At 63.7% G+C, this 57671-nt stretch carries 49 protein-coding genes, 1 tRNA gene and 2 pseudogenes (2 of these 52 only partly in view); 29 read left to right on the forward strand and 23 right to left on the reverse strand.

Annotated elements, in window-relative coordinates:
- The 4 genes from JQ631_RS16150 to JQ631_RS16165 all read left to right on the forward strand — a co-directional run.
- A protein-coding gene (locus tag JQ631_RS16150; protein WP_212327567.1) for a sugar ABC transporter ATP-binding protein crosses the window boundary here: on the forward strand, positions 1-28 show its final stretch. 1613 nt of this gene lie to the left of the window's left edge; the window shows 28 of its 1641 coding nt (coding positions 1614-1641); its start codon lies beyond the left edge, outside the window; its stop codon occupies positions 26-28.
- Positions 25-1362 (forward strand): ABC transporter permease, encoded by a 1338-nt coding sequence (locus tag JQ631_RS16155; protein ID WP_212327568.1) that lies wholly within the window; start codon positions 25-27, stop codon positions 1360-1362. Before JQ631_RS16150 ends, JQ631_RS16155 begins: the two co-directional genes overlap by 4 nt.
- A 37-nt stretch (positions 1363-1399) precedes the next feature.
- The gene (locus JQ631_RS16160; RefSeq protein WP_433995519.1) at positions 1400-2317 is read left to right on the forward strand and encodes a substrate-binding domain-containing protein; all 918 of its coding nucleotides are present in this window, start codon (positions 1400-1402) and stop codon (positions 2315-2317) included.
- A gap of 141 nt (positions 2318-2458) precedes the next feature.
- Positions 2459-3052, forward strand: a complete 594-nt coding sequence (locus tag JQ631_RS16165) for a DUF1349 domain-containing protein (protein ID WP_212327570.1) — start codon at positions 2459-2461, stop codon at positions 3050-3052.
- Positions 3053-3064: 12 nt separating this feature from the next.
- On the opposite strand, the gene JQ631_RS16170 is transcribed toward JQ631_RS16165, so the two are convergent.
- The gene (locus JQ631_RS16170) at positions 3065-4312 is read right to left on the reverse strand and encodes an acyl-CoA dehydrogenase family protein (RefSeq protein WP_249160310.1); all 1248 of its coding nucleotides are present in this window, start codon (positions 4310-4312) and stop codon (positions 3065-3067) included.
- 158 nt (positions 4313-4470) lie between these two features.
- On the opposite strand from JQ631_RS16170, the gene JQ631_RS16175 reads away from it, so the two are divergent.
- Entirely contained in the window at positions 4471-5412 is a 942-nt protein-coding gene (locus JQ631_RS16175) for an AraC-like ligand-binding domain-containing protein (RefSeq protein WP_212327571.1), read from the forward strand.
- Here the strand turns inward: JQ631_RS16175 and JQ631_RS16180 are convergent, their stop codons facing one another.
- Positions 5413-6189: a cyclase family protein gene (locus tag JQ631_RS16180; RefSeq protein ID WP_212327573.1), complete on the reverse strand. Its 777-nt coding sequence runs from the start codon at positions 6187-6189 to the stop codon at positions 5413-5415.
- A gap of 47 nt (positions 6190-6236) precedes the next feature.
- On the reverse strand, positions 6237-7226 hold the full coding sequence (locus JQ631_RS16185) for a fumarylacetoacetate hydrolase family protein (RefSeq protein ID WP_212327575.1): 990 nt from the start codon (positions 7224-7226) through the stop codon (positions 6237-6239).
- A 111-nt stretch (positions 7227-7337) separates the two neighbouring features.
- Here JQ631_RS16185 and JQ631_RS16190 point away from each other — a divergent pair, with 111 nt between their 5' ends.
- The 5 genes from JQ631_RS16190 to JQ631_RS16210 are packed head-to-tail and all read left to right on the forward strand — an operon-like array spanning position 7338 to position 11303.
- Entirely contained in the window at positions 7338-8258 is a 921-nt protein-coding gene (locus JQ631_RS16190; protein WP_212327577.1) for an ABC transporter substrate-binding protein, read from the forward strand.
- 12 nt (positions 8259-8270) lie between these two features.
- The gene (locus JQ631_RS16195) at positions 8271-8975 is read left to right on the forward strand and encodes a GntR family transcriptional regulator (protein ID WP_212327579.1); all 705 of its coding nucleotides are present in this window, start codon (positions 8271-8273) and stop codon (positions 8973-8975) included.
- Positions 8972-9778 carry an ABC transporter ATP-binding protein gene (locus tag JQ631_RS16200; RefSeq protein ID WP_212327581.1) on the forward strand — a complete coding sequence of 269 codons (807 nt, stop codon included), beginning with the start codon at positions 8972-8974 and terminating at the stop codon, positions 9776-9778. The genes JQ631_RS16195 and JQ631_RS16200 overlap by 4 nt, the downstream gene beginning before the upstream one ends.
- Complete coding sequence (locus JQ631_RS16205; protein WP_212327582.1) at positions 9775-10539, forward strand: ABC transporter permease; 765 nt, start codon at positions 9775-9777, stop codon at positions 10537-10539. The genes JQ631_RS16200 and JQ631_RS16205 overlap by 4 nt, the downstream gene beginning before the upstream one ends.
- A complete protein-coding gene (locus tag JQ631_RS16210; RefSeq protein ID WP_212327584.1) occupies positions 10536-11303 on the forward strand; it encodes an ABC transporter permease in 768 nt (255 codons plus the stop codon). Before JQ631_RS16205 ends, JQ631_RS16210 begins: the two co-directional genes overlap by 4 nt.
- Before the next feature lie 79 nt (positions 11304-11382).
- Here JQ631_RS16210 and JQ631_RS16215 read toward each other — a convergent pair.
- Positions 11383-11459: transfer RNA gene (locus JQ631_RS16215), tRNA-Met, on the reverse strand.
- 310 nt (positions 11460-11769) lie between these two features.
- Here JQ631_RS16215 and JQ631_RS16220 point away from each other — a divergent pair.
- The 5 genes from JQ631_RS16220 to JQ631_RS16240 all read left to right on the forward strand — a co-directional run bounded on the left by JQ631_RS16220 (position 11770) and on the right by JQ631_RS16240 (position 17563).
- Complete coding sequence (locus JQ631_RS16220) at positions 11770-13227, forward strand: coniferyl aldehyde dehydrogenase (RefSeq protein ID WP_212327586.1); 1458 nt, start codon at positions 11770-11772, stop codon at positions 13225-13227.
- Positions 13228-13355: 128 nt separating this feature from the next.
- On the forward strand, positions 13356-14954 hold the full coding sequence (locus JQ631_RS16225; RefSeq protein WP_212327588.1) for a GMC family oxidoreductase: 1599 nt from the start codon (positions 13356-13358) through the stop codon (positions 14952-14954).
- Positions 14955-15152: 198 nt separating this feature from the next.
- Complete coding sequence (locus JQ631_RS16230) at positions 15153-15665, forward strand: CvpA family protein (RefSeq protein ID WP_212327590.1); 513 nt, start codon at positions 15153-15155, stop codon at positions 15663-15665.
- 129 nt (positions 15666-15794) lie between these two features.
- The gene (locus tag JQ631_RS16235; protein WP_212327592.1) at positions 15795-16577 is read left to right on the forward strand and encodes an SDR family oxidoreductase; all 783 of its coding nucleotides are present in this window, start codon (positions 15795-15797) and stop codon (positions 16575-16577) included.
- Positions 16574-17563: an NADPH:quinone reductase gene (locus JQ631_RS16240; RefSeq protein ID WP_212327594.1), complete on the forward strand. Its 990-nt coding sequence runs from the start codon at positions 16574-16576 to the stop codon at positions 17561-17563. Before JQ631_RS16235 ends, JQ631_RS16240 begins: the two co-directional genes overlap by 4 nt.
- Here JQ631_RS16240 and JQ631_RS16245 read toward each other — a convergent pair.
- Positions 17560-17991 (reverse strand): DUF3775 domain-containing protein, encoded by a 432-nt coding sequence (locus JQ631_RS16245; protein WP_212327595.1) that lies wholly within the window; start codon positions 17989-17991, stop codon positions 17560-17562. The genes JQ631_RS16240 and JQ631_RS16245 overlap by 4 nt on opposite strands.
- A 132-nt stretch (positions 17992-18123) precedes the next feature.
- On the opposite strand from JQ631_RS16245, the gene JQ631_RS16250 reads away from it, so the two are divergent.
- From JQ631_RS16250 to JQ631_RS16285, 8 genes are all read left to right on the forward strand, one after another.
- A complete protein-coding gene (locus JQ631_RS16250) occupies positions 18124-18975 on the forward strand; it encodes an MBL fold metallo-hydrolase (protein WP_212327597.1) in 852 nt (283 codons plus the stop codon).
- Between the two features lie 216 nt (positions 18976-19191).
- Complete coding sequence (locus tag JQ631_RS16255; protein ID WP_212327599.1) at positions 19192-20034, forward strand: fumarylacetoacetate hydrolase family protein; 843 nt, start codon at positions 19192-19194, stop codon at positions 20032-20034.
- A gap of 167 nt (positions 20035-20201) precedes the next feature.
- The gene (locus JQ631_RS16260) at positions 20202-20813 is read left to right on the forward strand and encodes a glutathione S-transferase family protein (protein ID WP_212327600.1); all 612 of its coding nucleotides are present in this window, start codon (positions 20202-20204) and stop codon (positions 20811-20813) included.
- A 14-nt stretch (positions 20814-20827) separates the two neighbouring features.
- Positions 20828-21697 carry an MBL fold metallo-hydrolase gene (locus JQ631_RS16265; protein ID WP_212327602.1) on the forward strand — a complete coding sequence of 290 codons (870 nt, stop codon included), beginning with the start codon at positions 20828-20830 and terminating at the stop codon, positions 21695-21697.
- A 160-nt stretch (positions 21698-21857) separates the two neighbouring features.
- Complete coding sequence (locus tag JQ631_RS16270) at positions 21858-23006, forward strand: alpha/beta hydrolase (protein WP_212327604.1); 1149 nt, start codon at positions 21858-21860, stop codon at positions 23004-23006.
- A gap of 68 nt (positions 23007-23074) precedes the next feature.
- Complete coding sequence (gene mbfA, locus JQ631_RS16275; protein ID WP_212327606.1) at positions 23075-24046, forward strand: iron exporter MbfA; 972 nt, start codon at positions 23075-23077, stop codon at positions 24044-24046.
- Positions 24047-24144: 98 nt separating this feature from the next.
- Complete coding sequence (locus JQ631_RS16280; RefSeq protein ID WP_212327607.1) at positions 24145-25617, forward strand: amidase; 1473 nt, start codon at positions 24145-24147, stop codon at positions 25615-25617.
- A gap of 123 nt (positions 25618-25740) precedes the next feature.
- Positions 25741-26094, forward strand: coding sequence for a nuclear transport factor 2 family protein (locus tag JQ631_RS16285; protein WP_212327609.1), 354 nt, complete (start codon positions 25741-25743; stop codon positions 26092-26094).
- A gap of 44 nt (positions 26095-26138) precedes the next feature.
- Here the strand turns inward: JQ631_RS16285 and JQ631_RS16290 are convergent.
- Together JQ631_RS16290 and JQ631_RS16295 are read right to left on the reverse strand one after the other, a co-directional pair.
- Positions 26139-27227 (reverse strand): annotated as a pseudogene (locus tag JQ631_RS16290) (Zn-dependent alcohol dehydrogenase).
- A gap of 44 nt (positions 27228-27271) precedes the next feature.
- Positions 27272-29056, reverse strand: coding sequence for an acyl-CoA dehydrogenase family protein (locus tag JQ631_RS16295; RefSeq protein WP_212327611.1), 1785 nt, complete (start codon positions 29054-29056; stop codon positions 27272-27274).
- 222 nt (positions 29057-29278) lie between these two features.
- Between JQ631_RS16295 and JQ631_RS16300 the strand changes: the two genes are divergently transcribed.
- Entirely contained in the window at positions 29279-29980 is a 702-nt protein-coding gene (locus JQ631_RS16300; protein WP_212327613.1) for an SDR family NAD(P)-dependent oxidoreductase, read from the forward strand.
- Positions 29981-30105: 125 nt separating this feature from the next.
- Positions 30106-30930 carry an enoyl-CoA hydratase gene (locus JQ631_RS16305; RefSeq protein WP_212327615.1) on the forward strand — a complete coding sequence of 275 codons (825 nt, stop codon included), beginning with the start codon at positions 30106-30108 and terminating at the stop codon, positions 30928-30930.
- 68 nt (positions 30931-30998) lie between these two features.
- On the opposite strand, the gene JQ631_RS16310 is transcribed toward JQ631_RS16305, so the two are convergent.
- Complete coding sequence (locus tag JQ631_RS16310; RefSeq protein WP_212327617.1) at positions 30999-31622, reverse strand: GNAT family N-acetyltransferase; 624 nt, start codon at positions 31620-31622, stop codon at positions 30999-31001.
- A gap of 88 nt (positions 31623-31710) precedes the next feature.
- A complete protein-coding gene (locus tag JQ631_RS16315) occupies positions 31711-31914 on the reverse strand; it encodes a DUF1127 domain-containing protein (RefSeq protein WP_014498412.1) in 204 nt (67 codons plus the stop codon).
- 110 nt (positions 31915-32024) lie between these two features.
- On the opposite strand from JQ631_RS16315, the gene JQ631_RS16320 reads away from it, so the two are divergent.
- Together JQ631_RS16320 and JQ631_RS16325 are read left to right on the forward strand one after the other, a co-directional pair.
- Positions 32025-32924, forward strand: coding sequence for a transcriptional regulator GcvA (locus JQ631_RS16320; protein ID WP_212327618.1), 900 nt, complete (start codon positions 32025-32027; stop codon positions 32922-32924).
- A gap of 141 nt (positions 32925-33065) precedes the next feature.
- A complete protein-coding gene (locus JQ631_RS16325; RefSeq protein WP_212327620.1) occupies positions 33066-34406 on the forward strand; it encodes an MFS transporter in 1341 nt (446 codons plus the stop codon).
- An 85-nt stretch (positions 34407-34491) separates the two neighbouring features.
- Here JQ631_RS16325 and JQ631_RS16330 read toward each other — a convergent pair whose 3' ends face one another.
- Genes JQ631_RS16330 through JQ631_RS16340 form a run of 3 tightly spaced genes read right to left on the reverse strand, consistent with a single transcriptional unit; the run spans position 34492 to position 37098 of the window.
- Positions 34492-34905, reverse strand: coding sequence for a Rieske (2Fe-2S) protein (locus JQ631_RS16330; RefSeq protein WP_128928104.1), 414 nt, complete (start codon positions 34903-34905; stop codon positions 34492-34494).
- On the reverse strand, positions 34905-36014 hold the full coding sequence (locus JQ631_RS16335) for an amidohydrolase family protein (RefSeq protein WP_212327621.1): 1110 nt from the start codon (positions 36012-36014) through the stop codon (positions 34905-34907). Before JQ631_RS16335 ends, JQ631_RS16330 begins: the two co-directional genes overlap by 1 nt.
- Positions 36015-36039: 25 nt before the next feature.
- Complete coding sequence (locus JQ631_RS16340; RefSeq protein WP_212327623.1) at positions 36040-37098, reverse strand: amidohydrolase family protein; 1059 nt, start codon at positions 37096-37098, stop codon at positions 36040-36042.
- 168 nt (positions 37099-37266) lie between these two features.
- Here JQ631_RS16340 and JQ631_RS16345 point away from each other — a divergent pair, with 168 nt between their 5' ends.
- Positions 37267-37749: a CinA family protein gene (locus tag JQ631_RS16345; RefSeq protein ID WP_212327625.1), complete on the forward strand. Its 483-nt coding sequence runs from the start codon at positions 37267-37269 to the stop codon at positions 37747-37749.
- Positions 37750-37850: 101 nt separating this feature from the next.
- Here JQ631_RS16345 and JQ631_RS16350 read toward each other — a convergent pair whose 3' ends face one another.
- The 11 genes and pseudogenes from JQ631_RS16350 to JQ631_RS16395 form a co-directional block, all read right to left on the reverse strand.
- On the reverse strand, positions 37851-38126 hold the full coding sequence (locus JQ631_RS16350; RefSeq protein ID WP_212327627.1) for a DUF1488 family protein: 276 nt from the start codon (positions 38124-38126) through the stop codon (positions 37851-37853).
- A 124-nt stretch (positions 38127-38250) separates the two neighbouring features.
- A complete protein-coding gene (locus JQ631_RS16355; protein ID WP_212327628.1) occupies positions 38251-38883 on the reverse strand; it encodes a tetratricopeptide repeat protein in 633 nt (210 codons plus the stop codon).
- Between the two features lie 146 nt (positions 38884-39029).
- Positions 39030-40499 carry an AMP nucleosidase gene (locus tag JQ631_RS16360; protein ID WP_212327630.1) on the reverse strand — a complete coding sequence of 490 codons (1470 nt, stop codon included), beginning with the start codon at positions 40497-40499 and terminating at the stop codon, positions 39030-39032.
- Positions 40500-40663: 164 nt separating this feature from the next.
- Positions 40664-41998 carry an HlyD family type I secretion periplasmic adaptor subunit gene (locus tag JQ631_RS16365; RefSeq protein ID WP_212327631.1) on the reverse strand — a complete coding sequence of 445 codons (1335 nt, stop codon included), beginning with the start codon at positions 41996-41998 and terminating at the stop codon, positions 40664-40666.
- The gene (locus JQ631_RS16370) at positions 41995-43743 is read right to left on the reverse strand and encodes a type I secretion system permease/ATPase (protein WP_212327632.1); all 1749 of its coding nucleotides are present in this window, start codon (positions 43741-43743) and stop codon (positions 41995-41997) included. Before JQ631_RS16370 ends, JQ631_RS16365 begins: the two co-directional genes overlap by 4 nt.
- A 244-nt stretch (positions 43744-43987) precedes the next feature.
- On the reverse strand, positions 43988-44257 hold the full coding sequence (locus JQ631_RS16375) for a GlsB/YeaQ/YmgE family stress response membrane protein (protein WP_212327633.1): 270 nt from the start codon (positions 44255-44257) through the stop codon (positions 43988-43990).
- Positions 44258-44422: 165 nt separating this feature from the next.
- On the reverse strand, positions 44423-45838 hold the full coding sequence (locus JQ631_RS16380) for an amidase (RefSeq protein WP_212327634.1): 1416 nt from the start codon (positions 45836-45838) through the stop codon (positions 44423-44425).
- On the reverse strand, positions 45835-46032 hold the full coding sequence (locus tag JQ631_RS16385) for a hypothetical protein (protein WP_212327635.1): 198 nt from the start codon (positions 46030-46032) through the stop codon (positions 45835-45837). Before JQ631_RS16385 ends, JQ631_RS16380 begins: the two co-directional genes overlap by 4 nt.
- Positions 46029-46160 (reverse strand): annotated as a pseudogene (locus JQ631_RS32330) (dipeptide/oligopeptide/nickel ABC transporter ATP-binding protein); the annotation flags it as partial. The pseudogene JQ631_RS32330 and the gene JQ631_RS16385, both read right to left, overlap by 4 nt.
- 88 nt (positions 46161-46248) lie before the next feature.
- Positions 46249-48480, reverse strand: a complete 2232-nt coding sequence (locus JQ631_RS16390) for a CHASE2 domain-containing protein (protein WP_212327636.1) — start codon at positions 48478-48480, stop codon at positions 46249-46251.
- 124 nt (positions 48481-48604) lie between these two features.
- Positions 48605-56878: a FecR domain-containing protein gene (locus JQ631_RS16395; RefSeq protein WP_249160313.1), complete on the reverse strand. Its 8274-nt coding sequence runs from the start codon at positions 56876-56878 to the stop codon at positions 48605-48607.
- Between the two features lie 620 nt (positions 56879-57498).
- Here JQ631_RS16395 and JQ631_RS16400 point away from each other — a divergent pair.
- Positions 57499-57671 carry the 5' end (the start) of a transglutaminase-like cysteine peptidase gene (locus JQ631_RS16400; RefSeq protein WP_212327637.1) on the forward strand. The gene runs 559 nt beyond the window's last position, so only the first 173 of its 732 coding nucleotides appear in the window; it begins with the start codon at positions 57499-57501; its stop codon lies off the right edge, out of view.

A 57671-nucleotide genomic window follows, 5' to 3' on the forward strand; every position in this document is an offset into this window, starting at 1 on the left:
GAACTGGATGCAGGAAGCCACATCATGAAGGCGCTGCTCCGCCTGCTCTCCCGCACCAAGCTCTATTGGGGGCTCGTGCTGATCTGCCTGATCGGCGCGCTGATCTCGCCCCAGACGTCATCCGGCCACAACATCTTCCTGTCCTACGGCAATCTGACCGACGTGCTGCGCCAGGTCTCGATCACAGGCCTCGTCGCGACCGGCATGACCATGGTCATTCTGCTCGGCGGCATCGATCTGTCGGTCGGCTCGGTGATGGGCTTCTCGACGGTGATCTGCGCGATGCTGCTGACCAAGCCCGGCTGGACCACGGCGTCCGTCATGGGCGTTCCGGCGGCGATCCTCGTCGGCGGCGTTGCCGTGGCGCTGGCTGCACGCTTCGTGTTTGCCGGCCTCGCGCGCGGCCGCGATGTCAGTGCCGGACGGCGGCGCGAGATCGCGCTGCCGCGCTGGCAGAGCGCCGGCATTCCGGGATTGCTGGGCCTTGTCGCGGCCATCGCGATCGGCTGGTGGACGATGCACCAGGTGCCGGGCAAATTCGGCGTTCTCGGTGTTCTGCTGATCGCCCCCTGCCTCGCGATGGTGCTCGGCGGCATCAACGGGCTCTTGATCGTCACCGGCCGGCTGCAGCCCTTCATCGCGACGCTCGCGATGATGGTCAGCGCGCTCGGCATCGCGCGATTGACGGCGGGGTCCGACAACGCGGTGGTCCCTGTCTACACCGGCACCAATGCGACCGAGGCCTTCGAGCTGCTGCGTTCGATGCTGTGGGGCGTGTTGCCGGTGCCGAGCGTGTTCTTCCTCGCAGCGATCTGCCTGTTCGGCGCGATCCTGCGCTTCACCACCTTCGGGCGCTATGCCTATGCGATCGGCGGCAATGTCGAGGCCGCAAAGCTGTCCGGCATCAAGGTCGCGCAGGTGCAGCTCACGGCCTATCTGTTGTCGGGCCTTCTGGCGGGGATCGCCGGCGTGCTGTTCGTCGCGCAGTACCGGCAGGGCAAGCCCGACGCAGGCACGGGCCTCGAACTTGACGCGATCGCCGCCGTCGTGATCGGCGGCACCAGCCTGATGGGCGGCCGTGGCGGCCTCGCCGGCACTTTCGTCGGCGTCCTGATCTTCGGTCTGCTCTCCGACATCCTGCAGCTTCAGAACATCGACTCCAACGTCCAGCTCGTGATGAAGGGGCTGATCATCGTCTGCACCGTGCTGGTGCAGGAACAGAATCTCGGCCAGCTCGTCGCACGATGGCGGTTCCGCCGATCGGGCGAGGCACAGGCCGATCCGAAAACAGCCGAGACCCATCGGCTGCCAAGCGCCGCAAAGGCCCAACTCGCAAGGGAGGATCTCGATGAAGCGTCGTGAATTTTTGAAGTTGTCGACCACGGCGGCGGGTGCCGCGATGACGATCTATCTGCCGGCCGGCTGGACGCCTGCCAAGGCTGCAGGCAAGTCGAAGGTCGGCTTCAGCCAGTGCACCACACTGGAGCCGTGGCGCGTGCAGTTCAACAAGGACATCCAGGCCGAGGCGAAGAACCACCCGGATATCGAACTGATCATTACGGACGGCCAGGACAAGACCCAGAAGCAGGTTGCCGATTGCGACAATCTGATCGTGCAGCAGGTCAACGTTCTGCTGATCTCGCCCAAGGAATCGGCCGGCTTGACCGGCGTGGTCGAAAAAGCGATCGACGCGAAGATTCCGGTCATCGTGCTCGATCGCAACGTCGACACCAAGCGCATCACCCAGTTCATCGGCGGCGACAACGTCGCGATCGGCAAGGCAGCCGGCGAACATGCGGTGAAACTGCTCGGCGGCCCGGGCAAGGCGGCCGGCAATGTCGTCGAAATCTGGGGCGGCATGGGCACGCAACCCGCGCACGACCGGCACGACGGCTTCCATGCCTTCACCGACAAGGAGCCCGGCATCAAGTACCTGCTCAACAACCAGTCGGGTGACTGGAAGCAGGACAAGGCCTACGACATCATGACGACGGCGCTGCGCAACAACGAGAAGATCGACATGGTCTACGGCCATAACGATCCGATGGCCTACGGCGCCTATCTCGCCGCCAAGGACGCCGGCCGCGACAAGAGCATCAAGTTCATCATCGGCATCGACGGTCTGCCGGACGAAGGCGTCACCTGGGTTTCCAAGGGCCAGCTCAGCGCGACGTTCCTCTACGCGACGCCCGGCGCGGAAGGTTTGAGGCAGGCGGCAAAGCTGCTCAAGGGCGAGAAGCTCGAGCCCGTCATCACCTTGCCGACGATGCTGATCACGAAGGAGAATGCATCGGAGATCCTGAAGAAGAACGGATAACTCTGACTTGGCTATACCGAAGTAGCGACCGCGAGAGCCCCGGTGCATCAATCACGCATCGGGCTCTCCGTTCGCCGAACGGCTGTCCTACCGCACCGGATCGACATCAGGTGCGATCGGCCACTTTCCTTGAGGTTTGACATGAGCGTTGCCGTCTTTGCCAGACAGGATGGTGTCTGGCTGAACGAACCGGCGCGGTGGACCGTGCAGGGCGACAGCCTTGATCTCATCACCGACAAGGCCACCGATTTCTGGCAAAAAACGCACTACGGGTTCTGCCGCGACAGTGGTCACTTTCTGGGTTTTCGGACTGCGGAGGCGTTCACCGCCGAATTGCGCGTCCAGTGCAATTTTCAAGAGCTCTACGACCAAGCCGGCATCATGGTGCGGGTCGACGCAGAGCATTGGATCAAGGCCGGAATCGAGTTCTCGGACGGGCGCGCCATGCTGTCGAGCGTGTTGACCGTTGGGCAATCGGATTGGGCAACAGCGCCGTATGAGCACGACGCCGGCGATTTCCGGATCCGCGTCACCGTCGCCGACGGCGTTATCCGATTGCAGGCGTCGGCCGATGGCAAGACCTGGCCGCTCGTCCGATTGGCTCCTTTTCCCAAGGCGCAATCGTACCTGGTCGGGCCCATGGCTTGCACGCCCGAGCGCGAAGGACTGCCGGTGAAGTTCACGGGGTTTTCCCTGACGCCGCCGCTCGGCAAGGATCTGCACGATCTCAGCTAGAGCATCATTCCGCTAGTTTGCTCCCGACGCAGCGAGCGAATCGTATTGCGGTCCCTTCATCAATTGGTGCAACTGTCGACGGCGTACACCCATATTGCCACCATCAAACAACGGATAAGCCACCGCATCCTGCAACAATCCCGCCAGCGGAATGTCATGATTGTAGCTATCGATGCCAACCACACGCATGAGGTCGGTGATGATCTTGACCGCCGTCTCCGAACCGAAGATTTTTGACTGCAGCGAAAGCTCGAACGCACCGGGCGCCTGGACATCGAGCGCGTGGCAAGCTCGCCAACTCAAAGAGCGAGCGGCCTCGATTTGGGTCTTTGCATCGGCAAGTGCGTAGCCAACGGCCTGGTGCTCGATAATGGGCACGGCGCCGCCACGTCGCTCGGTGCGCGCAAAATTCAGCGCAAAATCAAACGCAGCGCACATCAGCGCGACGCCGAAAACCCCAACCAACGCCGCAGTACCGGTGAAGCTACCTTCGACCAGCTGCAGGCCGGCGCCCGGCCCGCCTATCATATTCCCCATCGGCGCCCGCATATTCTCCAGCCTGAAGCGAGGTACCAGATGCGAGCGATGCCCAACCGAGTCGAAAGCCTTCTCCAAGACGACGCCTTCGGCCGGACCTTCCACGACAACGACGGAGATGGTCTCCTCCGGTGGAGCGGCACGGTCGGTACGACACACCACGGAAATCAGGTCGGCCCCTTTGCCACCCCAACCTGTGGCGCTGGAGACCCACTGCTTGGCGCCATTGATAATCCAATGATCGCCATCCAGCCGCGCGGTTGTACGCACGCCTTCCGCCGGCGCCGGTGCCGCGAAATTGGCGCTCCCGCCAGGCTCGCTGAAACCGAAGGCCGCGAGCGGAGCACCAGCCTTTGTCAGGAAGGGCGCAAACAGACGCTTGATCTGCTCGGGCGATCCACCAAGCATCACGGGCATCAGACCAAGCAGCGTTCCGAACAAGGTCAGGGAGACGTTGACATCGACGGACTGGAACTCCTCGGCAACCACCGCCAGATCCACCACGCCGGTCCCCTCACCTCCGAACGGTGCCGGAATCAGCCGACGCAGAAAGCCCTCCTTGATGGCCGCCTCATAGTGCGGACGCGTGGCCGCGAAACGCTCAGCCGGCGTAGACAGATGGCTCGTCGCGCCTTTGACGTCAGCGAGTACTCTCCGGGCGAATATGCGCGCAGATTGCTGCAATGCACGCTGCTCTGAGGTGAGCGTAAAGTCGATCGGCATTGGACCTCCTGTCGAGTCGCGCCTGTTCGTTCAACAAGCCTGCCGCCGATCCGGCGATCAGTCATTTGACAGGACGTGCGGCACGTTTGACAAAACGTCCGAGACCGCCGGCATCGAAATTGCGTATAGTCCGAACGGTCTTATTTCAGGAGCGGACGATGAATCGCGTTTCCTGGCATATGCGGGACGTGCCCCGCGCGGAGCGATTTGCCTATTGGCGGGAAGCAGTGTGTCAGAGCTTCCTGCCGCTCGAGCCGGAAGATCTATCGGACAACCAATTCGATGGCAGCATCGACGGTGTTGGTAATGCCTCACTGCAAATCTCGCGCGTGCGGTCGGTCCCAGCGGTCATACAACGCACCCGGCGAGGTATTGGCTCGTTCCTCGACGGATCGTTCTACGCAAATTTGCAACTGCGCGGGGATGCCATCGTCGAACAAAATGGCCAGACCACGATCGCGCATCCCGGGGATATTGTACTGGTTGATACCAACGAACCCTTCTCAATTCGCTTCGAACGCGGTTGCGACTTGGTCTGCGCCACCATTCCGAACGGGAGCCTACGCCGTCATCTGGATCACGTTGCCAAGCGCCCCAACGTCATCCGCAACGCTGGCGTTGGGCGGCTGACTTCGTCCTATCTGCAAACGCTGCAGGAGCTTTCGGACGAATTGGGACTGGTTGACGATCTCGCTGGCGATCAACTCAGTTCGCTCCTGGTACGCGCTGTGAGCACACAACTCGGTGGGGAGCCGACACCGTCACGCCACGAGGCGACGCTGAGACGGATTCTGAACTTCATTTCTGACGAACTCGACAATCCGCTGTTGTCGGCCAAGCTCGTCAGCCGAGAGCTCAATCTTTCGCGGAGCACACTGTTCGCAATCCTACGCGACTCAAACGCTACATTCGCATCTCATATCCGAGACCGCCGTTTGGCTCGATGCCTCGCACAAATCAGGGATCCGCGTCTGGCCGATCTCGCAATTGGCGACATTGCACGAAAGGCGGGCTTCGCGAACCAGGAAACGTTTACGCGCGCCTTCAAACGACGCTACGGCGTGGCCCCGGGCAGCTTTCGCACCAAAGATGGCGCGTAGCTACCCCTCCAAAATCGCGACCGCTCTTGTCCATCCTGCCGACGCGCGCTCGATCTTCACGGGGAAGCAAGACACCTTGAAGCCGGTCGACGGCAGCTGCTCGAGATTGTGCAGCTTCTCGATATGGCAATAGCCGATATGGCGGCCGGCCTTGTGGCCTTCCCAGATCAGGCTGGCGTCTTTCGTCTCGGCGTATTTCTTCGCGGTGTGAACGAACGGGGCGTCCCAGCTCCAGCCGTCGATGCCGGTCAGGCGTACACCGCGCTCGAGCAGGTACATGGTTGCTTCATAGCCCATGCCGCAGCCCGAGGTGACGTAGTCCTGACAGCCATATTTGGCGCCGGCGCTGGTGTTGACCACGACGATCTCGAGCGGCTTCAGTTCATGGCCGATGCGCTTGAGCTCGGCCTCGACATCCTTGGCGGTTGCGACATAGCCGTCCGGCAGGTGCCGAAAGTCGAGCTTCACGCCTGGTTGAAAGCACCATTCCAGCGGCACCTCGTCGATGGTCCAGGACCGCTCACCGCGATTCATGGTCGGGTGAAAATGCCAGGGCGCATCGAGATGCGTGCCGTTGTGGGTCGAGAGGGTGACCTGCTCCACCGCCCAACCCTGGCCATCAGGCAGATCCTCAGCCTTCAACCCGTCGAAGAACTGCAGCATGCGCGGCAGGCCCTGCTGGTGATTGATATACTGGATCGTCGGATGATTGCCGGGCGGATCGGCCGGTACATCGTTTTGCAGGGGGACGGAGATGTCGATCAGCCTGGTCGTCATGGCGCTTCCTCGTTGATTGTTTTGGTTGGCGGCCGTCAGACGCCTCTTCAGGATTCCTGCCGCTCGACGCGATTCTTCAAGCTACCGATCTTCTCGACCTCGAGCTCGATCGTATCACCATGCTCGAGATACCATCCGAGCTCCAGGCCGCAGCCATTGCCGACCGTGCCGGAGCCGATGAATTCGCCCGGCATCAGCGTCTCGTCCTGGGTGACGTGGGCGATGATCTCCTCGAAGGAAAACAGCATGCCATCGCTCACGCCTTTCGAACGGGTTTCACCGTTGACGCGCGCTTCCATTTTCAATTTGTAGGGGTCGCCGATCTCATCAGGCGTCACGATCCAGGGACCCATCACGTTGCCGCCGTCAAAACTCTTGCCCTTGGCCGGGCCGAGCCGTCCCTCCATCTCGATGCGCTGCGCGTCGCGCGCGGAGAAATCGTTGAAGATGGTGTAGCCGAAGATGTGATCCCCAGCCTTCGCGGCGGAGATGTTTGCGCCCTTGTTTTTGGTGATGATCCCGAACTCGAGCTCGTAGTCCATGACCTTGCTGTAGCGCGGCCATTTCACAATGGTGTTGGTGCCGCGGACGCTGAAGCGATTGGTGATGTAGAAGATCGGCTGCCTGCGATAGACCTCGGGCAACTCGCCGAGCGGCTCGGCGTCGATGCGCGCCAACTCCGCCAGGTCGCCACTGGCGCGCGCCGCGAGCTTCCGCTGCCCGCGTGGCGCTTGCAGGATGTGCAGCGGAAATGACATGCCGTCGCGCATCTGCCTGGGCTCCGGCACCGGCGCGAGAATCTCGACAGCGCTGACCGCGGCGGACAGCGTCGCGTCCTTGCCGTGCTTGTCGAGCAGGGCGCGCGCCCGATCGAGCGCGCGGGGGCCAGCATCGATCAGTGCCAGCATCGAACTGAAGGCCGGATCGAACTGACCGCCCCGCGCGGCGGCGGCGGCGAGATCCAACATTTGGCTGTCATTGGCATGGACGGCTCCGATTTTCTCCTGACCGGCCGACCTGAATGTTGCGAGCTTCACCTTGGGCACCCCTTGCTATCGTTTCTAATATATGATCAGATAAAATATCGATAAACAAGATAGAAAAATACAAATCGGGAGAGCGCGGTGAGGCAAACGCAGGTCAGGGGAATGTTGGCGGGTCTCGTGTTCGGGATGTCCATTGCGTGGACGGCGCCAGCACTGGCGCAAGCCAAGATCCAGATTGGCTGCACCGCGACCTCCGACTGCGCCTCGGCGATGGTCGCGGTCGACGAAGGCATCTTCAAAAAGCATGGGCTGGACGTCGAGATGACGCCGATCGCGATCAACTCCAACATCCCGGCGGCGATCCTCTCGAACTCGATTCAGGTGGGCGGCCCCACCTCGACCGTCTTCCTCCAGGCCGTCGACGGCGGCCTCGACCTCGTCGCGATCGCCGGCGCCTCGGTGATGAACCCGACCTCGAACACCGCGATCGCCGCCTTCGTCCGCAACGGTCTCACCATCAAGGAGCCGAAGGATTTCATTGGCAAGAAGGTCGGCGCGCCCGGCCTGAATGCCTTCCTGCACGTACTTTTCGTGAAATGGCTGGTGGAGAAAGGCGTCGATCCCAAAAGTGTCAACTTCGTCGAAGTCACCTTCCCGACCATGGCCGACATCATCAAATCAGGCGGTGTCGATGCCGTGCTCACCGCCGAGCCGTTCGTCACGCGCATGACCAATGCGGGGCTCGGCTCGGTGGGCGCACGGTACGGCGCCGAGCTCGGCCGCACCGATCCGATCATCTTCTATGCCGCATCGCGCGACTGGGCGGAGAAGAATGCGGCGACCGTGAAGAAATTCCGCGAGGCCATCGCGGAGGCTGCAGTCATCGTCAACAACGATCGCGAGAAGGCCTCCGCCTCGATCGCCAAATTCACCAAGCAGCCGATCGAGCTCGTCAAGGCGACGCCGCCGAACCAGTCCGAGCCGAACCTCAAGCCCGAGAACCTCACCTGGTGGATCGACGTGATGTCGTCGCAGAAGATGCTGCAGTCGAAGCTCGACACACCGAAACTCGTGCTGAACTAAGGGATATCGACGATGCCTGCTCCCGAGCGCACTCTCGAACGCCCGCCGGCTGAGGCCGGCACCTTGAGCGAGCGCGCCGCAAGCCTGATCGAGCAGGACATCCTGGCCGGACATCTCGCGCCGGGATCACGGCTCGGCATTGTCGATCTCGTGCAGCGCTACGACATCGGCGCGACGCCACTGCGCGAAGGCCTGTCCCGGCTGATGTCGCGCGGCCTGATCGTCGGCATCGGCCAGCGCGGTTTTCGCGTCGCCGAGGTCAGCCGCGAGGATCTCGCCGACATCACCTGCATGCGGACGGCGGTCGAGATCGAGGCTGTCAGGCTCGCCATCCTTCACGGCGATGTCGCCTGGGAAGCCGGCATCATCAGCGCGCTGCATCAGATGCGCCGGCATATCGAGCGCACCGGTAACGAATTCCGCGAGGGCGCTGCCGATTTCGACCGGCTGCACAAGGGTTTTCACACCGCGTTGCTCGCCGCCTGCGGCTCGCAGCGCATGCTGGCCGCCCATTCCGATCTCTACGACCAGGCCTACCGCTACCGCCGCGTCATGATGGGTGCCATCGACAGCGGCGAGGGGTTCATCCGGAGTCACCAGATGCTCGCCGACCGTGTGCTTGCCCGCGACCTGGCTGCCTCGCAAAAAATGCTGGCAGCGCATCTGCACTCGACCATCGATTTCGTTTATCCGCCTGATAGCCGGGAGCAATCATGAGCGTCGTTGCCAGGCTCGACGAGGCACGCGACGCGCGGCAGCAAAAAGCGCTGATCGCGTTCAACGCCGCGACGCTGCGGCTCGGCGGCAAGACCATCATCGAGAATCTCGATCTGGAGGTACGGCCGGGCGAATTCCTCTGCATCGTCGGCGCCTCCGGCTGCGGCAAGACCACGGCGCTGCGGCTCGCCGCGGGCCTCTATCGCCCCACAAGCGGCGCCGTGACTTTCGACGGCGAGCCGATCACGGGACCGCGCCGCGAGGTCGCGATCGTGTTCCAGGATTACGGCAAGGCGCTGTTGCCGTGGCGGACCGCGGCCGGAAACATCTCGTTGGCATTGGAAGCCTCGCATGTGCCGGCGCGCGAGCGCGGCACGCGCATCGAAGCGCTGCTGCGCAAGGTCGGGCTGCCCGGCCATGCCGACAAGTACCCGACCGAAATGTCGGGCGGCATGCAGCAGCGCCTGCAGATCGCGCGCTGCCTCGCGCAGGAGCCGACGACGCTGCTGATGGACGAGCCGTTCGGCGCGCTGGACGCGATGACACGCCAGGGCCTGCAGGACGAGGTGCTGTCGCTGACGCAAGCGAGCCGGACCACCGTGATCTTCGTGACCCACGATCTCGACGAGGCGATCTATCTCGGCGACCGTGTCATCGGCCTGCTGCCGCATCCGGGCCGGATCGGCATCGAGCTCGACGTCGACCTGCCGCGCCCGCGCGACCAGCTCGCCACCCGCGAACAGCCGGAATTCCTGCGGCTGCGCCGGCAATTGTTCGACTTCATCAAGGCGACCGAGCATTGAGCCTCAATCGCGCGAGGCCCTTGCTGTTGCCGCTGGCGCTGATGCTGGCGTTCGAGTTTTGGGCGCGCCTCACCCATCTGCAGAGCGATAGCCTGGCACCGCCGAGCGCGATCATCGCGGCGCTGGCTGCGGCGCTTGCCGATCTCTCGATTCCGATCGCGACCCGCGACACGCTGTTCGCCGCCTTTGCCGGATTGGCGATCGGCAGCGCCATAGGTCTTTCGCTCGGCATCGCCTTCGGCATCTCGCGTCCCCTCGACCGGCTGATGGAGGTGACGGTCGAGGCGATCCGCCCGATTCCCTCGATCGCGCTGCTGCCGATCGCGCTGATCGCGCTGGGCTTCGGCTATCGGATGGAGATCGTGATCGTGGCGTTCGCCTGCGTCTGGCCGATGCTGATCATGACGCGCAGCGCCGTGCGCAGCATCGAGCCGCGATTGATGGAGGTGTCGCGGGCCCTGCGGCTGAGCGCGCCGCAGCGCATCGCAAAGATCGTGATCCCGGCCGCGCTGCCGCGGATCTTCGTCGCCTTCCGCCTGTCGGCCGGCATCGCCCTGATCGTCGCCGTCACCGTCGAGATCGCCATCAATCCGATCGGACTCGGCGCCGGCATCATGCTGGCACAGCAGGCACTGCGCGCCGATTTGATGCTGGCCTATCTGCTCTGGATCGGCGTGATCGGCTACGCGCTGAACATCCTGTTGATCGCGGCCCAGCGCCGCCTGTTCGGCCGCGCTGCGCTCGCCGGAGACAATCCATGACTCGCGCTGCGATCCTCTGGCGTGTCGCAAGCATCCTCGTCGCGACCGGCTTCATCGCGGCGTGGCAGCTCATCGCCAATCTGCGGCTGGTCTCGCCGGTGTTCCTGCCCGGCCCTGACAAGGCGTGGGCTGCACTGGTGCGCGGCTTTTCGGGCGGCGATCTCGCGGCCAAGCTCATCGGCACGCTCGAGCACATGGCCTATGGCTGGCTCGCCGCCTCGATCGCCGGCATTGCACTCGGCGCGCTGATCGGATCGTCGAAAGTGATGCGCGCCTATATCGCGCCGTCGCTGGAATTCCTGCGGCCGCTGCCGGTCTCAGCGGTCATCCCGGTCGCGATCGCGATGCTCGGGCTGACGCAAGGCATGGCGCTGTTCGTCATCGCCTTCGGCGCGATCTGGCCGATCATGCTGGCCACCATTCACGGCTTTGCCGCGGTCGAGCCGCGGCTCTACGAGGTCGCGCGCTCGCTGCAGATGTCGCGCACATCAGTCATCGGCAAGATCGCTCTGCCCTCGGCACTGCCAGACATCCTCGCGGGCATGCGGCTCAGCCTGACGGTCGCGCTGATCCTTTCGGTGGTCTGCGAGATTCTCGCCGGTCTCGACGGCCTCGGTCAGTGGGTCCTGCTCTCGGCACGTGCGTTCCGATCCGCCGACCTCTTCGCTGGCGTCATTCTGCTCGGTGCGACCGGATATCTGACGTCGATTGCGATGTCGCTCGTCGAGCAGCGACTGCTCGCCTGGCAAACTGCGGCCCGGTAGCGCGCGATCGCATCGCTAAAAACAAGAATGGCCCGCGCGAAGCGGGCCATTCTCGTATCGGAACCGGTCATTCCGAATTTGGTTGCGGGGATAGGATTTGAACCTATGACCTTCAGGTTATGAGCCTGACGAGCTACCGGGCTGCTCCACCCCGCGTTAAACCGTTGCTTTGCCTTCACGGAATGGCCGGGGACGGTGGATTGAGGGCCGACGCTCTTCGCGTGGCTTGCTTCTCCCGTCCCGAAGGCTTCCCTGGAAGGCAACCCCGGACCAAAGCCCGTCGGGTGCGGGGGGTATGTACCAACCCGTACCGCCTTTGGAAAGGGCTGGCGGGACGATTTTTTCGACTTTGTGACAGGTTGCGGCGCGAATTCCGGCCGATTTGCCCTGCACTTGCCAGAAGTTCCACAAACCGCCAGCTTGCGGCAACAAAACAGCGGCGAAACGTCAGTGAGGGAGGAGCGCCATGGACAAATCCCTGGACAAGCTTGTGGACCGCCCCCTCGCGAGCGCTCCGCTGGCCGCGCTGACGGACAGCTTTCAGGCCATGATCGCGCGCTCGCGGGCCGAGCCGGCGCCTGATTGCGCCGCGCGGCTCGACCGGCTGGCACGGCTGCGGACCGTGGTCGCCGACAACGAGGAGCGTTTCCGGCAGGCGATCTCGGCCGATTTCGGCCACCGCTCTGCGGTCGAGACCACCATCGCGGAGGCGATGATGGTGTTCTCGGAGATCCGGCATGCCACAAAGCACCTGAAGAGCTGGATGGCTCCGCAGCGCGTGGCGACTGCGCTGCAATTCCTGCCCGCGCGCAACCGGTTGATCCCGCAGCCGCTCGGCGTCGTCGGCATCATCGCGCCCTGGAATTATCCGCTGCAGCTCACGCTCGCGCCGGCAATCGGCGCCATCGCCGCCGGCAACCGCGTCATCATCAAGCCGAGCGAGCTCGTGCCGCACTTTTCCGCGCTGTTGAAGGAGACGGTCGCGCAAAAATTCGACGCAACCGAGTTGCTCGTCACCGGGATCGAGGACGAGGTCTCAAAAGCTTTCGCACACCTGCCGTTCGATCATCTCGTGTTCACGGGCTCGACCCGGGTCGGACGGCTGGTCGCGGAGGCTGCGGGACGCAATCTCACGCCTGTCACCCTCGAGCTCGGCGGCAAGTCGCCGGCGATCATCGATGCCTCTGCCGATCTCGACGAGGCGGCCGAGCGTATCGCCTATGGCAAGCTGCTCAATGCCGGGCAAACCTGCATCGCGCCGGACTATGTGCTGGTGCCGGAGCGTTCGTTGCAGGCTTTCGCCGAGAAGGTGCGCGCACAGATGCGGCGCATGTTCGGCAGCGATCCCGCCAACAAGGACTACACCTCGATCGTTTCTGACCGTCATTATGCGCGGCTGGAGAGCCTGGTCACGGATGCCGCGCAGCGCGGCGCAAAAATCCTGCAACCGTCGAAAGCAGACGATCCCAACTGGAAGTCACACCGCAAATTCCCGCCGACGCTGATCCTCGGCGCCACCGAAGACATGGCCGTGATGCAGGAGGAGATTTTCGGGCCGGTGCTTCCCGTGTTGGGCACTCGCGAACCGGCAGACGCCATCGCCTTCATCAACCGCCGTGACCGGCCACTCGCGCTCTATTGGTTCGGCAAGGACGCAGCCGCACGCAACGAGGTCTTATCGCGCACCGTCTCCGGCGGCGTCACCATCAACGACTGCCTGTTTCACTTCGCGCAAATCAACCAGCCGATGGGTGGCGTCGGCGCGTCCGGCAGCGGCGCCTATCACGGCGAATGGGGTTTTCGCACGTTCAGCAAGCTGAAGCCGGTGTTCTATCGCTCCAGGTTCAACCGCCTCGCCGACCTCTATCCGCCATATGGGGGAAAGATCGCGCGGCTGGAGAAGATGATGCGGTTCATGTCGTAGCGTCAGTCATTCCGGGGGCGATGCGCAGCATCGAACCCGGAATCCATCTTGCCACATGCTACGCGGATGAATGGATTCCGGGCTCGCGCTTCGCGCGCCGGAATGACGAGAAGAAGGGGGAAACATCAGTGACTGACACATTCGATTTCATCGTCGTGGGCGCGGGCTCCGGCGGGTGCGCGGTGGCGGGGCGGCTGTCGGAGGAGGCGGCAACATCCGTGGTGCTGCTCGATGCCGGCGGCAAGAACGACAACTGGCGCATCACCACACCGTTCGGGCTGGCTCTGCCATACCAGGCGGCCAATTGGGCCTTCGACACCGTGCCGCAAAAGGGATTGAACGGCCGCATCGGCTATCAACCGCGCGGCAAGGGCCTCGGCGGCTCCTCGGCGATCAACGCCATGGTCTATATCCGCGGCCACAAATGGGACTACGACCACTGGGCCGCGCTCGGCAATGAAGGCTGGTCGTATGCGGACGTGCTGCCCTATTTCAAGCGCTCGGAGAACAATTCTGATTTCGATGGCGAGTATCACGGCAAGGGTGGCCCGTTGCACGTCAACAGGCTGCGCTCGGACAATCCGATCCATGATGTCTTCCATCAGGCCGGCCGCGAGGCGCAGTTCCGTATTCGCGAGGACTTCAATGAAGCGGATCACGAAGGGCTCGGCAGCTACCAGGTGACGCAGCACAAGGGCGAGCGCTGGAGCGCGGCGCGCGCCTATCTGCAGCCTCATATGGACAAGCGCGCCAATCTGCGCATCGAGACGGCGGCGCATGCCACGCGCATCCTGTTCGAAGGCGGGCGCGCGGTCGGCATCGAATATGTGCAGGGCAAGCAGACAAAGCAGCTGCGCGCCCGCCGCGAGGTGATCCTTGCCGGTGGCGCGTTCCAGTCGCCGCAATTGCTGATGCTGTCGGGCGTCGGCGATGGTGAGGCGCTTGGCCAGCACGGCATCGGCGTCACGCATCACCTGCCGGGCGTCGGGCGCAATCTGCAGGACCATCCGGATTTCGTGTTCGTCTACGCCTCCGACTATCCGCATTTCGTTCACGCGTCACTCGGCCGGGTGCCGTCCCTGCTTCGCGCTATCCAGCGCTACCGCAGGGAACGGCGCGGCCTGTTGACCACCAATTTCGCCGAATGCGGCGGCTTCCTGAAGACGCGACCTGACCTCGACGTACCCGACATTCAGCTACATTTCGTCATCGCGATGCTCGACGATCACGGCCGAAAGAAGCACAAGGAGGCCGGCTTCTCATGTCACGTCTGCCTGCTCAGGCCGAAGAGCCGCGGCAGCGTCTGGCTGAAAAGCGCCGATCCGTTCGCAGCGCCAATGATCGATCCGAACTTTTTGGGCGAAGACGAGGACCTCGAGTCGATGGTCGCAGGCTTCAAGACCACGCGACGGCTGATGGAGACGCCCGCGTTGCGCGCGTTGCAGAAGAAGGACATGTTCACGTCCGATGTGCGAACCGACGACGACATCCGCGCCATTTTGCGCAATCGCGTCGACACCGTCTATCACCCCGTCGGCACTTGCAGGATGGGCACCGATGCGATGGCCGTGGTCGATCCGAAGCTGAAAGTGCACGGCGTGGAAGGCCTGCGCGTCGTCGACGCCTCGATCATGCCGACGCTGATCGGCGGCAACACCAATGCACCTGCTATCATGATCGGGGAGAAGGCCGCCGATATGATCCGGGCGGAGATGCGGGCGAGCTAGACCACGCGATCTCCACATCTTAGTCCCGGCGCAGGCCGGAACAACCACGAGGCGATGTTTTCTTTACCGACGTCAAATAGTCATGGAATGGGCGCAGTATCCGACCCTCTGGGGCCAACAAAAATACAGACGATTTTAGCGATATGAAACCGAATGACCGGTTCGCCGTTCATTCGTTCCATTGGCAGGGTTTCGCTCATGAACAGTTTCGATCTCGCCGTCTATGCCGCGTTCGCAATTGCGATCGGCTTCGGCTTCAGGACCGGCCTGCTCGGCAGCGCCATGACCATTCTCGCTTATCTCCTCGCCGCCCCCATCGCGGTCGCGCTGATGCCGATGATCGTGCCGCAGGTCGCCGAAAATCCGAACGCGCCGCAATTTCAGAACTGGATCTGGTTCTTCGGCATCTTCGTGGTGGTCGGAATGCTCTTCGGATATATCGGACGCCTCGCACTGAACGACACCATCCGCGATGCCGGGATCGGCGACCGCCTCGGCGGCGCGGCGCTCGGCGCCATCAGGGTCGGCCTCGTCGCCACCACGCTCGTGCTGGTGTTCGACCAGATCGTGCCGGCCAACCGGCAGCCGCCGTTCCTCGCCGGCTCGCATCTGCGGCCGCTGTTCTCGCTGGCCGGTCAGATGGGGTTCAAGTCGCTGCCGCCGGAGGCGGCCGCTGCGATCGACCGCCTCAAGCAGGAGCGGCGGATCTAACCCGCGCATTTGCATCGCCGCGGCGCGCGCCATGCATTTTGACGCGGTTCCCTCCCTTATCAGCGGCACCGCAGTTGGCTAGAGTGCGCTCCATCCAAAAACCTAGCCTGACATTACGGGAGTGAAACAGTGGATCTTGGGATCAAAGGTCGCCGCGCCATCGTCTGCGCATCCAGCAAGGGCCTCGGCCGCGCTTGCGCTTTCTCGCTGGCCGAAGCCGGCGTCGACGTCACGCTGACCGCGCGCGGCGCCGAAGCCCTGAAGAAGACGGCCGACGAGATCAGGAAAGCCTATCCCAGCGTGAAGGTCACCGAGATCGTCGGTGACATCACCACGCCCGCCGGCCGCGAGGCCGTGCTGAAGGCCTGTCCCGAGCCCGACATTCTCATCAACAATGCCGGCGGGCCGCCCCCCGGCGACTTCCGCAACTGGACCCGTGACGACTGGATCAAGGCGATCGACGCCAACATGCTGACGCCGATCGAGCTGATCAAGTCGACCGTGGACGGCATGATGGCGCGCAAGTTCGGCCGCATCGTCAACATCACCTCGGCCGCAGTGAAGGCGCCGATCGACATTCTCGGTCTCTCCAACGGCGCGCGCGCCGGCCTCACCGGCTTCATTGCCGGCCTGTCGCGCAAGACCGTGATCAACAACGTCACCATCAACGGCCTCTTGCCCGGCCCGTTCGAGACCGACCGTCTGACCGGCACCGCGAAGGCCGAGGCCGACAAGCGCGGCACGACGCCGGAGCAGATCCTGGCCGAGCGCGCCAAGCTCAACCCCGCCGGCCGCTTCGGCCAGCCCGACGAGTTCGGCTATGCCTGCGCCTTCCTGTGCGGCGCCAAGGCCGGCTTCATCACCGGCCAGAACATCTTGCTCGACGGCGGCGCCTTCCCCGGCACGCTGTGAGGGCAGTCTGGTACGAGCAGACGGGACCGGCGGTCGACGTTCTCACCTATGGTGAGATGGCGACGCCGGTCGCAGGTCCAGGCGAAGTTCGCATTCGCCTGGAGGCCTCCGGCGTCAACCCGGCCGATGTCGGCCGGCGCGGCGGCTCCTATCGCGCCATGGAATACCCACGCGTCATCCCGAACAGCGACGGTGCAGGCTTCATCGACCAAATCGGCGACGGCGTAACACGATTCAAAATTGGCGACCGCGTCTGGCTGTTCAACGGCCAGCGCAATGGCCGCGCCTACGGCACCGCGGCAGAATACATCGCGCTCGCAGAACAGCTGGTGACGCCGTTGCCGGACCATATCTCGTTTGCAGACGGCGCGACACTCGGTATCCCCGCGATGACGGCATGGTGCTCGCTGTTTGCGGACGGGCCGATCGTCGGCAAGACCGTTCTGGTCACCGGCGGCGCCGGCGCGGTTGGGCACTATGTGGTGCAACTCGCGAAATGGGGCGGCGCGCAGGTGATCGCGACCGTCAGCGCGGCGATGAAGGGCGAGCAGGCACGGCGCGCGGGCGCGAATCTCGTGGTGAATTATAAGGACGAGGACGTCGTCGCCAAGGCGATGGCCTTCACCGGCGGGCGGGGTGTCGACCGCGTGGTCGATGTCGATTTCGGCGGCAACATCGCGACGACGCTGAAGCTGATGGCGATGAATTCCACCATCGCCGTCTACGCCACCAATGGCAATCGTACGCCTGAGGTCCCGATGCGCGAGCTGATGGAGAAGTGCATCAATCTAAGGTCGCTGGTGCTGTTCGCGCTGCCGCCGGCACTGCTCGCAGCGGCGCAGGCCGACATTTCGAAATGGCTGGCGGCGGGGCCGCGCATTCACAATATCGCGGCACAATTCGCGCTGTCGGACACGGCGCAGGCCCATCTCGCCGTCGAGAAGGGCGACAAGCTCGGCACCGTGATCGTCGACTGCGCGCGTTAGGCCACAGGCGTGGTCCGCTCGTCGGTCCAGTCGATGCCGAGTTCGTCCATCCCGTCGGCGAGGAGATCGCCCAGCATCGGCTCGCCCAGCAGATATTGCACTGTCTCGCGCCGGGGTGCCTTGTATTCGGCACGCGCTTCGACGGCGCGGGCGCGCAGATCGTCCCACTCATCGACATCGCTGTCACCGCGGCCGAGCCACATCAGCGTGACCAGGTCGAGCTGCTCGTCCTCGTTCAGCGCCTGGATGAAGCCGCCGAGTTCGGCTGCGACCGGATCGGACGACGTGTCCTCCAGCACGTCAATCTCGTCGTCATCGGAGGGGTTGGAGCCCGAATCCTGATCGGAGGCACCTTCCTTGACGTCGAATTCGCGCGCCTTCTCGATGATGAAGGCGACCTTGTCGGCGGAAATGGCAAGCTCTGGCATGGGTTTCCCCTCGGACTCTGGCCGCTGGTTTCGAGTTCCTGCGATAACGCAGCATCACGGCAGATGATCCATTGCGTTCGGAGGCGGAAGGCCGCATCTTTCGCGAAAGCAAGAAAATGAGGGGTACGCCCGATGCAGTGGAAGGTCGGCAGGGTCAAAATCACCAAGGTGGTGGAGATGGAGACGGTCGGCTCGACCCGCTTCATCCTACCCTTGGCCGGCAATGACGAGATCAAGAAGCTGCCCTGGCTGATCCCGCATTTCGCCACCGAGGAGGGCCGGCTGAAAATGTCGATCCATTCGCTGGTGGTGGAGACGCCGTCACGCCGGATCGTTGTCGACACCGGCCTCGGCAACGACAAGCAGGGCCGCAACATCCCGACCTGGAATAATCGCGACACCCCGTTCCTGGAGATGATGGGTGCGGCGGGCTTTCCGCCCGATAGCATCGACACCGTGCTGTGCACACATCTCCATGTCGACCATGTCGGCTGGAATACGAAGCTCGTCGGCGGCAAATGGGTACCGGCCTTCCCCAAAGCGCGTTACGTGTTCGGCCGCACCGAATACGAGCATTGGCTGAACCATTCGACCGAGCCGGACAAGCAGGCGGTGTTTGACGATTCCGTGAAGCCGATCGTCGATGCCGACCGCGCCGATCTGATCCCCAGCGACCACCGGCTCACGGACGAGATCAGCATGATCCCGACGCCCGGCCACAGTCCCGGCCATATGAGCATCCTGATCCAGTCGGACGGCGAACAGGGATTGCTGACCGGAGATGTCGCCCACCATCCCTGCCAGATGGCACATCTCGCGTGGTCCTCGACCGCGGATTCCGACCAGGCGCAGTCGGCGACGACGCGGGCAGCGCTGTTCGGCCGGTTTGCCGATACGCCGACGCTGGTGATCGGTGGACATTTCTCGGCCGGGCACATTCGCCGCGAGCGAGATGCGTTCAAGTTTATGGCGTTGCAATCATAGGCTTCGTAGGGTGGGCAAAGCGAGGCGTGCCCACACGTTCGGCCTGTAGCAAAAGATCGTGGGCACGGCGCTTCGCGCCTTTGCCCACCCTACAGGACCTCGTCCCCCCACCGAATTGAGAGGGCTGCAATGCACGCCTTTTTCGGCGGTTGAATTTCCCGCCGCCCTGTTCCATGAAGCTATTTAACCGATCAGTCCACTTAGGGAGAAACGAGAATGAAGCTTGTTCGTTACGGCGAAAAGGGTGCGGAAAAGCCCGGCCTGATCGACAAATCCGGCCAGTTGCGCGACTTGTCGGCGCATGTGAAGGACCTTACCGGCGAGGCCTATTCGCCGGAATCCCTGAAGAAACTGGCCGCGATCGACCCGGCCTCGCTGGCTGCCGTTTCCGGCAAGCCGCGCTTCGGCGCGCCGGTCACCGGCATCTCGAAATTCGTCGCGATCGGCCTCAACTACAGCGACCACGCCAAGGAAACGGGCGCTGCAATTCCGACCGAACCGATCATCTTCATGAAGGCCAACACCTCGCTGTCCGGCCCGAACGACAAGGTCGAGAAGCCGCGCGGCTCGACCAAGCTCGACTGGGAAGTCGAGATCGCTGCGATTATCGGCACCCAGGCAAAATACGTCTCGGAAGCCGATGCGCTGAACTACGTCGCCGGCTATTGCGTCTGCAACGACGTCTCCGAGCGCAACTTCCAGACCGAGCGCCTGGGTCAGTGGACCAAAGGCAAGTCGCACGACACGTTCGGCCCCGTCGGCCCCTGGCTTGCCACCAAGGACGAGATCAAGGACGTGCAGAACCTGTCGATGTGGCTCGACGTCAACGGTCAGCGCCGTCAGACCGGCTCGACCAAGACCATGATCTTCTCGATGGCCAAGTGCATCTCCTATGTCTCGCAGTTCATGACCTTGCTGCCGGGCGATATCATCACCACGGGCACCCCGCCCGGCGTCGGCCTCGGCATGAAGCCGCCGACCTTCCTGAATGTCGGCGACGTCGTGACCCTGGGCATCGAAGGCCTCGGCGAGCAGCGCCAGGAGATCGTGGCGGCGTAAGGCCTCCGCTCTCTCCCCGTCATTGCGAGAAGCCCGCGACAAAATTGCGAAGCAATTTTGCGCTGGCGACGAAGCAATCCAGACTAATTCCACGGAGGCAGCCTGGATTGCTTCGCATCGCTGGCAATGACGAAAACCAATTGCCGATCACCCGCAGGATATCTCCGATGAAACTCTCCTTCTCCGCCGCCTCGCCTTTCGCCCGCAAGGTGCGCATCGCTGCGATCGAGCTCGGGTTGATCGACAAGATCGAATTCACACCGGCCACCGTCGCGCCGGGCACCGCCAACGAGGACTATTCGAAGATCACGCCGCTGAAGAAGCTGCCTGTGTTGATCACCAACGACGGCGACGTGATTTTGGACTCCTACGTCATCGTCGAATATCTCAACGAGATGGTCGGCGGCAGTCTGATCCCGGACTACGGTCCGCGGCGCTGGAAGGCCAAGACCAATCATTCGCTGATCAACGGCATGCTCGATTCCATGCTGCTGTGCCGCTACGAAAAGATGGTGCGGCCGCAGGGCCTGCAATGGCAGGCGTGGTCGGACGACCACTGGAACCGGGCCTGGACCGGCATGGCGCGCTTCGAGAACATGCCCGACGTTCTGAACGGCCCGTTCGACATTTCGCAGATCGGCCTCGTTTGCGTGCTCGGCTATGCCGACTTCCGCTTCGCCGATTGCGGCTGGCGCAAGGCCTATCCAAAACTCGACGCCTTCCACCAGAAGATGCTGGAGCGCCCCTCAGTCAAGATCTCGGTGCCTCCGGCCGCATAACAGCGGGAGTTCTCATGAGCCTGAAATACGCGGTTGGCGAACTCACCATCCAGCGCGTCATCGAGCAGGAAACGTCGTTCGTGCCGGCACTCGAGATGCTGCCGGGACTGACGCCTGAGGTATTGGCCGAGAACCGCGCGTGGATGCGGCAGGCCAAGGCGCTGGACGATCAGGACGTGTTGATGCTGGCCTTCCAGTCCTATGTGGTGAAGACGCCGCACCACACCATCCTGATCGACAGCTGTATCGGCAACGACAAGCCGCGCCCCAATCGTCCGAAATGGAACATGAAGACCGACGATACGTACTTGCGCGCACTCAATGGCGCCGGCGTCTCGGTCGACGACATCGACTTCGTGATGTGCACGCATCTGCATGTCGATCACGTCGGCTGGAACACGCGGCTCGAGAACGGCCGCTGGGTGCCGACCTTCCCCAAGGCGCGCTACGTGTTCGCGAGGCAGGAATATGATCACTGGTTCGCGGAGAACGCGAAAGCGGAGATCCCGCCCTTCGCCGACAGCGTGCTGCCTGTGGTCCAGGCCAACAAGCACGAGCTCGTCGGCAACGATCACCGGATCGGCGATCACGTCCGCATCTTGCCGACGCCGGGTCACACGCCCGGGCACATCGCCATCGCGATGGGACGCGGCAAGGACGACGCGGTATTCTCCGGCGACCTCATGCACTCGCCGCTGCAGACGCTCTATCCGGAGCTGTCGATCAAGTTCGACGTCGATCCGGCCAAGGCGGCCACGACGCGCCGCAGCTTCCTCGAGCGCTATTGCGACACCGACACGCTGTGCTGCACCGCGCATTTCCCATCGCCGTCGGTGGGGAAGATCAAGCGCAAGGGCAACGCCTTCGTGTGTGAGTCGGTTTAGCGTACGCGATCTTCCCGCATCATTGCCGTCATGGCCGGGCTTGCCGCGGGCATCCACGTTCTTACAATCAACGGCAACAAGAACGTGGATGGCCGGCATAGGCGAGCGGAAACGACGCCGTCCTTCAGACGGCTATGCCTGGCCAGGGCGAGGAAACAAAATGGCTGATCTCCCCGACATCCCTCTCCCCGCCGGCATCCGCTCGCGTTATGTCGACGGCATCAACGGCCTGCGCATGCATGTGCTCGAAGCCGGTTTCGAGACCAGGGGCCGTCCCTGCATCCTGCTGTTGCACGGTTTTCCGGAGCTCGCTTTCTCCTGGCGCAAGGTGATGCCGGTGCTGGCAGCGGCCGGCTATCACGTGCTCGCGCCCGACCAGCGCGGCTATGGCCGCACCACCGGCTGGACTGCTGACTACGACGGCGATCTCACCCCATTCTCTCTTCTCAACATCGTGCGCGATGCGCTCGCCCTGGTATCGGCCTTCGGCTATAGGCAGGTCGATCTCGCCGGGCATGATTTCGGCAGCCCGGTCGCGGCCTGGTGTGCGCTGATCCGGCCCGACGTGTTTCGCTCGGTGACGTTGATGAGCGCGCCGTTCGGCGGAGCGCCGGCGCTGCCGTTCAATACGGCCGATGGTCCGACGCAGCCTGCGGTCGAAGACCCCGTGCATCGCGAGCTCGCCGCGCTGCCGCGCCCGCGCATTCACTATCAATGGTACTATGCGATGCGTCCGGCCAATGCCGACATGCAGCACGCGCCGCAGGGCGTGCATGATTTCCTGCGCGCCTATTATCATCACAAGAGCGCGGACTGGATCGACAACAAGCCTTATGCGCTGAAGTCGTGGTCAGCAGGCGAGCTCGCAAAGCTGCCGACCTACTACGTGATGGATCTCGGTGAGACCATGGCCGAGACGGTCGCGAAGGAGATGCCCTCGCCTACCGCGATCGCTGCCAACCGATGGCTGCCGGACAGCGACCTCGCTTACTACAGCGCCGAATACGCCCGCACCGGATTCCAGGGCGGGCTGCAATGGTACCGCTACGGAACCTCGGGCATGCTCAACAACGAGATGCAGTTGTTCTCGGGGCGTAGCATCGACGTGCCTTCCTGCTTCATCTCCGGCAAGCAGGATTGGGGCACCTATCAACGCCCCGGCGTGTTCGAGGCGATGCAGGGGCGCGGCTGCACCAGGATGCTCGGATGCCATCTCGTCGATGGTGCCGGCCATTGGGTGCAGCAGGAGCAGCCCGCTGAGGTCAGCCGGTTGCTGCTGGACTTCCTCGAAAAGGCCCGCACCGCCTGATTTGACCGAGGAACCGCGCCGCCCTATATAGTTTAGAACCATTCTAAACTATCGAGACAGGGCCATCCGTGAAGACTTTTGCCGATTTGACCGAGCGCGAGGTGCTTGCGGTCGCGATCTCGTCCGAGGAGCAGGACAGCCGCATCTATATGAGCTTCGCCGAGGATCTGCGGGAGCGCTATCCGGACACGGCCAAGATATTCGAGGAGATGGCCGAGGAGGAACGCGGCCACCGCCATCGCCTGCTCCAGCTTTATGAAGAACGCTTCGGCCCGCATCTGCCGCCGATCCGCCGCGAGGACGTCAAAGGCTTTCTGCGCCGGCGCCCGATCTGGCTGACCAAGAACCTGCCGCTCGACACGATCCGCAAAGAGGTCGAGACCATGGAGCTCGAGGCCGAGCGCTTCTACGCGCGCGCTGCCGAGCAGGCCGAGGATGTCGGCGTGCGCCGCCTGCTCGGCGATCTCGCCGAGGAGGAGAAGCATCACGAGAATCGTGCGGTCGCGCTGACCGACGAGATCTTGAAGCCCGACGTGCGCGCCGAGGAAGATCGCACACGGCGGCGGATGTTCGTGCTGCAATATGTGCAGCCGGGCCTCGCCGGCCTGATGGACGGATCGGTCTCGACACTGGCGCCGCTGTTCGCGGCGGCCTTTGCCACCCACCAGAACTGGCAGACTTTCCTGGTCGGCCTTGCCGCCTCGATCGGCGCCGGAATCAGCATGGGGTTTGCCGAAGCGCTGTCCGACGACGGCTCGCTGACGGGGCGCGGCTCGCCCTGGCTGCGCGGCATCACCTGCGGCGCGATGACGACGCTCGGCGGGCTCGGCCACACCATGCCTTATCTCGTGCCTGATGCCTGGCCCAACGCCTTCTGGATCGCGACGGCCATTGCCGGCATCGTCGTGTTCTTCGAATTGTGGGCCATCGCCTTCATCCGTGCGCGCTACATGGACACGCCGTTCCTGCAGGCGGTATTCCAGATCGTGCTCGGCGGCGCCATCGTGCTGGCGGTGGGGATATTGATCGGGGCGGCCTGAGGCATTCCGCGTCACGGCATGGCAATCGCGATCAAACGGCGGTTGCGGCATTCCGCCAAACTGCGCATCATCCCCTTGGTGAAGCGCAGGAGCATGTCGTGGCGAAATCGGAATGGAGTTTCAAGAGCGCGGTCGAGCTGTCGGCCGCATTGACGGCGAGGAAGGTTTCCGCCGTCGAGCTCACGCAGGATGCGATCGACCGCATCGAACGTCACGACGGCAAGGTCAACGCGATCTGCGTTCGGGATTTCGATCGCGCCCTCGACGCGGCGCGCGGGGCAGATGCAGCATTGGCGCGGGGCGAAAGAAGGCCGCTGCTCGGCCTGCCGATGACCGTGAAGGAATCCTACAATATCGCCGGCCTGCCCACGACCTGGGGCATCCCCGCGCAGAAGGATTTCATTGCCAAGGACGATTCGCTGCCGGTCACGCGCCTGAAGGACGCCGGCACCGTCATCATCGGCAAGACCAACGTGCCGCTCGGGCTCGGCGACTGGCAGAGCTACAACGACATCTACGGCACCACCAACAATCCCTACGATCTCGGCCGCACACCCGGCGGCTCGTCCGGAGGCTCCTCGGCCGCGCTTGCCGCGGGTTATGGCCCGCTGTCGATCGGCTCCGACATCGGCGGGTCCCTGCGCGTGCCGGCCTTCCATTGCGGTGTCTATGCCCACAAGCCGACTTTCGACCTCGTCGCCATGCGCGGCCATACACCGCCGCCGCTGCCACCCCTGCCGTTCGAGCGCGACCTCTCGGTGATCGGCCCGATGGCACGCAGCGCTGCCGATCTGTCGCTGGTGCTCGACGTCATGGCCGGGCCCGATCCGATCGACGCGGGCCTCGCCTACCGGCTCGAATTGCCGCCGGCACGGCACACCGCATTCAAGGATTTTCGCGTGCTGGTGATCGACACCGATCCGGTGCTGCCGACCGATACCGCCGTGCGCGGCACCATCAACGCGCTCGCCGACAATCTGGCGAAGGCCGGCGTGAAGATCGAACGGACCAGCCCGCTGCTGCCGGACTTTGCGGCATCGTCGCGACTCTATATGCGCATCCTGATGTCGTTCCTCGGTTCGACGTTCGCACCAGACATCTATGCCGGCGCCAAGGCGGCCGCGGCCGCCCTGCCCGAGAGCGACAACAGCCTTGCCGCCGAGCGGCTGCGCGGCATCGCGCTGAGCCATCGCGACTGGGTGATGGCGACCGGCGGACGCACGCGGTTGCGCGCACAATGGCGCGAGCTGTTCAAGACGTTCGACGCGGTGATCTGCCCGGTGATGCCGACTGCAGCCTATCCGCATGATCATTCGCCCGAGCAGGAAAAACGCCGCATCACAATCGACGGCAAGGCGCATGTCTATCCGGACCAGCTCGCCTGGCCCGGCATCGCCACGCTGCCCGGCCTGCCCTCGACTGCGATCCCGACCGGATTTGCGCCGGACGGACTGCCGGTCGGCGTCCAGATCGTCGGCCCGTGGCTGGAAGATCGCACGCCATTGAAGCTGGCGGAGCTGATCGAGCGTGAATTCGGCGGGTTCGTGCCGCCGAAGATGTTTGACGACTAGTTTCTCGCGTCATTGCGAGCGAAGCGAAGCAATCCGGAATCTTTCCGCGGCAACAGTCTGGATTGCTTCGTCGCTTCGCTCCTCGCAATGGCGGAGTGGAACTGAAAAGCGAGAGGACGCATCATGAGCCAGGATCTCGAACAGCTCACCGCACTCAACCGCGACTACGTGGCTTCCGTGCAGAACTGCGACGTCAGGCGTTTCGACGAGATCCTGGCGCCGGAATTCTACTGCTCCAATCCCGACAAGACCCTCGTCGACCGCGCCGCCTTCCTGGAGCAGACGGCGCGACCGATCGCGATCCGCAATCTGCACGCGTTCGACGTCATCATCCGCATCATGGGTGACTTCGCCATCATCCACGCGGCGACGAGCTACACCACGGCGGACGGCCAGCAGGCAACCGGGCGATATACCGATTGCTGGGCGAAGAAGAACGGGACGTGGCTCGCGGTGTCCGCTCACGTGTCGCGTTGAGAGTTTCACCTCTTGCCGCAAACAGCGGGGAGAGGTGAAGGAGATCAGCTATCAAACACAATCACGCTGCGCAGCGTCTTGCCGGCTTTCATGTTGGCAAAACCCTCGTTGATCTCGCTGAGCTTCAGCTTGGCCGAAATCCAGTCTTCCAGATGCAGCCGGCCGCGCAGGTAGAAATCGACCAGACGCGGCATGTCGACGCGGAAATGGTTGGAACCCATCGAGGAGCCCTGGATCCGGCGCTCGCGCAAAAAGTCGAAGCCGTGCAGTTCGATCTTCTGGCCGAACGGGATCATGCCGACGATGGTGGCCGTGCCGCCGGAGGCGAGCATGGCGAAGGCCTGCTCCGCGGTTTCCTTGCGGCCGAGCACCTCGAAGGAATGATGCACGCCGCCATTGGTGAGGTCGCGAACCTGCTTCACGACGTCGCCGTCGGCGGGGTTGATGATGTCGGTGGCCCCGAGCTTGGTCGCGAGCTAGAGCTTTGCCGGGTTGGTGTCGATGGCGATGATGCGGCCGGCGCCAGCGATCTGGGCGCCGTTGATCGCGGCCATGCCGACACCGCCGCAGCCGATCACGGCGACGGTTTCACCCGCCGTCACCTTCGCGGTGTTCACCACCGCACCGTAGCCGGTGATCACACCGCAACCGATCAGCGCGGCGAGATCGAGCGGCATCTCCTTGCGGATTTTGACGATCGCATTTTCGTGCACCAGCATCTGCTCGGCAAAGGACGAGAGGTTGAGGAACTGGTGCAGCTTCTCCGACCTGTTCCACTGCATTCGGTCGGACGCGCCGGGCAGCATCTTCACGGTCGTGTCGGTGCAGAGCACGGTGCGGCCCGTGGTGCAATTGTCGCAGGTGCCGCAGAACACGGAGAGGCACGTGACGACGTGATCCCCGGGCTTGACGTAGGTGACGTCGGAGCCAACCTGCTCGACGATCCCTGCGGACTCGTGCCCGAGCACCGCGGGCAGCGGGTGCGGATAAAGGCCTTCCATGAAATGCAGATCGGAGTGGCAGAGCCCGGCAACTGACGTGCGGATCAGGACCTCGCGCGGTCCTGGCTTCGGCAGGCTGACATCCTCGATGACCAGCGGCTTGTTGACTTCATAGAGGACAGCGGCCTTCATCGAGCACTCCCTATCGCGTTTTTTGTTTGATCGTGGCGCGCAGCCTACGCTGCCAGAACCAGTTCGCCAACCTCGCTCATGGAGGCCACGCGATCGCCGAGCAGCAGCGCCGCAATCTTCGCCTGCGTGGGATTTTCCGTCAGCCGGAACGGATCGCTCGGCGATACCCGGTGATCGATCACGAGCCGCGAGAGCAGCAGCCGGCGCGCATCGCCGCGTATCCCGTGGATGCGGTGCGCCTCCCAGGCGAGAGCCACGGCGCTTGCGACGTGATAGAGCAGGCTGGTGGCGCGCCGCGCGTCGGCCTCGTTCTCGGACTTCCCCGCGACCTCGCGCGCAAATCCGACCGCACGATCGACGAGGCCGCGCAGCTTGTCGCGCCAGGCCTGCGGCACCGAGGCGCTGTCATCGAGCCGGGCATGCAGATCGGCCGACAGCGCGGATTCGGCGCCGTGGCGGCCGACCGCGCGCCGCAGCGCATCGATCGCGACGATGTTGCCGGTGCCTTCCCAGACCGAGCCGAGATGCGCATCGCGCAGCAGGCGCGGCGTCGCGAATTCCTCGATATAGCCGATGCCGCCGCGCATCTCGAGCGCATCGCCGCAGACTTTTCGGGCATCGCGCGTGGCGCGGAATTTCAACGTCGGCGTGAGGATACGCAGCAGCGCCGCAGCATCCTGGCTGCCGGCTTCGGCGCGATCGAGCGCATCGGCGGTGAGAAAGCTCATCGACAGCGCCTGCTCAACCGGCAGCATGATCTTCAGCATCTGGCGGCGGCCGAGCGGCAGGTCGATGATGCGATTGCCGAACACGACGCGGTTCTTCGCCACCGTCATCGCGTCATGATAGGCGCGGCGCATCAGCGCGGTCGATTTGACTCCGTTGGACAGTCGCGACGAATTCACCATTTCGGCCATCTGCACGAAACCGCGATCGATTCGGCCCACGGCATAGGCGATGGCGCCTTCGAGCTTGATCTCGCCTGAGGCCATCGAGCGCGTGCCGAGCTTGTCCTTGAGGCGCACGATCCGGTAGTGGTTCTGCGAGCCGTCGTCGAGAAAGCGCGGCATCAGGAACAGGCCGACGCCGCGCGTGCCGGGGCCCGCGCCTTCCGGTCGCGCCAGCAGCATCACGACTTTTGCGTCCGCATTCGAGCAAAACCATTTTTCGCCAGTAAGGCGCCAATGGTCGCCTTCCTGCACCGCGCGCGTGGTCAGCGTGCCGACATCGGAGCCGCCTTCCTTCTCGGTCATGAACTGGCCGCCCTGGGTCAGCTTGGTCATGTCGGTCGAGGTCAGGCCATCGAGATATTTTGCTTTCAGCGCATCACTGCCGAAATTGGCGAGCAGCTTGGCGCAGCCGTCGGTGACGTTGATCGGGCAGCCCATGCCGAATTCGGTCTGGTTGAAAAGAAACGTGAAGGCGTGCTTGGCCACGACAGGATATTTGTCCGGCCAGCCCATGATCCCCTTGCGGATCGACAACGCATGGATGCCGAACTCACCGAACGCGGCATTCTCCAGTTCGCGATAGGCCGGGTGGTATTCGATCGACTGGACATCGCGGCCGAATTTGTCGCGCTGATGCAGCACCGGCGTGTGCCGGTCGGCTAGCCGAGCGCAGTCGTCGAGATGGCCACCCGCGAGTTCGCCGAGGCGGTCGAGATGCGGCTCGATGTGGCGAAATAGCGTGTCCGGCAGATGGATGCGCAGCAAATCCGTCAGCGCCTGATCGGCGCGGTAGAAATTCATGCCAGTCGTATCCGGCGCCAGCAGGCCGGAGGGTGCGGCCGCGGCATCTGCTGGCTGCGCTGTGACCGGCTTGTGCATGATCGACCTCTTCGTTTCCGCCCCACGGCAATTCTTATCGCTTGCCGCTTGAGATGATGTCGATCATGCTCCCATCGCGAGACCCGATAAAGCCGCAAATTGTCAGGGAGGCATGATCGCCGTGAAGGAGCAAATCGCTCTGCGGAATTGTGCTCGTACCGGCTGGTTGTCCGCGCGGCGAATGCCTAGATCAACGGCTTCCCGTCTTCGAGAGATCACCTCATGGAACACCCGAAATACAAGATCGCCCTCATCGTAGGTGCCGGCGAAGGCCTGAGCGCCTCGCTGGCACGTCTGCTCTCCGCGCAGGGCATTCGCGTCGCACTGGCCGCGCGCAAGATCGAGAAGCTAGGTGCGCTCTGCACCGAGACCGGCGCCAAGGCCTATGCCTGCAACGCCACCGAGCCTGAGGAGGTCGAGCGCCTGTTTGGCCTGGTCGAACGCGAGATCGGCACGCCCGATCTCGTCGTCTACAATGCCAGCGGCCGTTCGCGCGGGCCGTTTATCGATCTGGTCCCGGCCGATGTCGCCAACGCAATCGCAGTCAGCGCCTATGGCGGCTTCCTGGTAGCGCAGCAGGCTGCGAAACGCATGGTGCCGAACCAGCACGGCGCGATCCTGTTCACGGGTGCATCGGCCAGCGTGAAGGGCTATGCGCAATCCGCTCCGTTCGCGATGGGCAAGTTCGCGTTGCGTGGCCTCGCGCAAAGCATGGCGCGCGAATTGTCGCCGCAAGGTATCCACGTCGCGCATTTCGTCATCGACGGCGGCATCCGCAGTGCGGCGCGCTCCGAACCTGCCGACAAGCCCGATTCGATGCTCGATCCCGATGCGATCGCGGAGAGCTATTGGAATGTGTTGCAGCAACCGCGCAGTGCCTGGAGCTGGGAGCTCGAGCTGCGGCCCTGGGTGGAGAAGTTTTGAAGCGATAACGTAACGATAACAATCGTCATTGCGAGGAACGAAGCGACGAAGCAATCCAGGTTATTTCCGCGGAGACAGTCTGGATTGCTTCGCTTTGCTCGCAATGACGAAGGGAAAGAGCGACCATGGAAACCACCATCGATACCGGAACCAACGAACTCCTCTGCGTCATCCGCGACCGCGTCGCGATCATCACGCTGAACCGGCCGGAGGCGCGCAACTCGCTGTCGGACAATCTGACGCCGGCGTTGCGCACGATGATCCGGGCCTGCGGCGAGAATCCCAATGTCGGCGCGCTGCTGCTCACCGGCGCAGGCGAGGCGTTCTGCGCCGGCGGCAACGTCAAGGGCATGGGCGCGCATCGCGATCCCAGGAAGCTGGAGATGACGCTGGAGGACCGCGTCGCAGATCTCCAGGAGCGGCAGCGGCTGCTGACCGGCGCGCTGGTGTCGGTACGCAAGCCGACCATCGCGGCCCTCCCCGGTCCCGCGGTCGGTGCGGGGCTTGCCCTCGCCATGGCCTGCGACATCCGCATCGCCGCACAATCGGCCTTCGTCGCTACCGGCTATGCCCGCATCGCGCTGTCAGGCGATTACGGCATTGCCTGGCTGTTGACGCGGCTCGTCGGTACCGCGCGGGCACGCGAGCTGCTGTTCACCGGCGACCGGGTGGATGCTGCGCGCGCCGAAGCCATCGGCCTCGTCAACCGCGTCGTCCCCGACGACAAGCTGCAGACCGAAGCCTTCACTTTGGCAAAGTCGCTCGCCGAAGGCCCGCGCCTGGCGCTGCGCTACATGAAGGACAATCTCGACGAAGCCCTGCTGTTCGATTTCGAAACCGCCAGGGATCACGAGGCCGAACGGCTGGTTCGCCTGACCACGACCGCCGATCACAAGGAAGCCGTGCAGGCCTTCATCGAGAAGCGCAAGGCAGTGTTCACAGGGAAGTAGGGCGCGTGCTGCGTGAAGATAAAAAAATGCCCGGCGCTGGTTTGGACCAGGCCGGGCTTGGAGTGGTGTCAGGCCGAGGCTGAGGGGCTATCGGCCTGACGGAAAAGGGCGGCGAGGCGCCAGCTCGCGCATGGAATATCCTTCGGCGCGACGTGGATCTCCTTGTCGAAACGCACCAGTTTCCAATCGTCAGGGTGATTGACGAAGGCGAAACCGGATTTGCGCGCGAGCGAGATCATCGTTTCGTTGGAACGCAAGGTGTCACCGAACATGTACTCGGCGCCGAGCGCGGCGGCGCGGCATTCGAGGTTCTTCATGAGCGAGGTGGCAATGCCGTGGCCCTGCCAGCGGTCGTCGACCGACAGGCCGAACTCAAGCGTCGACGTCTCTGCATGGAGCGCGTAACGCGCCTCGGCAACGATCGTCTCGAAGCCATCGACCATTTTGGTCGCGACCACGGTGAAACGCTCGCGCTCGCCGATGGCGAGGAAATCGTCGAGCAGCCCCTTTGGCAATTCACTGATCGCGCCGAAGAAGCGGTTGTAGCGCGAGCGGGTCGTGAGCGACCGGAAATAGTGCTGAAGCTCCTCGGTATCGCGCGGCTCAACGAAGCGAATGTTGATCGTCCCTCCGTCGCGGGTGCGCAGCGTATCCGAATATTGCTTGAGGTCTTCCAGGCGATAGGTGCTCATGACACGAGCCCAAGACGGGGAGAGAAGGAGTGAAGATTGAGGGACCGCCGGCGCCCCTGTGATCAGGCGGCGCCGGCCTGGCGGCCTGTCAGGCCCGCCAGAAGGGTTTGTCTGCCTCGTAGGCGATGTCGGTCCAGGACAGGCCGACGTCGTGAAGATCGCGGGCGGTCCAGTTGGTCAGTTCGCGGCGGGTGCGATAGCGCTCGTGCCAGACATGGAGGGTCTCGCCGATCTGCTGGATCAGGCCCGGTGCATGATGATTTGTCATCGAATTGTGGGTCAAAGTAGACATTTTCAGCTCCTTGAGCTAACTTGGCCGCTAATATCTGCTTCTAAGTGCGCTGCCACAAACGACAATTTGTACCTCTTCGCATGAAATAAACTCATGCATCCTGCTGCCAAATGACTGCCAGATTGCCCTCCCTGAACGGATTGCGGGCGTTTGAAGCCGCCGCGCGCCATCTCAGCTTCACGCTGGCGGCGAGCGAGCTGAACGTGACGCAGACCGCGATCAGCCATCAGATCCGCCGGCTCGAGGAGGAGCTCGGCATCCGCCTGTTCATCCGGCAGAACCGGGCGCTGGCGCTGACGCCGGAGGCGCGCGACTACCTGCCCGGTGTCCGCGCCGCCTTCAACGACCTCCGCCTTGCCACCGACCGCCTGCTGCGCAAGGACGACGACAAGATGTTGACGGTCTCGACCCTGGCTTCGCTCGCAGCAAAATGGCTGCTGCCGCGGCTGGCGGATTTTCAGGAAGCAAATCCGGACATCGACGTCCGCATCACCACATCAACCAGCCTGGTCGATTTCCAGCGCGACGATGTCGATGCCGCAATCCGCTACGGCCGCGGTCAGTGGCCGGGCGTGCGCGCCGACTGGCTGATGGCGGACGAGTTGTTCCCCGTGTGCAGCCCGTCGCTCCTGCGTGGCGACAAGCCGCTGCGCCAACCGGAGGATCTGCGCGGCTATCCGCTGCTGCACACATCCAATGCCAACAGCGACGACTGGCGGCTGTGGCTGACGGCGGCGGGCCTGCCGGCCGACATCGCCAAGCAGCCCGGCATCACCTTCGACATGATCTTCATGACGATCCAGGCAGCGATCGACGGCATCGGCGTCGCGATGGGGCGGACCTCCTATGTCCGTGACGACATTACCAAGGGCCGGCTCGTGGTTCCCTTCAAGATCGCGCTGCCGGCCGATGCCGGCTTCTATCTGGTCTCACCCGAGGGGCGCCGCGAAGCGCCAAAGCTCGCCGCCTTCCGCCAGTGGATGATCGCGGCGACGCAGAATAAAGCCTGAAAAATCATCAGCTTCCGCAGTGAAATCGGTTGACTCCCCGCGCTCCGCGCGGGAGGGGTAGGACAGATTGTCGCAGCATAAATCTGTCGCCTTGCCGTGAAACGAGTTCCGGTCCGGCCACGTTTTCTGGAGAGTAACGTCATGGCTGGACCAGCAACCAATCCGCCCGCCATCAAGTCGCGGATCGGCGCGATCCTGCGCGCAACATCGGGCAATTTCCTCGAGCAGTTCGACTTCTTCCTGTTCGGCTTCTATGCGCAGGACATCGCGAAGGCGTTTTTTCCCGCGGCCGACGACACCGCAGCACTGCTCAACGCGTATGGCGTGTTCTGGCTCGGCGCGCTGATGCGCCCCGTGGGTGCCATCGTGCTCGGTGCCTATATCGACCGCATCGGCCGCCGTCAGGGCCTGATCGTTACGCTCGCGCTCATGGCGCTCGGCACCGTGGTGATCGCGTTCTGCCCGTCTTACGCGGCGATCGGCGTTGCTGCCCCGGTCATCGTTCTGATTGGCCGGTTGATCCAGGGGTTCTCCGCCGGCGTCGAACTGGGCGGCGTCTCGGTTTATCTCTCCGAGATCTCCACGCCTGGCAATCGCGGCTTTTACACCTCGTTCCAGTCTTCCAGCCAGCAAGTCGCGATCTTTGTCGCAGCGATCATCGGCTTTATCCTCAGGGAGGTCATTCCCGGCGACACCTTCCTGGACGCCATCGGGGGAATTGCGAAGTGGCGCATCCCGTTCTTCATCGGCTGCATCATCATCCCCGTCATTTTCATGTTGCGGCGTTCGCTGGAGGAAACCCCGGCCTTCCTCGCCATGAAGAAACATCCGACCGCGCGTGAGGTGTTCGCTTCTGCGATCGCGAACTGGCGCATAGTCATTCTCGGCATGATGATCGCCGTCCTGACCACGACGACCTTCTACTTCATCACCGTCTATGCCCCCGGCTTCGGCAAGCAGCTCAACCTTTCGCCGACGGGAACATTGCTGGTGACGCTTCTGGTTGCGGTGACCAATTTCATCTGGAATCCGGTCGGCGGCGCGGTATCCGACCGGATCGGCCGCAAGCCGGTGCTGGTGACGATCGCAGCGCTGGCATTCCTGACTGCTTATCCTGCGCTGTCCTGGCTCGCCGCAGCCCCCACCCTCGGAAAGCTGCTGGCAGTCCAGATGATGTTCTCGTTCTACTTCGGCGTTTACAGCGGCACGATGCTGGGATGTCTGGTCGAAATCGTGCCGGCCCATGTCCGGACCACGTGTTTCTCGATCGCCTTCGCAATGGCTGCCGGCATCTTCGGCACGTCCACTCCCATCGTCGCGACCAAGTTGATCAGCATGACCCACGGCGACAAGGCCTCGCCGGCGTACTGGCTCATGTTTGGAGCCGCGCTCGGCATCATAGCCGCACTGATCGTCTATCGCGACGGCGGCAAGGCGGTGCCGAGCTACGACACCGTCGCGGAGCCGGCGACGGGGCATTGAGACGGTGTCATCCCGGGGCGCGCTCTTCCTTAGCCTCTCCGCGTAAGAACGGGGCGAGGGAGCGCACTGCCGGCGTGGCGAAGACCTACAATTCCACCACGACGTAATCGCTCTCGACCTTTACCGGGATCGTCTCGGCGACATACGGCCCCTTCACCACGCTCGCGCCTGGCTCGACATGCGCCGGATACGCCTTCACGCGAAAGCGGCGGGGGTCGCAATAGGATTGGCCGGTGCGGATGTCAAACTCCCAGCCGTGCCAGGGGCAGCGGATGATCTCACCCAACTTGGTGTATTCGATCTCGCCGGGATCCTTCGATTGCGCGAGCCCGATCAGCGGTCCCTCGCACAGCGCCGCGCCCTGGTGCGGGCAGCGGTTCATCAGGCCGAAATATTCGCCCTTGATATTGAAGACCGCGATCGGCCGCCCATCGATCTCCAGAAATTTTCGCGTCCCCGGTGGAAGCTCATCAACCGGCGCGATCACATGACGCGCCATCAACCAATTCCGTACAGCTTCTTGGCATTGCCGAGATAGAACGCCTCGCGATTGGCCTCGCTGACGCCCGCCGGCAGCACGCGTGACGGCTCGTCATAGTCCCAATGCGGATAGTCGGTCGCGAACAGCAGCCGGTCCCAGCCGATCCACTTGATGACGTCGAACAGATCCTCGCGCCTTTCAGGATCCTCCATCGGCTGCGTGGTCCACCACACCTGCTCGCGGATATATTCCGACGGCGGGCGCTTCACGTGCGGCACCTCGCTGCGCAGCCGCTGCCAGACCTTGTCGAGCCGCCACGCCAGTGACGGCGCCCAGCCGAAGCCGGCTTCGATCATCACCATCTTCAGTTTCGGGAAGCGCTCGAACACACCTTCAAGCACGAGACTTGCCAGCGCCGATTGCTGGCACTGCGAGTGGCCGACCATCTCCTCGATGTAATAGGACGGCCAGCCTGACGGCGTAATCGGGTTGCCGCCGAAGCCGAACGCGTGCACGCCGACCGGAAGGCCCGCCTCTTCCGCAGCCTGATAGATCGGCCAGTAGCGGCGCTGGCCGAGCGGCTCGACATTGCGGCTGAGCAGCAGCACCTGCACGAAATTCTTGTCGCCGGCGCGCTCGCGGATCTCGGCGGCGGCGGACAGCCCGTCCTCGTTACCGACGACGATCGACGCCTTCAGCCGCTTGTCCTTGCTGGTCCATTTGTCGATCTGCCAATCGTTGATCGCCGAGCACAGCGCAGCCGAGAGATCGTGATTGCGGATGCCCTGCCCCGTGTTGAGCGGATTGAGCACCCCCAGTTGCACGTTGTTCGGATCGAGCAACTGCTTCTGCATGAAGGACAGCGAGGAGCCCTGCGGGCCGCCTTCCGGTGGATAGGCATCGCGGCGCGAGGCATTGGGCTGCGCCTTCGGATAGGGAGGGCCTTCCATCATGCCCTGATAGGCATGAACGCCGTAGACTTCGAGGTGATGCTGCCAGCGTTTGGCAAGATAGGGATAAAGCTCGGTCCGGGTCGCGCGCGCCGGATGGATGTCGCAGTCCGCGATCGCGGTCTTTGCAGTCAGCGGGGAAACGGCTTCTTGGTTCTCGCGGAACTGGATATTCATCGCCTTGCCTCCTTTGGCAGCGGGCTCACGTCAGGCGGGGATAGGTTGCATGCGGATTGTCGATCATGATCTTGCGCACGAGATCGGGGGTGAGACCCTCGGGCAGCGCGTCCTGGCCGTCGAACTGCCAGTGCGGATAGTCCGTGGAGAATAGGACCAATTCGTCGGACTGCATATGATCAAACAGGCGAATTAATGTCTCCTGATCGGGCGGCGCATCAAATGGCTGTAACGAGAAGCGGATGTTGCTGCGCACAATTTCCAGTGGCGCGCGATCAACCCAGGGCGTCTCCATCCGCACCCCGCGCCAGAACTTGTGCAGGCGCCAGAGATAAGGCGAGATCCAGGAGACGCCAGATTCCAGCATCACCATCCTCAGCCGCGGATACTTTACGAACACGCCCTCAACGATCAGGCTGGTGAGCTGGGTCTGGAACGCCTGGGCCTGACCGACATAGTCTTCGATGTGGTAGGAACCCCATCCCACCGCGGTCGGCGGGTTATGATAGGCGGAACCGGCATGGATGCCGACAGGCAGATCCAGCCGTTCCGCGGCCTCGTAGATCGGCCACAGCGCGCGCTTGCCGAGCGGCGTATCGCCCATCACCAGCATCAGCACCTGTACGAAGCGCCGATCCTGCGCACAGCGCTCGATTTCAGCGACTGATTTCTCGATGCTTTGCGTCGGGATCACGATCGAGCCGCGCAGCCGGGAATCGCGATCGAGCCATTCCTTCGCGAGCCACTCGTTCAGTGCGCGGCAGAACGCGGCCTGCAAATCTTCCGAGAACACCATCTGCACGCCATAGAGCGGATTGCAAATGGCAAGCTTGAGCTCGAAAGAATCGAACACATGCCGCTGCATGTCCTCGAGACTTTCACCCGGCTTGCCGGTCTCGGGACGCCAATCCGGCCGGGCCACGATCGGCGAGTTCTTGGGATAGGACTGCGACACGAGATCGACCATGCCGCGCGTCGTCACCTGATCGCGCCAATAGTCGTTTAGATACGGCAGCAGGCTGGTCAGATGCGGCACGGCCGGATGCACGTCGCAATCGACACCGCCGGCGATCAGGGACGCCATGACGTCTCTCTTTTCACGTTCCCTCGTCTCGTATTTGCGCGGCCGGCACTGGGCCGCTTCGCTTTGTCCACCATTCAAGCAGGCCTGCCCGTCGCCCGCAACTCGGCCAAGGCGACTGTCGTATGCTAGGAAGGCTGAGCTCGGTTGCGAAGGAATGAGAGGTTAGGGATGAAAGAGCTCGTCGGCATTGCGGAACAGGTCGCGGCCAAACTGATCGCGCGCAAACAGACCATTGCGGTTGCGGAATCCTCGACCGGCGGCCTGATCGCTGCGAGCCTGCTCGCAGTGCCCGGCGCCTCCGCCTATTTCCTCGGCGGCGCGGTGGTCTACACCCGCGACGCCAGGCGCGTGCTGATGGATATTTCGGACGAAGGAATGAAGGGCTTCCGCTCCTCATCCGAACCCTATGCGAAACTGCTCGCCGAACAGATGCGCGGCCGCTTCGATTCCGACTGGGGCCTGTCCGAAACCGGCGCTGCCGGTCCTACCGGCAACCGCTACGGCGACGCCGCCGGCCATAGCTGCATGGCGGTCACAGGACCGGCAGCAGAGGTGATGACGCTGGAGACGGATAGCAACGACCGGTTCGGCAACATGCAGGTGTTCGCAGCGACGGCGCTGAAGTTGCTGTTGAGGAAGCTGGAGGGGTGAGAGGTCACTTGCGTCTCAAATGAATCGGTACGCTGCCGTCGCCAGACATTCCCTGTCATGCTCCGCGAAAGCGGGGCATGGCGGCGGCGGGCTTGGCGACGTCACCGTCCCAAATGCCGTACGAAAATCCGCACCACATAGCCTTTGAACCGCGGCGCCTCGTCGTAGAGGTCCGACGCGATTCGTTCGATGGTCTGGCGCAGCGACGTGAACTGCGCCTGCCGCGCGCTGCTTTCGGTGCCCTGCATGCCCGCGAGCTCGTCCATCGCGGCGTCGCTGATCTGGCATGGCACGGCCTCACCGTCGTTCAGCATGGTGAAGCGAAAGGCCAGCCGTTCGAGGTCATGGCCGATGATCCTGTCGCGCGTCAGCGGCATGCAATTGTCCCATTCGCGCCCCCGAACGAGACAATGCTGAAAATCTGGTGTTTTGTCACCCTCCGCACCACGAGACCCGGCCGTCACGCGACGCCTGGCAACAGCGCGGGACGCTTCTCTGGCGTCAGTAGGCGAGCGCCGTTCCGGTCGGCTTGTCGAGTGCAGCGGCCAGCGACTTGTATTCCTCGCAGCTCGTGCCGCAGATCGCCGCGATCCGACCGAGATGATACATCGCCTGCTCGCGATTGCCCTGTTCGAGCTGCCAGAGACCATAATATTGCCAGGTCAGCACGTGGTTGGGATTGATCTTCAATGCGTGCTCGTACCAGACCTGCGACTGCTTGTAGTCACCGAGCTTGCGGTAGGAGTATCCGATCAGATTCGCGACATTCGCGTTGTCGTCGTGGCCGAGCGCCTTCAACTGCGCGATCGCAGCCGTATAGTCGTTGCGCTCATAGATGGTGTCGTAGGCCACGCTGTAGCCTGCGGCAAAGGCCGGATCATCGATACTCGACTGGTTGTTGGGATTGGGCTTCTTGCCCTTTTGGGTGGCCTTGGTGCCGGAGCGGCTCGGGTAAGTCGGAGCCGGTGTGCTTTGGCTGGGAACCGGGCGCGCGAAGGGATCCATGCCGCCGCCACCACCGCCGCCTCCGCCACCACCTCCGCCTGCCGCGAGGACGGGTGCAGATCCGATTGCGGCAGCGAGTGCCACAAGATACGCGCCGCGAACGGCAAGCCTGATGATCGGACCGACCATTGTGGTCTCCTGATTTCTGTCGAAGACGCCCCGGACGAGATGATAACCCTGCGCCGGCCGGGATATTCCCGGAATGCCTGCGCGAGCCCATCAGGCGCGTGGCACGACAGGCGTGCTGCCATTATTCGGGGCAGCTCCCGGCCGGTCTACTGGAAGGCGACCTCGGCGAAACTGCGGAGCTTGCGCGAATGCAGCCGCTCTGATTCCTGCTGCTTGAGCCGCTCCAGCGCCTTGATGCCGATCTCGAGATGCTGGCCGACGCGCCGGCGGTAGAACTCGCTGGCCATGCCCGCAAGCTTGATCTCGCCGTGCAGCGGCTTGTCGGAGACGCAGAGCAGCGTGCCGTAAGGGACGCGGAAGCGGTAGCCATTGGCGGCGATCGCGGCCGATTCCATGTCGAGCGCGACCGCACGCGATTGCGACATGCGGCGGATGACCTCGGGTCCGGAGATTTCCCAATTGCGATTGTCGACGCTGGCGACCGTTCCCGTGCGCATCAGGCGCTTGAGCTCGAAGCCCTCCAGGCCGGTGACGTCCTCGACCGCCTGCTCCAGCGCGACCTGCATCTCGGCCAGCGCCGGGATCGGCACCCACAGCGGCAGCTCGCGGTCGAGCACGTGGTCCTCGCGCACATAGCCATGGGCGAGCACGTAGTCGCCGAGCCGCTGCGTGTTGCGCAAGCCGGCGCAATGCCCGAGCATCAGCCAGGCGTGCGGCCGCAGCACCGCGACGTGATCGGTGACGTTGCGGGCGTTGGACGGACCGGTGCCGATATTGATCAGGGTGATGCCGCGATAGCCTGGCATGACCAGATGAAAGGCCGGCATCTGCGGCGTACGCACCGGCGCGTCTCCGCTGGTCGCGCCGCCGTTGCGCGTGATCAAATTGCCGGGCGCGACGAAGGCGTCGAGGCCGGCTTCGCCGGACTGGATCCGCTGCTGGCAGAGCTGCGCGAAGGCATCGACATAGAACTGGTAGTTGGTGAAGATCACGAAATTCTGGAAATGCTCGGGATCGGTGCCGGTGTAGTGATAGAGCCGGCGCAGCGAGTAATCGACGCGGGCGGCGCGAAACAGCGACAAGGGCTCAGGCGTGCCCGGCCGCAGCTCGAACGTGCCGTCGGCGATGGCATCGTCCATGGTGGCGAGATCAGGCACATCGAACGCATCGCGCAGCGATCGCGTGGCGAGCGAATTCTCGCTGGTGGTGATGGCGGCTTCGATGTTGATGTCGCGGCGATAGGCGAAGTGGATCGGGATCGGCTCGGCAGACTCGCCGATCTCGACAGGCACGCCGTGGTTCTGGATCAACAGGCCGATCTGCTCGGTGAGGTAGGCGCGGAACAGATCCGGCCGCGTGACGCTGGTCTCGTGCACGCCGGGTCCCGCGACAAAGCCATAGGCGAGGCGCGAATCCAGCCGCGCATGCGTCGCGGTGGTGAGACGGACGAAGGGATAATAGGCGCGCACCCGCGTCGTGATCGCCTCGCCCGACACATAGGCCTCGAACCGGTCGCGCAGGAATTTCGTGTTGCGCTCGTAGATTTCCTCGAGGCGGGTGACGGCGAGACCAGCGTCGGTGAAGGATTTGGTGGCGATGGAGGGTGGAGATTGCATTGTTCGACCGCCGGGTTGTTACCGTGAGTCGAACTATAGCAAAGAACAACGCGCCGTAGGGTGGGTTAGCACAGCGTAACCCACCACTTCTGCTTCCTCGGATAGAGACATGGTGGGTTACGGCTTCGTCTAACCCGCCCTACGAGATCGAGTTGCCGCGGGCGTCACTTCTCGCGGAAGGCCCGCATGAACTGGTCGTGCAGCGGCTTCAAGAGGTACGACAGCATGGTGCGGTCGCCGGTCTGGACGAACGCCTCCACCGGCATACCCGGGATCAGCTTGGAATCGCCGAGCCGGGCGACCTCCTCGGCGGACATCGAGACGCGGATAGTATAGTAGCTCTGACCGGTGCGCTGGTCCGTGGTGACGTCTGGCGAGACACGGCTGACGACACCGTTGAGCTCCGGCGTGGTGCGCTGGTTGAAGGCCGACAGACGCAGCAGCGTCTTCTGGCCGATCTGCAGCTTGTCGATGTCGACCGGGTTGACCTTGGCCTCGACCTGGAGATCGTCGGTCTGCGGCACGATCAGCATCAATGTGTCGCCGGCGGTGACGACGCCGCCGACCGTGTGCACCGTCGATTGCAGCACCATGCCATCCTGCGGCGCACGGATGTCGACGCGGCGGAGCTGGTCTTCGGCGGCGACCTTGCGCTCGATCAACTCGCCGCTCTTGTCGTTGGTCTCCCGCAGATCCTTGGAAACTTCGCTCACCATGTCCTTGTCGACCTGGATGATCTGAAGTTCTGTCTCGGTGATCTTGCCCTTGGCCTGCGCTCGCGAGGCGATGTATTGGGCGCGCTCGCCGTTGAGGCGGGCAGAGTCGCGCTCCAGGGTGGTCAGGCGCGAGATCTGCACAAGATGCTTGTCATAGAGATCGCGGACGCCGGTGAGCTCCTGCTGCACCAGTGAAATCTCCTTGTCCTTGGCTTTCTCCTGCGCCTGGAGGCCCTCGATCTCCTCGTTGAGCTGCTGGATGCGCTCGCGCAGCTGCGCCTTCTGTCCGGCGCGGCCATTGACGCGAACGTCGAACAGCTTGGTTTCGGCGGAGAGGAGTGCCTTGACGTCGGGATCGCTGGCGCGTTCGAGCAGTGATTGCGGAAACTCGATCTTGTCGAGACCGCGCTGCTCAGCCTGAAGCCGCGCCGCGCGCGCCTGGGCGGCGTCGAGATTCTTGGTGACGATGGCGAGGTTGGCCTTGGTCACGGTGTCGTCGAGCCGCACCAGGATGTCGCCGGCCTTGACCAGGTCGCCATCGCGGGTGCGCACTTCGCCGACCACGCCGCCGGTCGGATGCTGCACCTTCTTGACGTTGGATTCGACCACGATCTGGCCCGGCGCGATCAGCGCGCCGGAGATCAGCACCGTAGAGGCCCAGCCGCCGAGGCCGACGGCGAGCAGCAACACGATCCCGAGCCCGAGGATCAGGTGAAACCGGATCGATTCCCGCACGGTCCTGTTCGCGGCGGGCTTTCGCCCGCTAACCGTCATCGTGCTCATGGTTTGGCCACTCCGCCTTCGCTGACGATCTTGATCGGCGCCGGAGGCGCGACGCGGGGCTGGAGCACCTGGGCGAGCACCTGCTCTTTCGGACCGAAGGCCTGCATGCGGCCGTCGCGCAGCACCAGGACCTGGTCGACCGCCTCGACGCCGATGGGCCGGTGCGCCACGACGATGACGATGGCGCCGCGCTCGCGCGCGCTGCGGATCGCGCGGGTCAGAGCCTCGTCACCTTCGGTGTCGAGATTGGAATTGGGCTCGTCCAGCACGATCAGGAACGGATTGCCGTAGAGCGCGCGCGCCAGTGCCACGCGTTGCGCCTGACCGGCAGAGAGCGAGCCACCCTGCTCGCCGACCTGCGTGTTGTAGCCCTCGCGCATCTTGATGATCATCTCGTGCACGCCGGCGTCCTTGGCCGCGGAGATGATGCCGTCGGAACTAGCCTCCGGATCAAAACGGCTGATGTTCTGTGCGATCGTGCCACCGAACAGCTCGACGTCCTGCGGCAAATAGCCGATGTGGCGGCCGAGCACGTCGGATGACCATTGGTCGAGCGCCGCGCCGTCGAGCCGGACCTTGCCGCGGACCGGCTGCCAGACGCCGACCAGCGCGCGGATCAGCGAGGATTTGCCGGAGCCGCTCGGTCCGATCACGCCGAGGCCGTTGCCGGCTTCGAGCGCGAAGGTGACGTCCTGAACGATGAGGCGCTGGTCGCCCGGCGCCACCATGGCAACGGCTTCGACCGAGAGGCGGCTGGTGGGCGCCTGCAGCTGGGTCGGCATCGGCTGCGCCGGCATCTGTTCCAGCAGGCGGCTGAGCCGGTGCCAGCTCTGGCGGGCCGCGACGAAGGATTTCCAATGCGCGATCGCGAGATCGACCGGCGCCAGCGCGCGAGCGGAGAGGATCGAGCCCGCGATGATGATGCCCGCGGTCGCCTCCTGATGGATGACCAGCGTGGCGCCGACCGCAAGCACTGCCGATTGCAGCATCATGCGCAGCACCTTGGCGATCGCGCCGAGACCGCCGGCGACATCACTCGCACGCTGATTGCCGGCGAGATATTTTTCGTTGGCCTCGCTCCAGCGCGCGTTCAGCCGGCCGGCCATGCCCATCGACACCAGCACTTCGGCATTGCGGCGGCTGGACTGGGCGAGGTCGTTGCGCTGGGCGGCAAGGCCCATCGCGTCTTTCGCCGGCTGGCGGGACAGGAATTCGGTGACCAGCGTCAGGCCGACCAGGATGACCGCGCCGATCAGCGCGGTCACGCCGATCCAGACGTGGAAGGCGAAGCAGATGCCGAGATAGAGCGGCAGCCAGGGCAGGTCGAAGAAGGCGCTCGGGCCCATCCCGCCAAGGAAGGAGCGGACATTGTCGAGGTCGCGCAGCGGCTGAAGGCCCTCGTTGCGGCTGCCGACCAGCAGCGGCAGTCGCACGATGGTATCGAACACGCGCTTGTTCAGGGCTTCGTCGAGTGCGGTGCCGACGCGCCCCAGGATACGGCTGCGGATCATGTCGAGCACGCCCTGCGCCATATAGAGGCCGCCGGCGAGGACGATCAGGCCGACCAGGGTCGGAATGCTGCGGCTCGGCAGCACCCGGTCGTAGACCTCCAGCATGAAGATCGACCCGGTCAGATAGAGCAGGTTGATCATGCAGCTCATGAAGGCGAGGCCGACGAACGCCGTGCGGCAGGCACGCAGCGCGTCACCGAGCTCTGAACGGCGAAGGCCGGGAACGGCTGCCATCAGTCTGATCTCTTTCGGGTGAGGGGCAAAACCCCTGAAGTAAATCGAGGCGTACTCGCTCCGGATTAATATCGCGTTCTCCCAGCGGGAAACACAATCGAATTCATCCGGGCCCTGGCCACATCTACCCCGGACAGCCCGATGCGCAAGTCCGGTATTTCACAGTCTTTGCGGCTTTTTCTGGCAAAGACTGCGCCTCTCCCCAGGCAAGGGGAGAGGCGCAACGTCGATCGAACCTGGCCGGCTAGAACCGGCCGCCGCCGCGCACCAGCCGCACCACCAGCAGCAGGATGACGGCGCCGATTGCGGAATAGATGATCTCCCGGACCAGGCCTGCGCCGATATGGATGCCGAGCTTCGGGAACAGGAAGCTGGCGACGAATGCGCCGGCGATGCCGATCACGATATCGCCGATGATGCCGAACCCGCTCCCCCGCACGACCTTGCCCGCGAGCCAGCCGGCGACCAGGCCGACGAACAGGATGACGATGAGGCTTTGGCCAGAAATGTACATAAATTGAAGTCCCTCTCCGTGAACGGGCGCATGGAACCGGAACCGGGATGAATGATGTCTGAATGGGGTTCCCGAAGGGACCCCTCAGACACAAATCGCGAAAACAACCCCATGCACAGTAGAAATGGCCCCGCCGGGATGCCCGCCCCGTCCCCCGCCGTTCCCTCAGGACGGCAGCTTGGGGACCCGGTCGTGGTAGTCGGTGACGCGCTGGAACGCGGCGCCGATGGTGAGCAGGGTCGCTTCATCGAAGGAGCGGCCGATCAGCTGCATGCCGACGGGCAAGCCGTTTTGGGTGAACCCGGACGGCACCGTCAGCGACGGCAGGCCCAGAAAATTCACCGGGCGGGTGAACAGCGTCAGCCGTTGCAACAGCACCGGCGCGTTCGGTCCGCCGCCGACGTCGCTCTCCTCGATCGTCGGCGCCGGGATGGGCGAGGCCGGCGCGATGATCGCATCGACGCCAGCAGCGGCCGCATTGTGCGCGGCGAGCGCCGGGCCACGCCACCGCATCGCCTCCAGATACGTGATGGCGGGAACGGCGAGGCCGTTCTGAAGCCGCATCAGCGTCTGCGAGCCATAGTCCTGCGGCCGCTCGATCATCCAGCGCTTGTGGAAGGCGGCCGCCTCCGCGGCGAGCACGAGCTGGCTCGCCGCTGACAATTGCCGCTGATCCGGCAGCTCGACCTTGACGATGTCGGCGCCTTCGCGCTTGAGCACAGCGATGGTCTCGTCCAGCACGCGCGCGACCTCGCCGTCGAGATCGTCGACATAGAACGACGCGGGCACCCCGATCCTGAGGCCCTTCAGCGAGCCCTTTGTGGCTGCGACATAGTCCGACAGCGGCTCATGGCTGGTGGTCGAATCTTCGGGATCGAGCCCAGCCATCAGCGCCAGCAGCAGCGCGCAGTCTTCTGCGGTGCGCGCGAGCGGGCCGACCGTGTCGAGCGATTGCGACAGCGGCATCGCGCCGGCGCGGCTGACGCGGCCGACCGTGGTCTTCAGCCCCGTGACGCCGCAGAAATGCGCGGGCATGCGGATCGAGCCGCCGGTGTCCGAGCCGAGCGCCGCGAAGTTCAGGCGCGCCGCGACCGATGCGCCGGAGCCCGACGACGAGCCGCCGGTGATATGCGCGACGTTCCAGGGATTGTGCACCGGGCCGTAATGGGCGTTGTGGCCGGTCGGGCCGTAGGCGAACTCGGCCAGATGCAGCGTGCCGAGCCTGATCTGACCGGCGTCCTTGAGGCGCTGCAAGGCGGTCGATGTCACCGTCGGTACGAAATCGCGGCGGATCAGCGAGCCGCAGGTCGCGACCTTGCCCGCATCGTAATACATGTCCTTGTGCGCGAGCGGCACGCCATGCAGCGGACCGCGAACCGTGCCCTTGGCAAGATCGGCGTCCGCGGCGTCGGCCGCCTTCAGCACGGCTTCCGACTCGATCGACATGAAGGCGTTGAGATGCGGCTGCCATTGCGCAATGCGGTGCAGCAGCGCGCGCGTCACCTCATGCGAGGAGACCTGCTTCATCGCGATCGCACGCGCGACCTCGGTGAGCGACATCAAGGCGGGTTCACGGCTCATTTCGACACCTTCGCGGCTTGCGCGAGCGGATAGAGCGCGGGCTCGAGGTCGAACGGCAGCGTGCCGGCGATGGCGGCAAAGCCCTCGAAGGCAGGTCCGAGGGAATTGGAGATGCGCGTCGCAATCTCCTCGTTCACGGGAACACCGGCGATCTGTGCCGTCGCCTGGATTTCTTTTGTCGTTGGTCTCGTCATGCGATTTCCTCTCCCGGCGCGCGGCTATGGCCCATGACCATCCAGCACGCGGCTTCGTGGCCCATCTTATCGGGTGCCGTGAGATTTGGTGTCGCATTTGCGCAGAGCGGCTGCGCAAATGGCGGCGGCCTGCGGAGGCGACGGGCGGCGTCAAATACGGCCGTCGTCCTGGCGACAGCTCTATTGAGGCGCCGGCTCGCCCCGCAGGTCCATCCCCTACTTCGTCAGCAGCGCATACGCCCCGGTCCAGCCCTCCGGCGGCGGGTTGATCTTGAATTCCTTGATGCGGGCTTCGTAGAGCTTGAACAGCTTTTCCAGCGTATCGGCGTCCTCGCTGCGGCGGCCGCGTTCGATGGCGTCCAGTGCGCCCTGCCAATCGCAGCTGCGGTAGCAGCCGAGCATCTCGATGGTGATATTGCGAAGGCGCTGGAACGCGCCCGACTGCATCACGTCCTCGCGTCCGGCGATGGCATAGATCACCTCCGGCTCGGTCTTGCCCTTGACCATGATGAAATCGAGCTCGAGGATCGCGAAACTGTCCTTGGCGGCGAGCGCGGTGCGGGAGCCGACGATGATCGGGAATCCGTATTCCTTGGTCTGGCCTTCGAGGCGTGAGGCCAGGTTCACGCTGTCGCCGAGCACCGAATAATTCTTCTTCAGGTCCGAACCCATGTTGCCGACCACGCCGATGCCGGTGTTGAGACCGATACCGACATTGAGCGGAATGTAGATGTGGCCGCCGTCGGCGGCTTCCTGCTCGCGCTCCTTGTTGACCAGGTCGATCTTCTCGAGCATCTGGATCGCCGCCTCGCAGGCGTTGACCTGGTGCCTGGAATCGTCGAGCGGCGCATTCCAGAACGCCATGATGGCGTCGCCCATATATTTGTCGACGTAGCCCTTCTCTTCGATGATCACGTCGGTGAGCGGCGTCAGGAAGCGGTTCATCAGCATGATGAGCCCTTGCGGATCCTGCTTGTAGCTCTCAGAGATCGTGGTGAAGCCACGCACGTCCGAGAACATGATCGTCATCTCGCGCTCTTCGCCGCCGAGCACGACCTTTTCCGGCGACTGCGCCATCTGCTCGACCAGAACCGGCGACATGTATTGCGCGAAGATGCCGCGGATCTCCTTCCGCTGCCGCTGCTCGCGCACGAAGCTCGCGAAGATGAAGGTCAGGTAGATCGCCGTCGTCGACAGCAGCGGATAGGTGAAGTCGATGAGATAGCGGTGCTGCGAGTAGAAGAACCAGGACGTGCCGATCAGGACGGCGCCGAACATCGCACCCGCAAGCACCAGCCGGACGGGGCCGAGATTCGGCGTGAAGATGATGACGAGGATGCCTATGATCATCGCAGTGAGCAATTCGACGCCGAGCGCGTAGTTCGGCCGTGAGATCGCGGCGCCGCTCAGGACGCCTTCGAGCACCTGAGCGTGAATCTCGACCCCTGGCATGGCGCGCGACACCGGCGTCGTCTTGATGTCGTTCAGGCCGACCGCGGAGGTACCGATCAGCACCAGCTTGCCGTTGATCTTGCTCGGCGACACGGTGTTGTCGAGCACGTCGGCCGCCGAGACGTAGATCGACGGATCTTGCCGGGCATAATGCACCCAGAGCTGACCGTTCTCGTCCGTCGGGATCTCGACACCCTTGAGACGAACGGCGCGTATGCCGGTCTTGTCGGTCCGCACCAGCAGTGTCGGGGTCCCCGTGACGACCCGCAGGATCTCGAGACTGAGCGAGGGCATGATGTTGCCCTGCGCGAGCATGACCATCGGCACGCGCCGGATCAGGCCGTCGCGCTCGGTCCTGATCGTGAACAGGCCGCGTCCGGCGGCGACCTTCTCGATGACGGGCACGTTGCGCAAGAGACCCGGGAATTCGAACAGAAAGCGCTCGGCTCCCGCTTCACCGACCGTTGCCACGCCGGTGAAGGGAAGCTCCCTGTCGATCTCCGACGTGACCGCCGACTGCCCGGTCTCGCCCAGCACCACGCGCGAGCGCTTGATCGCTTCGGAGAGGACCTGGTCGTTGCTCGGCAGTTCGCGCAGCCTGGTACGCGTGGCGTCGTCCAGATAGCGCATCTGGCTCGCGACCAGATCGGGATTGAGCCGGTCGGGCTCGGAAAACACCACGTCGAATCCGATCGCCACCGCGCCGTTGTTGGTGAGGTTGATGATCATGTCCGCGATGCGCGTGCGCGACCACGGCCACTGACCGAACCTGGCAAGACTCTTGTCGTCGATGTCGACGATGGCGACCGGCCGCACCGTCTTGTGACGGGGATCGATCAGCTGAAACATGTCGAAGGTGCGCAGCCGCAGCTCCTGGACCGGCGGCGGGTCCCAGAGCCGAATGACCGCAAACACGATCAGCAACCCAAGGCACACCAGCCGCGCAAAGCCGAACTTTTGCGCGAACCACCGGCGCCAGATTTTGAGACGTCTCATGCTGGTCGAGTTTCCCGCAGCCCGTCTTCGGCCAATATCGGGCCGACAATACGCAATCGGTTATGCCTTTGATACCGGAATCCGCCGCGGACTGAGGCCGCCGCCGACCCGGCTCGAATGGTCGTCAGGCGTGGTTCGCAAGGATGAAATCGCTCGCATGCAGACTGCTCGCGACGAGCTTTTTCAGCAGGATCGACTGATGATCGTCGAGCGTAACCAGCGCGTCACTCGCCTGCTGCGTGATGACGATGTCGCCGAAGGACTTGATGTCCGTGAACGCGTGCAGATCGATCTTGTCCTGGCCCACCTCGAAATCGACGATCGTGTTCTGGACCGAATGCGTCGAATTCGTAAAGGTAAACTGGTCCTGTCCGCTGGTCCCGACGAGGATAGGAGCCGTAGGCGGATCGACGACCAGCGTGCCGCCGTTACCGTCGCTGACGAAATGGAAGCTGTCGATGCTGTAGCTGCCGGCGAACTTGATGATCGCGGTGTCGGTCCCGTCGCTCAGCGTCAGCGCGCCGCCGAGATGGTCGGCATTCTCACTGTAGCTCACCCCGGTCAAGGTCGAGAAGCCGATGTCCTTGAGGTCGAGCAAGTCCGAATTGGCGACGGTGCCGTCGCCGGCAAAGCCGTTAACGACGCCGGTGAAATCGGCGGCATGCTGGATCGCGAGCGTGCCGGTGGTTCCGCTGCCGTTGGCGAAGGTCACGACCTGCGACGAAGCCTCGCTGAGGTTCAGCACCGAGCCGCTCTCGATCGTCATCGGCGCCTCGGCGAGCGGGTCGTAAACGGTGGTGCCGCCATGACCGTCGCTCTGAAGGTGCCAGTTCACGTCCCTGCCGAGGAACGACAGGGTGACGTTCGTCGTGCCGTTATAGAAGCCGACGGTGGTGATGTTCGTGTCCGCGTTGTAGTTGGCCTGCGCCGACATCGTGGACGTCCAGGCGAGATCCTTCAGGTCGATCAGATTGTTGGACGAGAGCGAGGCTCCGGCCGGAGAACCCGAGATCAGTCCATGGAAATCCCTGGACTCGTCGAGGATCAGGTTGCCGAGCCCGTTGTCGTAATAGACCGTGATTCCCGACACCGAGCCCTCGATCTCCACGACGGCCTTGTTCGAGATCTCGATCGCACCGGTGCCGGTGATGTCGCCCTTGATGTCGATCGTCGACACGTCGTTTCCGGAGAACGGGCCGGCCTCGATCAGACCGTTCAGGACGACCTCACCTTTCACGGTAAACACGGTGCCGGGTTCGGTCAGCAGCGTCACGCCGGAGGCGACGGTGAGGTCCTGGATCGTGACGCTTCCCGTGCTGTCGACGGTGTAGCTTCCGGGCGCATCGAGCTTGACGTCGTAGCTGGCCGCCGGCACGCCCACGCTCCAGTTCGACGCCGTATTCCAATCTCCGCTGGCCGAATTGATCCAGTGGTCGACCGGAACCAGCTCGACGGTGGTGCCGCCATTGCCGTCGCTGCTCGTGATGAAATGGGCGTCACTGTAGTCGCCGATGAGCTTGAGCGTGATGCTGTGATTGTGGGTATCGCTCACGACGAGATTGCCGGTCGCCGAGTTGTAGACGGCCGTGGTCCCGCTGTCCCAGGTGACGGTCGACAGGTCGATCTTCTCATTGGCCGCGAAGCCGGCGATCGAACCGCCGAAACTCGCGGTATCGACCTCGAGTTCGGCACCGGCGCCCGCGAAAGTGACGGTCTGCGACACAATGGCATCGAGATAAAGCGTCGCACCGGCATCGATCGTAACCGAGCCGGAGCCGGACAGGGAGCCGAACAGCGAGAGGGTCCCGTCGGTGTGGATCTCGATCGTGTTGGTGTTGACGATTTTGCCCGTGATCGAGGTGGCTCCCCAGCTCTCGATCTTGCCCGAATTGGCGATGCCAAAGGTCAGCCCATCCGCACTCGAGATCGAGGCGCCATCGAGCAAATCGATTTCGCCGGCATTATCGATCGTGGACAGGGTACCGAACACGCTGGTCCCCGAAACCGTCCAGGTGCCGCTGCTTTCGTTATCGAAAGTCGCGCTCGCAACCGAGATGTTGCCGTTGATATGGCCGGTGTTGTTGATCTCGATCGCGCCGCCGGTCTCGAAGATCGCTGAGGTCGTCGAGGTGACGCTGGCGGCGTCGGGACCTATGGTGCCGGAATTGTCGATCGTCGCGGCGCCCGTCGTGTTCTCATGGATGGAGATCGCGGCAGAGCCGCCGGCACCAACCACCGACCCGGTGTTGGTGATATGCGTCGAGCCGGTGCCGTCCTTCACGACACTGATGCCGAACGAGGCGGTGCCGGTGATGTGCCCGTTGTTCGTGATGGTGACGTCGCCGTCGCCCTTGGCAACGACGTCGAGACCGACCGCTCCGGTCGCAGCTCCCCCGATCGTCGCGGAAATGTCGCCCGCCCCGGTCGCGCCGTCGTGCAGGACTATACCATCGCCGGCAGTGCCGGTGACATCGCCGACCGTCGTCAGCGAGATATTGCCGATGCCGTTCTGGGTGACGGCAATGCCGTTGTTCGCGCCGCTCAGCGTGCCGGTCGGCGTCAGCACGATGTCGCCGCGGCTGCCGATCGACCCTCCCGACGCCGTGAAGTCGAGCGCATCGCCCTGCGAGGTCGTGATATTGGCATTGCCGGTGACCGTGAAGGTACCGGCGGTCGTCGCCTGACCGGTGATGGTGCCGGTGAAGCCGTGGCTCGTCTTGTCGAGCTTGAGCGTATCGGCACCGCCCGCGAAGGTGACGGTCTGCGCGTTGGCGCCACCGAGTTCCAGCGTCGCCTGGTCGTCGATGACCAGCTGACCGGCTCCGGTCAGGCCACCGGAAAGGTTCAGCGTGCCGGCCTGCACCTCGATGGTGCCGGTGTTGGTGACGGCACCGGCGACGTTGTTGCTGCCCGAGACGCCGTAGAGATGACCAGAATTGTTCAGGCTGCCGCCGTTGATCGAGACGTCGGACAGATAGAGCTTCGACGTTCCGTCCACCGTGACCATTCCACCGCTATTGGTGACTGTCAGCGACGTCAGCTTGAGGATGCCTCCGCCCAGAGCCATGATGTCCGCGGTGTTGACGATCAGTTCGCCCGTGATGTCGAGCTCGCCATTGTTCGCCTGGATCAGATGGCTGTTGGTGATGGTGTGGAGCACGTCCGGATCGATCGTCAGCTTGCCGCTGGTGACCGTGATCGTGCCGGTGTTGGTGATGTCGGCACCGGTGATGGCGCTCGTGCCGACGGATTCCAGCGTGCCGGCAATGGTCAGCGTGCCGCCCTTGACGGTTGCGCTCGAGAGATCGAGCGTCGAACCGGACGCGACCGACACCGTGCCGCCGGTGTTGGTTACAATGTTCGAGATCAGCTTCAGCTGACCGTTATTGATCGCCGCCAGCGTGCCGGTATTGGTCACGGCCTCGCCATTGATGTCGAGCTCGCCGCCATTGGCCTGGATGGTGCCGCCGTCATTCGTGATCGCGGTCGCGGAGGTCGTCGCCACCAGCGCCAGCACGCCGCCGATCGCTTCGATGAGATACGTGTTCGATATATTCGCGTCGGTGATCGTCGTCGCCTTTGACGAAGCCAGCGTACCGGAGACGGACAGCGTGCCGCCCGTCAGGCTCGCACCGCTCAACGTCAGCTTGCTGCTCCCGTCGACCTTGACGGTGCCGTGATTGGTGATCGCGGTGCCCGCAACGGTCGCATCGTCAAGCGTCAGGGTGACGCCGCTTTCGACCGTGACGCCGCCCTTGTTCAAGGTGGCGTTGCCGTCGAGCTTGCTGCTGCCGGTGACGTCGATCGCACCGCCGGACAAGCCGTTGTAATTGTTGATGGTGCCGCCTGATATCTCGGTCCCCGACAGCGTCAGCGTCTGGCTGTCGTCGATAGTCACCGTGCCGCTGTTGGTCACGACATCGTTGAGCAGCGTCGCCGCGCCCGCGATCTCCAGCGTGCCATTGTTGGTGACCGGGCCGCCCTGGATCTTCGCACCGCCCTTGAGCTGGACCGTATTGTCGAGCTCGATGCTGGAATTGTCCGTGATGACGGAGCCCGACACCGTAATGCTGTCCAGCGTCAGCTTGGCGCCGGCCGTGACTGCACTCGTGCTCAGCGTCGCGCCGCCATCGATCCTGCTGGCGCCGGTGACTTGGATAGTGCCGCTGCCGTTGATCGTGCCGCCTGATATCTCCGTGCCTGACAGCGTCAGCGTCTGGCTGCCGTCGACGGTCACTGTGCCGTTATTCGTCACGACATCATTGAGCAACGTCGCCGCGCCGGCGATCTCCAGCGTGCCATTGTTGGTGACCGGGCCGCCCTGGATCTTCGCACCGCCCTTGAGCTGGACCGTATTGTCGAGCTCGATGCTGGAATTGTCCGTGATGACGGAGCCCAACACCGTAATGCCGTCCAGCGTCAGCTTGGCGCCGGCCGTGACTGCACTCGTGCTCAGCGTCGCGCCGCCATCGATCCTGCTGGCGCCGGTGACGTCGATCGCGCCGCTGCCGTTGATCGTGCCGCCTGATATCTCCGTGCCTGACAGCGTCAGCGTCTGGCTGCCGTCGACGGTCACTGTGCCGTTATTCGTCACGACATCGTTGAGCAGCGTCGCCGCGCCCGCGATCTCCAGCGTGCCGTTGTTGGTGACCGGGCCGCCCTGGATCTTCGCGCCGCCCTTGAGCTGGACCGTATTGTCGAGCTCGATGCTGGAATTGTCCGTGATGACGGAGCCGGACACCGCGATGCCGTCCAGCGTCAGCTTGGCGTCGGCCGTGACTGCACTCGTGCTCAGCGTCGCGCCGCCATCGATCCTGCTGGCGCCGGTGACGTCGATCGCGCCGCTGCCGTTGATCGTGCCGCCTGATATCTCCGTGCCTGACAGCGTCAGCGTCTGGCTGCCGTCGACGGTCACTGTGCCGTTATTCGTCACGACATCATTGAGCAACGTCGCCGCGCCGGCGATCTCCAGCGTGCCATTGTTGGTGACCGGGCCGCCCTGGATCTTCGCGCCGCCCTTGAGCTGGACCGTATTGTCGAGCTCGATGCTGGCATTGTTCGTGATCGTTGAGCCGGACACCGTGGTGCCGTCCAGCGTCAGCTTGGCATCGACCGTGACAGTAGCGACGCTGAGCGTGGCACCGTTGTCGATTGTGCTGGCGCCGGTGACGTCGATGCCGCCGTCGCCCGTGATGGCGCCGCCGCCGATCGTGGCGTCATCCAGCGTCAGGACGGCATTGCCGTCGATGATGACGTTGCCGCTCGAATTGTCGACCGTCGAGCCCTGATCGATCGCCAGTGCGCCGTCCAGGACTTCGATGGTGCCCGCATTGGTGACGGTCTCACCGCTCAGCGCATTGCCGGTACCGCTGGCATTGAAGAGGGCATTGTTGTTCAGGATGCCATCGCTGAGGACGGCATCGCCGGTGAGATCGATCTCGCCATTGACGGTGATCGTGCCGGCGCTCTGGAGACCGGCATTGAAGATGGGACCACCTTCGCCCTCGCCGTTCCCGGCACCGATCACGGCTCCGGCACCGATCGTCGCATCGTTGACGATCAGCTTCCCGGAAGCGTCGACGGTGATATGGCCGGCATTGGTGACGCTGGAGCCCTGATGGATCGTCAGCGAGCCATTTGCCAGCACCTCGATCAGACCGGTCGACGTGTTGTCGACGGACTCGGCGGCGAAGCTGGCCGTGCCCTTGACGTTGACCGCGCCCGAGTTGTTCAGCGTCCCGTTCTCGATCAGGCTGGTGCCGTCGAGCTCCAGCGTTCCGAGAATGGCGACGGTACCGCCGTCGATCGTCGCGCCATCGACGATCAGCGTCGCGTCGACGTCGGTCTTCAGCGTGCCGCCGGCATTGTGGATCTCAGCCAGCGTCTTCAGCGTGCCGCCGAACAGCTCGAGCGTGCCGGAATTGGTGATCGTGGTGCCGACGGCGAAATCGCCGCCGGCTTTGAGCGTCAGGTATCCGGCATTGGTAAAAACGCTGGTGTCCAGGATCTCGGCCAGGCCGCCGAGTGACATCGTGCCTGTCGCGGCGTTGGTGAAGATCGAGTCCGCGCTCATGTCGAGAGAACCCGCAATGGTCAGCGAGCTCTGATTGATCAGTTGCGGCGGCGGTCCGCCGAAATCATTCATCGTCACCGACTTGGCAAAGGCCGGCGCGTCGATCGTGGCCGGGAAAGACGGTGTCAGGCCGTGCAACTGATCCGTGATGACGATGACGTCGTCGTCGATGGTCGGAACGGTGCCGGTCGCCCAGTTCGCGGCGTCTTTCCAGGAGCCACCGGAGGGGGCGCCGTCCTTCTCGGTTGCGATCCACACCACGGCGGGCGCATCGGTACCGGTAATCGTCACGGTGATGGTCTGTTGCGCGGTCGCGCCGTGCTCGTCCGTGACCGTCACGGTGTAGACCAGCGTCAGCACTTCGTTCTTCGGAATGAAGTCGGCGAGATAGACCGGAAGGTCGGCCAGCGACCAGTTGACGGTCCCGGACCCGTCGCCGGTGCTGTCAGCGCCCGCGGCGATCGCAACGGACATCGCTTTCTGGAATTCCGCGAGCGGTCCGGGCGGAACAACGCTGCCATCGGGCAAGCTCGCGCTCGTCAGCGCCACCGCCACCGTGTGCGTGTCGGTGAGATCAACGTCGGCGAAGTTCAGCGTGCCTGAGGTGGACTCATCGCTGATGAGCGGGCCACCCGGCACGCTGGTGCCGCCCGAGAAGGTGATGGTGGGGACGCTGGTGGTGATCACAGGCTTGTCGTTAGTACCCGTGATCGTGATCGTGATCGGGATGGTCTTGGTTTCGGGCTGGATCGCGAAATTGTTGTCGACGCTGACATTGTAGGTCAGTGTCAGCGTTTCGCCGGCCCCCAGGAAGTCGAAGGCATGGTCGGGGACCGTGTAGGTCAGAACCGCCGAACCGTTGTTGTTGTTGCCGCCGTCGGCGGCGACGCCGATCTGGACCTGCGTCGCCGCGATGTCCTGCTTCTGCAAAGCAGTGAGCGAGGCGGTGACGTCATGATGGCCCGCGTCCTGATAGGTGTAGTTTGATGCATCGACGCTCACCGACACCGTCGGACGGTCACCGAGGTTCTGGTCGACGAAGGTGACCCGGAAGGTGATCATGTCGGGAGGCACGGGGGCGCCGGTCGTGTCCGCGAGATCGCCGGTCGCCGCCGCATGCTCGTTCGTCGCGAACGCCGTCGTCACATTACCGTTGGCATCGAGGGTGCGCGCGTCGGGCGGGCCGGGAATACGCTCGGCGGCCTTGTCGGGGCCACCCTGGCCCGGGCCGCTGCCGTTGTTGGTGACGGTGTTGGTGAAGGTCGCAGTCGCGGTCGCACCGCCCGCGGTCTTGATCAGGACGTTGTTGCCGTCCTGCGTGATGGTGTCGGTGAAGTTCGTGGTCAGCTTGGTGTTGGAGTTATTGTCCGTGAACTTCAGCGTGAACACGTCCGTGATCAGCTTCTGCACATCGGGCGACAGCAGCGCATTGGTGACCGAGACGTTGCCGCCGCTGATCTGGATCATCTGGCCGGCCTGGTTGACCGTCGCGATCGGCAGCAGCGTCAGCTTGTCGAACAGGATGTAGGAGCCGGTGGTGCCGTTCGGCTCGACCAGCACCTGGAAGTTCGCCTGCGGCTGCGGATCGCCGCCGCCCTGGGGAACAACGAAGTTGATCTCCGTCAGCACCGCCGTGCCGCGGATGCCCATGGTGGCAACCGGCGTGTCGATCTTCATGTCGCCGTGCTTGGCGGTGTCGCCGGCGACGAAGGTGATGGTGCCTGCGACCAGGCTGAGCAGCGAGGAATTGTTCGACCCGTTGGGGTCGTAGACCATCTCGTTCAGCACCATCCTCGCGTTGGAGGACAGGCCGAACACGGTGCCGTCGATGAAGGTCACGCCGAGCGTCGAGTCCGATCCGGTCGAGACCACGTCGCCCTTCTCGACGTTGTCGCCGTTGTTCAGGATGACCGAGACGCCGTTGCGGATCGCGGTCGCGCTGCCGGTGAGCTTGGTGACGTGGCCGATCACCTGCGCCGCGGCGGCGGCGGGCGCGGCCTGCGCAACCTGAACGTAGCCCGTGAGGGCGCTGACGATGTCGCCGGTGAGATGGGCGCCGTCGGGCGAGGCGATCGCCGCGCGCTTGTCGCCCCTGAAATAATCGTGAACGACGAACTCGTGGCCGTCATGGGACAGCACGAGATCGACGCCGGTGCGCTTGAACTCGCCGTGGAAGATCAGATTGGGGTCGGCAATGACGACCGCGCCGTCAGGCACGTGGCCGTGTGCCTTGGCGGTAAAGGAATCGACGTGGTCGGAGGCCGACGAGCGTAAGCCCTGGCCGTCCGAGGAGAGCGCGGCGTCAAATTTGCCAGCGTAATTCAACCAGGCACCGAAAAAGGGTTAATATTTAAGAAAGTATCCACCGCCTAAGCTTGCATATCATTACCAAGTCATTAGCGAAACCATCTATTGCTTGTGTGATTTGGCGTGACTTGGCTTGCGGCGACTATGCCTGCGGCGACATCCATAGAGAAACTGAAGTCAGTCTCACGGTCTCGGTGAATAGAGTCGCGTTTATTTGCGCATATTCCCCTGCGTCCCATGTATTCCAAAGTATTCATTCGACAGTAGACACTTGTGTCGTCTTTTCTTCGCAGTGCCCCGCGGCATCCTGCGGCAAATACGGAGCTAAATCTGTGACCCAACTAACAGAATCCGTAAAATAGCGGGCCGTTAGCCATAGAACGCAGAATCGATCGCTCCACAACCTCTGCCTGTAATTGATCCGATTTCGCGGCAGCCGGTCGCACCCCGCGTAGCCCGATTCGTAGAATTTTACGCAATTTGGGCGGGCCTTCTTCAGCCTGTCCTGCGGTTTTGGCGCCCCCGTCCCAGCGCATTAAGCAGAACAAAACGGCCCGTCTCGCACTATCTCCGCGAAAGCAACAAAGCCGGCACGTCGAGGTCGAGGGGGACCTGGCGAAGCCGCAAGGGGATGTCAGATGGAGACCGCCACTCACCGGCGTGCCTTGTGCGCCATCATTGCTCTATGCGGATTGATCCTGCTCGGATCTGTCGCCGATCTTCGCGCCGGCACATTGCTGTCGCCGGGCCCAGGCGTGCTCGTGCGCAAATCCGCCGAGCCGTTCGGCGTGTTCGCCTTCGCCATGTCCAC

This window comes from Bradyrhizobium manausense (assembly GCF_018131105.1).
Classification (GTDB): domain Bacteria; phylum Pseudomonadota; class Alphaproteobacteria; order Rhizobiales; family Xanthobacteraceae; genus Bradyrhizobium; species Bradyrhizobium manausense_B.

What these genes read in the sequence shown, in the direction of transcription:
- JQ631_RS16355 (WP_212327628.1), bottom strand. Translation starts at nt 38,883, where the DNA reads ATGGTCGGTCCGATCATCAGGCTTGCCGTTCGCGGCGCGTATCTTGTG.
- JQ631_RS16190 (WP_212327577.1), top strand. Translation starts at nt 7,338, where the DNA reads ATGTTGGCGGGTCTCGTGTTCGGGATGTCCATTGCGTGGACGGCGCCA.
- JQ631_RS16350 (WP_212327627.1), bottom strand. Translation starts at nt 38,126, where the DNA reads ATGCCGCTGACGCGCGACAGGATCATCGGCCATGACCTCGAACGGCTG.
- JQ631_RS16330 (WP_128928104.1), bottom strand. Translation starts at nt 34,905, where the DNA reads ATGGCGCGTCATGTGATCGCGCCGGTTGATGAGCTTCCACCGGGGACG.
- JQ631_RS16270 (WP_212327604.1), top strand. Translation starts at nt 21,858, where the DNA reads ATGGCTGATCTCCCCGACATCCCTCTCCCCGCCGGCATCCGCTCGCGT.
- JQ631_RS16165 (WP_212327570.1), top strand. Translation starts at nt 2,459, where the DNA reads ATGAGCGTTGCCGTCTTTGCCAGACAGGATGGTGTCTGGCTGAACGAA.
- JQ631_RS16200 (WP_212327581.1), top strand. Translation starts at nt 8,972, where the DNA reads ATGAGCGTCGTTGCCAGGCTCGACGAGGCACGCGACGCGCGGCAGCAA.
- JQ631_RS16170 (WP_249160310.1), bottom strand. Translation starts at nt 4,312, where the DNA reads ATGCCGATCGACTTTACGCTCACCTCAGAGCAGCGTGCATTGCAGCAA.
- JQ631_RS16230 (WP_212327590.1), top strand. Translation starts at nt 15,153, where the DNA reads ATGAACAGTTTCGATCTCGCCGTCTATGCCGCGTTCGCAATTGCGATC.
- JQ631_RS16255 (WP_212327599.1), top strand. Translation starts at nt 19,192, where the DNA reads ATGAAGCTTGTTCGTTACGGCGAAAAGGGTGCGGAAAAGCCCGGCCTG.
- JQ631_RS16360 (WP_212327630.1), bottom strand. Translation starts at nt 40,499, where the DNA reads ATGCAATCTCCACCCTCCATCGCCACCAAATCCTTCACCGACGCTGGT.
- JQ631_RS16320 (WP_212327618.1), top strand. Translation starts at nt 32,025, where the DNA reads ATGACTGCCAGATTGCCCTCCCTGAACGGATTGCGGGCGTTTGAAGCC.
- JQ631_RS16380 (WP_212327634.1), bottom strand. Translation starts at nt 45,838, where the DNA reads ATGAGCCGTGAACCCGCCTTGATGTCGCTCACCGAGGTCGCGCGTGCG.
- JQ631_RS16385 (WP_212327635.1), bottom strand. Translation starts at nt 46,032, where the DNA reads ATGACGAGACCAACGACAAAAGAAATCCAGGCGACGGCACAGATCGCC.
- JQ631_RS16390 (WP_212327636.1), bottom strand. Translation starts at nt 48,480, where the DNA reads ATGAGACGTCTCAAAATCTGGCGCCGGTGGTTCGCGCAAAAGTTCGGC.
- JQ631_RS16260 (WP_212327600.1), top strand. Translation starts at nt 20,202, where the DNA reads ATGAAACTCTCCTTCTCCGCCGCCTCGCCTTTCGCCCGCAAGGTGCGC.
- JQ631_RS16340 (WP_212327623.1), bottom strand. Translation starts at nt 37,098, where the DNA reads ATGGCGTCCCTGATCGCCGGCGGTGTCGATTGCGACGTGCATCCGGCC.
- JQ631_RS16325 (WP_212327620.1), top strand. Translation starts at nt 33,066, where the DNA reads ATGGCTGGACCAGCAACCAATCCGCCCGCCATCAAGTCGCGGATCGGC.
- JQ631_RS16365 (WP_212327631.1), bottom strand. Translation starts at nt 41,998, where the DNA reads ATGAGCACGATGACGGTTAGCGGGCGAAAGCCCGCCGCGAACAGGACC.
- JQ631_RS16375 (WP_212327633.1), bottom strand. Translation starts at nt 44,257, where the DNA reads ATGTACATTTCTGGCCAAAGCCTCATCGTCATCCTGTTCGTCGGCCTG.
- JQ631_RS16245 (WP_212327595.1), bottom strand. Translation starts at nt 17,991, where the DNA reads ATGCCAGAGCTTGCCATTTCCGCCGACAAGGTCGCCTTCATCATCGAG.
- JQ631_RS16155 (WP_212327568.1), top strand. Translation starts at nt 25, where the DNA reads ATGAAGGCGCTGCTCCGCCTGCTCTCCCGCACCAAGCTCTATTGGGGG.
- JQ631_RS16175 (WP_212327571.1), top strand. Translation starts at nt 4,471, where the DNA reads ATGAATCGCGTTTCCTGGCATATGCGGGACGTGCCCCGCGCGGAGCGA.
- JQ631_RS16335 (WP_212327621.1), bottom strand. Translation starts at nt 36,014, where the DNA reads ATGAATATCCAGTTCCGCGAGAACCAAGAAGCCGTTTCCCCGCTGACT.
- JQ631_RS16195 (WP_212327579.1), top strand. Translation starts at nt 8,271, where the DNA reads ATGCCTGCTCCCGAGCGCACTCTCGAACGCCCGCCGGCTGAGGCCGGC.
- JQ631_RS16250 (WP_212327597.1), top strand. Translation starts at nt 18,124, where the DNA reads ATGCAGTGGAAGGTCGGCAGGGTCAAAATCACCAAGGTGGTGGAGATG.
- JQ631_RS16315 (WP_014498412.1), bottom strand. Translation starts at nt 31,914, where the DNA reads ATGTCTACTTTGACCCACAATTCGATGACAAATCATCATGCACCGGGC.
- JQ631_RS16160 (WP_433995519.1), top strand. Translation starts at nt 1,400, where the DNA reads ATGACGATCTATCTGCCGGCCGGCTGGACGCCTGCCAAGGCTGCAGGC.
- JQ631_RS16265 (WP_212327602.1), top strand. Translation starts at nt 20,828, where the DNA reads ATGAGCCTGAAATACGCGGTTGGCGAACTCACCATCCAGCGCGTCATC.
- JQ631_RS16305 (WP_212327615.1), top strand. Translation starts at nt 30,106, where the DNA reads ATGGAAACCACCATCGATACCGGAACCAACGAACTCCTCTGCGTCATC.
- JQ631_RS16300 (WP_212327613.1), top strand. Translation starts at nt 29,279, where the DNA reads ATGGAACACCCGAAATACAAGATCGCCCTCATCGTAGGTGCCGGCGAA.
- JQ631_RS16210 (WP_212327584.1), top strand. Translation starts at nt 10,536, where the DNA reads ATGACTCGCGCTGCGATCCTCTGGCGTGTCGCAAGCATCCTCGTCGCG.
- JQ631_RS16220 (WP_212327586.1), top strand. Translation starts at nt 11,770, where the DNA reads ATGGACAAATCCCTGGACAAGCTTGTGGACCGCCCCCTCGCGAGCGCT.
- JQ631_RS16310 (WP_212327617.1), bottom strand. Translation starts at nt 31,622, where the DNA reads ATGAGCACCTATCGCCTGGAAGACCTCAAGCAATATTCGGATACGCTG.
- JQ631_RS16370 (WP_212327632.1), bottom strand. Translation starts at nt 43,743, where the DNA reads ATGGCAGCCGTTCCCGGCCTTCGCCGTTCAGAGCTCGGTGACGCGCTG.
- JQ631_RS16295 (WP_212327611.1), bottom strand. Translation starts at nt 29,056, where the DNA reads ATGCACAAGCCGGTCACAGCGCAGCCAGCAGATGCCGCGGCCGCACCC.
- JQ631_RS16345 (WP_212327625.1), top strand. Translation starts at nt 37,267, where the DNA reads ATGAAAGAGCTCGTCGGCATTGCGGAACAGGTCGCGGCCAAACTGATC.
- JQ631_RS16180 (WP_212327573.1), bottom strand. Translation starts at nt 6,189, where the DNA reads ATGACGACCAGGCTGATCGACATCTCCGTCCCCCTGCAAAACGATGTA.
- JQ631_RS16285 (WP_212327609.1), top strand. Translation starts at nt 25,741, where the DNA reads ATGAGCCAGGATCTCGAACAGCTCACCGCACTCAACCGCGACTACGTG.